This window comes from Paenibacillus sp. S33, from assembly GCF_053615415.1.
Genome location: NZ_JBSIEZ010000001.1, coordinates 3317571 through 3375241, shown reverse-complemented (window position 1 = coordinate 3375241; position 57671 = coordinate 3317571). Strand labels below are relative to the sequence as shown.

The following is a 57671-nucleotide window of genomic DNA, read 5'->3' as shown; positions in this document are numbered from 1 at the left end:
AGTTGCGTGCAAAGCATATGGAGTTGGGGTGAAACCATTTGATCAAAACAGTTCATGTCAGCCATGTCGGACGTGTACGTTCGGTGAATGAGGATTCTGCCTGGATCAGGCACTTAGAGCAAGGCTATATTCTTGGGATTGTTGCCGATGGTATGGGGGGGCATTTGGCCGGTGATACGGCCAGCCGCCTTGCGGTAGAGACACTTGCCGCTGATTTGGCGACGCTGGAGAGCGGATTATCCGCACATTCTTTGACGGCGGCGCTCAGCGACGCTATTTTGCATGCCAATGAAGTCATCTTCCAGACGGCTGCACGCGACGAAAAGTATCATAATATGGGAACGACAGTTGTTGCGGTTTTACTAAACGACGCATCCGGAATTATCGGACATATCGGTGACAGTCGCGCCTATGTCGTGTCTAAAGGAGCGGTACGTCAGCTTACAGAAGACCATACTTTGGTTAATGAGCTGTTCAAAAACGGTCAGATCAGTAAGGAAGAACGGGAGAACCATCCCCGTCGCAATGTGCTGACTCGGGCGCTGGGCACTGATTCTGAGGTGAAAGTGGATATTGACTCCATTGCGCTGGAAAAAGGCGATGTACTGTTACTGTGTAGCGACGGATTAAGCAATCTGGTAACGGAAGAACAAATCAGTAAAGTAGTAGGTGCCGCAGAGAATCCTTTGGAGGAGCGTGCGGATCGTCTGCTACATCTGGCGCTGCTTGCCGGAGGAGACGATAACATTACTGTGGCTTTGTTTGAATTGCCCGATGACACGGTTTCATTGAGTGAAAAGGGGTGTGACGCATGATCGGGCACCTGCTAGGGGGAAGATACGAAATTATTGAGCGCATCGGTGGCGGCGGTATGGCGCTGGTGTATAAGGCTCAAGACATTTTGCTGAATCGCAATGTTGCAGTTAAAGTGTTGCGCCAGCAATTTGTTCATGATGAGGAATTTATTCGCCGGTTTCGGCGTGAGGCGCAGTCTGCGGCCTCGCTTTCGCATTCGAATGTGGTCAGTATTTATGATGTCGGCCAAGAGGATGAAATCCATTATATTGTAATGGAGTGCATCGAAGGTAAAAATTTGAATGAGATTATTAAAGAACGTGCGCCATTGCAAGTGGATGAAGCAGTACGGATTGCATCCCAGATTTGTGATGCGCTGGAGCATGCCCATCAAAATCAGATTATTCACCGAGACATTAAGCCTCATAATATATTAATTGGACGTAATGGACGGGTTAAGGTAACCGATTTTGGGATTGCTAGAGCCGTTACGTCAACGACCATTACCCAGACGGGTTCTGTTGTAGGTTCTGTTCATTATTTTTCACCTGAGCATGCAAAGGGTGTCGTCACCGGCGAAAAATCGGACTTATATTCTTTAGGTATTGTCTTATATCAAATGCTGACGGCGCAGCTCCCTTTCCTCGGAGAAAGTCCAATTAGTGTAGCGCTCAAGCATTTGCAAGAGGAATTTGAGGAACCGCGTAAAATTAATCCGTTGATTCCGCAAAGTGTGGAAAATGTCATTCTAAAATCCATGCGCAAAAATCCAGAAGAGCGTTATCAATCGGCAGACGAGATGCTAAAAGATTTGGAAACCTGTTTGCTGCCGGGACGGCGTAATGAATCCAAGCTGGAGTTTACACATTTGGATGATGAGGATCAAACACGGGTTATTCCGGCTATTAAGCCTCAACAATTAGGGATGTCTTCTAGCGGGGATGATGTACCTGCTCAACCGCGTGAGTCTGAACAGCTTCCGAGCAAGCAATCGTCCAAGAAAAATAAAAAAAAAGCGATTTTGTGGGTAACACTAGTGTTGGTGTTACTTCTGTGCATGGGCGGAGTGGTGTACTATGTGCAAAGTGTACTGGTCGTGCCTGAGGTAAAAGTACCAGGTGTATTGACACAAACAGAAGACCAAGCGAAGGTTAATCTCAGTAAAGCGGGGCTACTCATTGAGGAGCCAATCCAGCATGAATACAAAGAAGGAATCGCGCCTGGAGTTGTATTTTATCAAAGCTATCCTGCAGATTCTTTAGTCAAGGAAGGAACCAAGATTAGTCTGAAAGTCGGGATTGCCAAGCCGCTCAGCCCGATGCCTGATGTCAAAGGCCAAAGCTACGAGAATGCTGTTAAGCTGCTGACCGCCCAGCAAATTAAGGAGACGCAGATTCAGCAAAATGAGCAGTTCAGTGATCAGGCCGCAGGGACCGTCCTTAGTCAGACACCCGCTGCAAATGAACCATTTGATAAGGATTCAGTCCAGGTTGTGCTTACAGTCAGCAAGGGAGCTGACACTGTAAAAATGCCAAGTCTCGTAGGGAAGACGCAGAGTCAAGCGGAAAATGAGGTCAAAAAGGCAGGACTGAAGGTTGGCTCGATTAAAGAAGAATTTAGCTATGAGCAGGAAAAAGGAAGAGTAACCAAACAATGGCCGTCAGAGGCAGGCAGTGAGCTGCCACCAAATACGGAAATTACGATTTATGTAAGTACTGGTTACCCGCCAGAAGCGATTACGCTGGCATTTAATGTGCCTGTTGCGCCCAAGGAAGAGGGGAAAAACAGCAAAATTCGTATCACTTATACGGATGCACGTGGAGAAAATCAGGAATGGGGAAGCCGTACGATTAATACGACACAGGTGTTCACTATCAACCTGCTAATGGCTCCGAACAAAGACAGTGTTGTCTCAGTATTTAGAGATGGCGACTTTATTGATACGTATCCAGTCTCATATATTGAGGCGAAAAATGGAACGGTGACGATGCCCCAAATTGCTCCGCCTGCCGGAACTTCACCAACGGATACACCTGATGGTACTTCCTCGCAGAATGGAAGTGGAAACGGCGAGGAAGGTGATAGCGGGGGAGCTTCTAATGATAGTGGTAATAGTGGAGGAGACTTGAACAATCAGGAGGGCACGGGAAGTAATGGTGACCCTTCCGCCTTTGTTCCTGGAACGAATTCCACGGGGGGGACGCGCAGTGAGTTGGCGGTTAGTTATAAAAACAACCCAGGCCACGCTTCCCACAAAAAGAAGGAAAAAGTGATTGAGGCTGTTCAGCATCAGTAAACTTGCAATAGGAAGATGCTCAACCTGCTATACGCAATGAAACTTGAACATTATGAAGGAGGACATCTTACACATGCCTGAAGGTCTGATCGTCAAGGCGCTTAGCGGATATTATTATGTCTCCAGCCTGGATCAGGATGGGCGTCCGGTATCTGGCGAAGCTACGGTACAATGCAGAGCACGCGGCATTTTTAAGAAAAAAGAGATTACGCCTCTTGTTGGTGATCGGGTCGTTTACGAACTGACTGAAAACGGGGAAGGTATGGTCAAGGAGATTAGAAAGCGTACGACGGAGCTAATACGTCCTCCGGTAGCCAATACCACGCTTGCCGTGCTGCTGTTTTCATTGCGTGAGCCGGATTTAAACCTGCCTTTACTGGACAAATTTTTAGTCCATATTGAGCACGCCGGGCTGGATACGATTATCTGTCTGACTAAGCGCGATTTGTATGAAGGCAGCCCTTCAGAGGATGACACCGTGCTGGCCGTTCAGGAAATATACCAGAAGATCGGTTATGAAGTGCTGGTAACCAGTGCCCGTACCGGAGAAGGGACGGCTGAGCTTAAGAAGCTATTGGCTGGTCAAATCAGCGTGTTTTCCGGGCAATCAGGTGTAGGAAAGTCTTCCATGCTTAATGCTCTAGAACCTGGGTTAACGCTGGAGACGAGCGCCATAAGCAATAAGCTGGGCCGAGGAAAACATACGACTCGTCATGTGGAGCTGATTCCTCTAGACAACGGAGGATTTGTAGCAGATACACCGGGGTTTAGCCAGCTGGATTTTCTGGAGCTGGGTGTGGATGAGCTATCTCCCTGTTTTCGTGAATTCCAGCAGTATGCGGAAGGATGTAAATTTCGGGGTTGTACCCATATTCACGAGCCTGGTTGTAAAGTAAGAGAGGCCCTGGAAGAAGGACATATTTCACAGGGACGGTATGATAGCTATTTGCAGTTCTATCAGGAATTAAAAGAAAAAAAGCGGAGGTACTGAGTATATGTTAAAAATAGCACCGTCGATTTTATCCGCTGATTTTGCTCGCTTGGGCAGTGAAGTTGCGGAAGCTGAGGCAGGAGGGGCAGACTGGATTCATGTGGACGTAATGGATGGACATTTTGTATCTAATATTACACTGGGCCCACCTATCGTTCAGGCTATTCGTCCGCACACGACTCTTCCCTTGGATGTTCATCTGATGATTGAGCATCCTGAACGCTATATTGGCGATTTCGTAAAAGCAGGAGCCGATATCATCACTGTTCATGCTGAGGCCTGTGTTCATTTGCATGGTGTCCTTCACTTGATCAAGCAGCAAGGCGCTCTGGCTGGAGTGGCTCTCAATCCAGGTACTTCACCATATGCGATCAAGGAAGTGCTGCCAAATGTGGATATGATTCTGGTAATGACGGTCAATCCTGGCTTTGGAGGTCAGTCCTTCATTCCAGAGACGTTAAATAAAATCAGACAAATCCGTGCTTGGTTGAACGAATTGGGTCGTCCAGACGTACATATCGAGGTAGACGGAGGTATTGCGGAGGAGACGGCACCAGCCGTATTTGAAGCGGGGGCTGACGTGCTGGTGGCTGGTAGTGCGGTATTCGGCAGAGCAGACCGCGCAGCGGCTATTGCTGCGATTCGGGACAGTGCAGCACGTTTGTCCAAGTGAAGCTGACCGAAGCATTGTGGATGACTGTAGCGAGCATGGCGACGGGGTTGACCCTTAGCTGCTTCTCGCTAGTGAAGGCTCCTTGGAATGCCGTTCTTTCACTATTGGCTGTTCTAATTGTCCTGTTTTATTTTCGAAAAAATGAACGGCGTGGTTTACGAATAGGTTTTGTGGTGTGCAGCGTACTTTATTATATCCTGTTTATTTTCATACTCTCAGCATATCTCTATGTTCGCGGACTTGTCTGATGGTATAGCCTGGGATGGTTGTGCATAAATATGGTTACATGAGCGGGATTCTCATGTAGCCTTTTTTTGTGGGGCAACAACCCTTGATAGGTTGCATAAACTACAGAGAACGGATGCAGGAGGATGATGGGGAGGGTGAGGCATGAAGTTTTACACAATCAAGCTGCCAAAATTTCTGGGTGGATTCGTTAAAGCCATTTTGAATACATTCCAGAAAAACTGAATTCAGCGTAATGTAAACACAGGATGTAGGATGAAAGCTAGTGGTACACAGGGCACGCTTCCCGGGCATAACAGAAGGTAGCTCGGTAGTAAAAGATTGGAACGCACGGGAAGGTGCCTGACATTTTGTGTTCCTGAACCAGATGGATATTACTTTTCGAATAACCAAAAAAGCACCCGTTTAAAACGAGGTGCCTTTTGTTTATAACGATATTTTTTTACGACTACACGCGAGTCACTTTACCGGCTTTCAATGCACGAGTGCTGACATAAACGCGTTTCGGTTTACCGTTAACGAGAATGCGAACTTTTTGTACGTTGACGCCCCAAGTACGGCGATTACGGTTGTTAGCGTGAGATACGTGGTTACCGCTGCCAGGCTTTTTGCCTGTTACAGAACATTTACGAGACATGATTCCACCTCCTATTCTGAAAATAACCAAATTCCATATGGAACGGGTCTCTCTTCAGGCCGACTGGGTCAGCCGGACTTTGTAAGTCACTAACCTGAACAAAACAATACTTAAATATAATATCATAGTCAAAAAAGCTCCGTCAACTGATTCAAAAACTTTATTTATTTCTCTTTCGCATTATAGTACAATATGGGATAGTTATTGCTGCGATTATTTTGTATTTAAATGGAATGCGAATTCTTATTCCAGTCATGCCGGCGGTTCAGAGGCGGGACTATAGTTATCATTCCAGCCGATGATTTATGTTGGGTAGTTGACTGGTTTTTCATTTTATATGACCTGTAGAAGAGCGACCAGACGTGAGTACAAGAGCTTATGAAAGTGTGACATTCGTATTCGTCGTCTGGCTTTAGTATAATTTAATTGAACCTGTAGGCACAGCTGGATAAGGTGTGGTGAAGGTTGATAGTAAAACAAGTGTATTAAGCTAGGAAGGGGAATTCTCTTGAGTAATCGTTCTTTGAATGGAACAGATTTTACCGCAATGGTTTTAGCCGGGGCGGAACAATTACAGCAGCATGCGGAACATGTCAATTCACTAAATGTATTCCCGGTGCCAGACGGTGATACGGGAACTAACATGAATTTGACGATGAGCGCGGGCGTAACGGAATTAAAGAGGGGGGATTCTTCCTCCATCGGTGTCATGTCCGGCATATTATCCAAAGGTTTGCTGATGGGAGCCCGCGGCAATTCAGGGGTTATCCTGTCTCAGTTGTTTCGTGGCTTCAGCCGTTACGCTGCCCCATACGAGGAATTGAATACCCTTCAGTTCGCATCGGCATTGCAGAGCGGGGTGGATGCGGCCTACAAGGCGGTGGTTAAGCCGGTGGAGGGTACAATTCTTACCGTGGCGAAGGAAGCGGCCAAGCATGCTGTATTTTTCTCGCGCCGGACGAACGACATCACGGAATTGATGGAAGAAGTGCTTGCCAAAGCGAAGGAAACGCTTGCCATGACGCAGGACATGCTCCCTGTACTGAAGCAAGTAGGAGTTGTAGATTCGGGTGGGCAAGGCCTTGTGTATATTTATGAAGGCTTTATGCAACATCTTGGAAGCGGCTTGGTGACGTCTCCAACTGCAAAAAATGATAATGTACGCCCGGTTTTTGCTCCTCACGTATCGGAGAGACCTACTGCTACTGCAGTTGTTCCTTCCCCAGATGCGCCGATTTCTGCGCAAGCGAAGCTCGAAACGGATAATATTGAATTTTTGTATGATATGGAGTTTTTTATTAATCGACAATTGGGCGAAGCGCAAGGTACCGATTTTGATGAAGAAGCCTTCCGGAAAGCGTTATCCGTAGATGGTGATTCTATTATCGTAATTTCAGACGATGATGTCATCAAGGTTCACGTGCATTCTAAGGCTCCTGGTGAAGTGCTGAATTTGGCACTGCGTTACGGAGAAATTACACAGATTCGTATTTTAAATATGCGCGAGCAGCATCGTGATTTGTTGTCTGCGGGTATGGATGTTGCTCCTGAGCCTGAGTGGTTTGCTGAAATACCAACAGAGCCTGCACGTGAGGAAGAGCCGTCTGAGCCCCCCGCTCATGAACTGGCATCCTTTGGTTTTATAGCTGTGGCTTCCGGTGAAGGAATTGCTGATATTTTCAGAAGTTTAGGCGTCGATGTTGTCCTTTCTGGCGGCCAGACAATGAATCCAAGCACAGAGGACTTCGTTAATGCGGCGCGCTCGATTGCGGCTCAACATATTTTTATTCTTCCGAATAATTCCAATATTATTTTGGCGGCAGAACAAGCGCGTGAACTGCTAGAGATGGAACGTATGGTGTCGGTTATTCCGAGCAAAACAATTCCTCAGGGCATTGCGGCAGCATTTTCCTTCCAGGAGGAAGAGGCTTTTGAGGTAAATCAGGACAATATGCGTGACGCAGTCACCCGGGTGAAGTCTGGGCAAGTGACCTACGCGGTACGGGATACGACGCTTGATGACCTGCATATTACAGCCGGGCACTACATCGGTATTCAGGATTCCAAAATTGTAGCGACCGAGGAACACTTAATGGCAACGTCCCGTCTTTTGCTAGCGAAAATGCTGGTGAATGGCGATGAAATTGTTACGATTCTCACAGGTTCAGACGCAAATCAAGAGGACACAGATCAGCTTGTTGCATGGCTTGAAGAAAATTATGCGGATGCTGAAGTGGAAGTTCATGAAGGTGGTCAGCCGATTTATCCTTATTTGTTCTCAGTGGAAACCTGATGTGCTTTAGCACGCCCATGGAAGTCCACAACAAAAGGAGGTCTGACTGATGAGCAGTACCATCATTTTGACGGATAGCACGGCTGATATTCCACAAGAATTAGCAGACCGTCTCGGTATAGTTGTTGTACCCTTGACAGTGATGTTCGGCAGCACAGCTTACCTGGACGGCATTGAGATGTCAGCGTCGCAGTTTTACAGCGAACTAGTACGGGCTGATGAGCTGCCTACGACGTCACAGCCTTCACCAGCCCGTTTTTTGGAGACATACACGACGCTGTTAGAGCAATACCCCGAGAGCCAGGTTATCTCTATCCATTTATCCTCGGGTGTGAGCGGAACGTATCAGTCTGCTCTGCTGGGCAAATCCATGCTGGAGAAGCATGAACATAGAGTGACTGTGGTGGATTCCAAATCAGCTTCATACGGATACGGCATGCTAGTGGTTTATGCGGCAGAGCTGGCGGCTGCCGGACACTCCCCGACTGATATTGTTCGGGCTGTGGAACGTCGTGGGGAGCGCCGTTGTTTATATTTCCTGGTGGATACCCTGGAATACTTAAAAAAAGGCGGACGTATTGGCAAGGCAGCGGCAATGGTTGGTACGTTGCTTAACATTAAGCCGATTCTTTCGATTGACAAAGAAGGCATTATTTATTCGGTTGATAAGGCGAGAGGGCATAAAAAAGCGACAGCACGAATTATTGAACTACTGGAGCGGGATTTAAAAGGCCAAAAAATTAATATTGCTGTGGGTCATACGGCAGATCGCTCAGCGGCAGAAGCGTTCGTGGCTCAGCTGGCAGAGCATTTTGAGCTGGGGGATCGAATATATACTGAACTTGGCGCTGTGATTGGGACCCATGTAGGGCCAGGAACGATTGGCATTTTTGTATGGCCGGCCGGAGATGAGAGGTAATATGCTGCAATTGGATCAAATACCTTTAAAACAAATACATGGCGTGAGTGCTCTCAAAGAGGGAGAGCTTCACGCTTTTGGCATTTCTAACATACAGGACATGCTGGAATATTATCCGTTTCGGTATGAAGATTACCGACTGCGCTCGCTAAGCGAAGTGAAGGACGGAGATAAGATTACGGTACAGGCCAAAATTATGGGCATTCCGGTGCTTCAGCGTTACGGGCGCAAATCAAGGTTGACTTGTAAATTGATGGCCGAGGATTGGATGTTTACCGCGACATGGTTTAATCGGCATTTCATGAAGGAGCAGCTAACCTCAGGTCGTGAAATTGTGGTGACTGGTAAATGGGATCTCAAACGTATGCAGATGACTGTTGCAGATTCTGAGTTTCCTGATAAAGGAGTAGCCCGCTCGGGGACGCTTCAACCGGTGTACTCTATAGGCGGCAAGATTACGCAAAGCTGGATGCGAAAAACGATGAATCAGACGCTCCAGCAGTTTGGCGAAATGATCCCCGAAATATTGCCTGAGTTGCTTGTACGCAAATATAGTATGATGCCGCGCAAGCAGGCTATTGCGGGTATACACCAGCCTCAGGACAACCGTGAGGGGCAAGAGGCTCGTCGGCGGATGGTGTATGAGGAGCTATTTTTATTTCAACTGAAAATGCAGGCATTCCGGGCGCTAAATCGTGGTCGAGCGGACGGAGTGGTACATACGGTGGATAACGCCACGATTCGTGAATTTGTAAGGGCTTTGCCTTTTGAATTAACGGATGCACAGAAGAAGGTAGAGCTTGAAATACTGCACGATCTACGCTCACCTTATTGTATGAACCGTCTGCTTCAGGGAGATGTTGGGTCAGGTAAAACAGTTGTTGCTGCCATCGGTTTATTTGCCACAGTACGTTCTGGTTTTCAGGGAGCGCTGATGGTGCCAACCGAAATATTGGCCGAGCAGCATATGCGGTCGCTTCACAAGCTGTTTGAGCCCTTTGGAATCAGTGTGGGCCTACTGACTGGGAGTACAACCGGGAAGAAGCGTAAGGAGCTGCTAGCTGCTCTCCAAATGGGTCTGCTGGACATTGTAGTAGGCACCCATGCTCTCATTCAGGAAGATGTATATTTTCGCCAGCTTGGGCTTGTTGTAACGGATGAGCAGCATAGATTCGGAGTGAACCAGCGTAGTGTACTGCGTCGCAAAGGCTATAATCCCGATGTGCTGACGATGACGGCCACACCGATCCCTCGTACGCTGGCCATTACTGCGTTTGGCGATATGGATGTTTCTACGTTGTCAGAGCGGCCGAAGGGGCGTATTCCAATTTCCACCTATTGGGTGAAGCACGAACTGATGGATCGGGTACTTGGTTTTATTTCCCGCGAGGTAGATCAGGGACGGCAGGCTTATCTGATTTGCCCGTTGATTGAAGAGTCGGAGAAGCTGGACGTACAGAATGCCATTGATTTGCATATTCAAATGCAACAGGCTTTTCCACATTACCGCGTTGGGCTATTACATGGACGGATGACTCCCGCAGAAAAGGAAGAAGTTATGCGTTCTTTCTATGCGAATGAGGTTCAGTTGCTCGTTTCAACGACGGTTGTGGAGGTGGGGGTAGACGTCCCCAATGCGACGCTAATGATCATTATGGATGCGGATCGTTTTGGGCTGTCCCAGTTACATCAATTACGTGGACGTGTCGGACGGGGAGCACATGCCTCGTATTGTGTACTGATCGCTGATCCTAAGTCGGAGGTTGGTCAGGAGCGGATGAAGGTTATGACCGATACGGACGATGGTTTTGAGGTGGCTAGACGCGATCTGGATTTGAGAGGGCCGGGTGACTTTTTTGGCACCAAGCAGAGTGGGCTACCCGAGTTTCGTTTAGCAGATATGGTAGCGGATTTTGAGGTGCTGGAAAAGGCGCGTGAGGATGCAACTGATCTGATCAAGGATGCGTCCTTTTGGACATCTCCGCAGTATGAAGCACTGCGCGGTTATTTGCAAAAAGAGCAGATTTTCCAGGGGGATCTCATCGACTAATCCACCATGAATCATGAGGTTGTTCTAAACGTTTTAAACAATAGGCACAATGGACAGGCTGGCCGTCATATATTTGGGAATGACCGAATGATATGGGAGGTGTGGCAACATTGAGCTATCAGCAATATGGAATCAGTCCGCAACTGGTGGAGCGGATTAAGTTGAAAATGAAAAATCGTGCGCTCAAGGATCGGGTTAAGCAGCAGATCGAAGGTGTGACTAAAGCGGACCTGCAAAATAAAGCTAAGGTGCGTCATCTTGTGAAGACTACTTCTGCTATTTTAAACGAGCGTTTGACGGCTGCGCAGGAGGAGCAATTGACCGCCTTCGTATTGGCACAAAAAATTGATCCGTCCAATACATTCCATCTAATCAAGCTGTGGGGAATGTTCCGTTGATTGCTATTTGAAGAGGTGCTTCGAAGCGCTCTCCATGTTTTTTGTGAAGCACAGATAAAAAAAGGATTGCCTGATATCAGGCGATCCTTTTTGGTTTGTTTTAGTTAGTTCATTCCCCGGGCAATAGCTAGTGTGAGCTTATCATGAGATTTTTTATTTGTAATGACCGCCAATTTTGATAGACCGTTCCATGGCCTGCCCGGCATCTGTTAACGACGATGCGCGCATGATGATGGACTGACCGTACCGATCCTTTAAAGTGTCCGTCACCTTTTCCAAAGCACGGGATCGCTCCTGATCCTCAAAAAAATCCAGTTGATACAGTTGATCATCCACCAATCCGCTTAAAGTAACTCCTGCGCGCTTCACAGGCATATGATTCCAAAAAGTATAAAAGATTTTTTTAACGGTTTCATATACCTTTTGGGTATGGTTTGTAGGATCGGGTATCTTCATTTGTCGGGAGAATCCGGTTGGTGCCTCGTAGGGACTGCATATACAATGAACAGTCACAACCGAGCCCATATATCCTTTGCGGCGGGCGTCCCGACACACCTCCTCTGTTAGTTCAAGCAGGATGGTTTCCACTTCCGCAGGCTGGAGATAGTCGCGGGGAAGAGTCATCATATGACCGATGGATTTGGGAGGTGTATTAAATGTTTCCGGCTTGACCGGGCTGTGATCGATCCCGTTAGCAGTTCGCCATATTACCTCTGCCTGAATATCGGACTGCTTACCGAAATGAGACCGGAATTTGTCCTGTAGCCGAGGTAAGGGAGTACGTGCGATATCTCCAATGGTGTGTAGTCCAAGCTTCTCCAAATGCCGTTCCATTCGTGAACCGATCCCGAACATAAGACGTACTGGCTGGGGCCATAGCAACGCTGCAATATCGGATGCAGGCAACAAGAAAATGCCACTGTCATTTTTTTTAGCCCATATATCTGTTGCGGTTTTAGCCAGCATTTTGTTGGAGCCGATACCAATTCGAATCCATACTCCTGTTTGTGCCAGTACCTTTTGCTGAATTTCACTTGCAATACTAACCGGATCCCCGAACAGGGAGAGGCTTCCGCTCATATCCAGAAACTGTTCATCAATGCTGAAAACTTCAACCAAATCCGTATATTCATTATAAATTTCTGTTATTTTTAATGAGACATCGATATAATGCTGCATACGCGGACGTACAATGATAAGGCCAGGACATTTTTTCACCGCTTCTCCCAGACGTTCTGCTGTAGATATACCGTATTTTTTGGCCAGCGGACACGCAGCTAAAATAATGCCTGAACGAAGTGCAGGGTCACCGGCCACAACGAGTGGCTTATGTTGGTATTTGGGTTCATCTGCTTTTTCGATGCTGGTATAAAAACTTTGGCAGTCCGATAAGAATATGGTTCTATTTCTGCGTTCCTCCAAAAATAAGACCTCCTTTCCTGATATGTGTGGATCATCCTTCCAAAATATTCTTGAATGTATACTCTTATAGTAGTATTATATACAGAACAAGTGTTCCTAATACAAATGTATTTTTTGGAACGTTACAGTTTACGGAAAACCTAACATGGCGTATCATAATATCTTGAGCAAAAACAAGTGGAAATGAATGAATATTGAGGGGAGAAAACCATTTTTATGAACCCAAAACGTCGACCATCATCTCAAAAACGCAGTAGGTGGCGTATTTTTGGCAGAGTTTTGCTGATTAATATCAAGTGGTTCTCGTTTGCGGGTGTACTTGGAGTGCTATTTGCTGGAGGTCTTATATCCGGTTATGTAGCGGCACTGGTTCATGATGAACCTGTACGATCACGTCAGTTGATATATGAAAAGGTAAATGAGAACGCTCTGACCAGCTTTGTATTTTTTAATGATCAGGTAACTCCGGTTGGAAGAATGCGCATGGAGGAGGATCGACAGCTCGTTGATCTGAAGGATGTCCCTCAGTCTATTGTGGACGCCCTCATTTCAACGGAAGACAGCCAATTTTATGAGCATCGTGGTGTGGATTTAAAGGGAACAGCTCGTGCTGTTAAGCAGAAGCTTTTGAATGAAAACCGCCAAACAGGCGGTAGCACACTGACGCAGCAGGTAGCCCGAAGGGTTTTTCTCAGTCTGGATAAGACGGACAGTCGCAAGGTGAAGGAAATGCTGCTGGCACTGCGTATGGAGCGGTTTATGGGCAAGGATAAAATATTAACGGCTTACTTAAACAAAATGCCCTTTGGTAATGGTTCCGCTGGTTACAATTTATATGGAATCAAGTCTGCTTCTTTAGGGATTTTCAATGTAAGTGATCTACATAAGCTTCATATTGCTCAGGCGGCTTATTTGGCAGGTCTTCCCCAACTGCCATCTGTTTATTCCGCTTTTGATGGTAAAGGGAACTTTGATGAAGAAGGCTTCAATAAAGCGATGGAGCGCCAACGTGTCGTGTTGGGAAGAATGCTGGCAACAGGTAAACTTACGCCATCCGAATATAACGAGGCGCTTCAATTTGATGTGAAAGCCACTCTTGCGCCACATCGCGAAAAAAGCTATAACACATTCCCTTATTTGATGCTGGAGACAGAGCGGGAAGCCGCCCAATTGTTAGCGCTCCAACAAAATCCCGATATCACGGCAGCCGAGATTTCCAAGCCTGAGCATGCCGAGCTTCTTCAAAATACGCGAGAAGAGTTGCAACGGTCCGGATATCGAATTTATACAACGATAAATAAGAAAATTTATAACAATATGCGGCAGATTGCAGCCAATCCACAAAACTTTTCTCCATACAGTAAGAAGAAGGGATTAGAGCAGATTGCAGCAATCATGATTGATCATAAAACAGGGGCTATACTCGGTATGATCGAGGGCAGGGATTTTAATACCGAGCAAATGAACTATGCAACTCAAATGACACGTCAGCCCGGTTCTGCCATGAAGCCTATTGCTGCTTATTTACCTGCTTTGGAAAAGGGCTACACTCAGCCAGCCGGTCTTATTGATGATTCACAAATCATATTGAAAGACGGGCGTAAAGGTTATCATATTCCTAAAAATTATAACAGACGGTACGAGGGGCTTATGACAGCCCGTGAAGCACTCAATCGGTCAATCAATATCCCTGCACTGAGGCTGTTCTTATATGAAGTTAAAATTCCAAACGCTTGGAATTTTGTGCGTTCTCTTGGAATTACGACGATTCAGCCGCAGGATGAACATGCTCAGACAGGGGTTCTGGGTGGACTAAGCAAAGGGGTATCCGTCGAGGAACTGACCGCAGCATATGGAACGATTCCTAATATGGGTGTATATAATGCACCTCATCTGATCAGCAAAATTACGGATGCCAACGGGAAGATCATATATGAATTTAAACCGCAGGCGAAGCGTGTATATTCACAGCAAACCGCATTTTTGATGACGGATATGCTTAAAACTGTTATATCAGATCCGAGGGGAACTGGTAAACGCCTGCAAAATGCTTTTAAAAGCTACGGTGCCATTGATATCGCCGGTAAAACCGGTACAACACAAAACTTTGGTGATGTGTGGTTTATGGGGTACACACCTGACGTTACACTAGGCGTCTGGGCTGGTTACCGCCAACAGGTTAATACATTATCTCAAGAAGGCCATTCCAGAGCACAGTCAGTGTGGGCACTGATCATGAATGAGGCGGTCAAGGACCAGCCTGAACTTTTTAAGAATAAGCACTTTATACGGCCGGAAGGTGTTGTAAGAGTTACGGTTTCTAGCCTTACAGGTAAGCTGCCAGGGCGTTATTCCCGTCAATCGGGTCAACTTGTGACTGACTGGTTTAATCAAAAGTATGTGCCTACTGAAGTTGGAAGAGAACGGCTTCCGCGTTCTGCTAGACCAGTGGTCCCGTCCAAACCAGATATCAAGGAAAAAGAAGTCCCAGAGGTTGAGGTACCTGCAATAGATCAAGAGAAAATTCCACCAGAGGAAACGGATTCTGCTGTTCCTGACGCAGACACAGAGATAGAAATGCCTGATGAGAATAACGATGTGCCATCAACAGATACTTCGCAACCTTTTGTTGAAAACGAACAGGGGACTCCTTCTGAATCGGAAAGCCAGAGTGAGACTCCCAAAACCCAATCTGATGAAGTTATTTATCCAGAAATAATATCTGATCAACCCAAAAACTAAACGACAGGAACGGCTTAGTTTAAAATGCCGTTCCCGACAATGTCTACAGTGACCTGCGGATGAAAACGGACATTGGGATATTCTTTATTCCAATCTACACTTTTCCATACTGCTGGATGATGAGCGATCAACTGTCTGCCTACGCCAAAGGCATCACATCCATTTTCCTGAAGTGTACGGATAATTTGTTCCGCATCCTGGGTCATAATTTCGGAAAGTTGACGGTTTAGACGCCGTACGTTAGCTTTATCTTGAAGATGATTTCGTGCATATTCAACAATATCGACAGGCAATTTCAAGTTAAGCTCCACATCAATTTGTCCATCGCGCTGAACTTTCACTTTAAGGCTACGTTTGATATTCTGAATGTTAGCCTGATACGTAATAAAGTTTTGCACATCACCGACAGATCCTGGATGTATCCTTTTTACAAAGCGAGCTGTATTTTTCCACTTTCCAGTCATCAGGACATATAAAACACCTTGCTCATTACTTAGGCTTCCTGTGAATTTTTGTCCGTGAAATAAGGCAATTCCACGTGCTGTAATATCTTCTCCTTCTTTGGAAAGATAGGGAAGCACAAAATCTTGACCCGGATCAAGCATTGGGGGGAGCAGTGTCTCCAGTGTCATTTCCGGGAACATACACATTTCCTCAAGGCTTCTGATTTTTTTGGTTATAAATTCGCCAATTAAGAGGTTACCTATGCCTTTTTGATCTATTATTTCTCCAGCTAATCCATCTACAATAGCTACCTTGACATGGGAAGTCGGATGGTCAGGCTCACGATACAGCACATCCAGATAGGGATATAGATCTTTTCGAGCCAAGCTTGTACCATACAGAATAACTCCGTATTTGAAAAAGCGGATATCCCCGGTTACTTTAGCCCGGATTTTGTCTGTGCTTTGCCGAACGGAATGACCGATGCCTGAGTGAATTTCATTGGTGCTTTTACCTTGATTGCTTTGAGAATCGTCTACAACTTCTAGCGTTTGCAGCAACATGCCTTCAGGAGTGAGATCATAAGCCGATGCATTTGCCATTCGGGCATCCTTCAAATTGTCCTGATCCCAGCAGCCTGTTATAAAAATGAGTAGAGTTAGCATTCCAAGCGCTCTGCTCTTTTTTTTCATGTTTCAGGTCCCTCCTTTTTTTTGAAGAGATAGGATAGGATCAGCAGCAGAAAAGGGAATACAATTAGGAAAAGATAAGCAGAATTATTGGCTATGGAACCAATAAGCTCGAAATCTTCTCTTCGTTGAGGCAAATAGGCAATACAACATGAGGCGAGCACAACAAAGGGAACCGCCTTTTTGTGACTCTTTTGCTTGAATAGATAGCTTATTCCGTAAGACGCCGCATAATAATAACCACTTATAGCACCAAAGATCGAAATGAGCCAAATCGGTAGAAAAATAAAATCGACCCGATCCATCGTTCCCAGTGGAATGGATCTGAGCAAATAAATGACTGGCTCCGGCATTAATTCAAGCTGTTGGGGGCTGAATGCGGTTGTACAGGTAAATACAGTAAAACAATACAATAGTACCACGATCGCGTTAGCTGCCAAAATTGACTTGAGCTTGCCTATACTTTTGCCCTCAACCATGGGAAAGACGACAAGAATGAACTCAAAACCAAACATCGCTAGGAGCGTTTCTTTTGAACCGACAATAATACGGGGCCATCCCGCCTCAGTCAGAGGTAGCAGATAAAGCGGGTTGGACTGCTTTATACCATAGCTAATTAACAGCATCATGGGAAAAATCAGAAATGAAATTAAAACAAGCACTCGAGCAATTGTTCTTAAATTTTCGCGAACCAGATATATGCTACTGAACAAAAACAGTGCAAGTATAGCCCAACGGGGAGTATATTGCAGCATCCAGCGATTGATGACGTCGTATGCGTTCACAAGAACGGAGGTACCCATAAGCAGATAGTAAGCAATGTAAGCCACAGTCAATGCTTTTCCAATCCAGCAACCAGTAATTTGGGTTAATATTTGATAAATCGAAGAGGAGGGAAAACGTCTTAGCAGAAGCCAGCACATCAAAATAATGAGTTGAATCAAAAGGCCGCCAATAATGACAGATATCCAACCCCCTCCTTTAGCTGAAAGGTGCATCTGATAGGGAAGTGACAAAATGTCTACGCCAATCTCAAACTTAATGATGAGAAAAAAAAGTTGACCCGATGCAATGGTACTTTCTTTATTCACGTCGTTTCCAGCTCCTAGAGTCGTTCTGCTGCTTCAATTTTTGGGCTTGGGAATCATATGGTCGCTGATGAAATGTCCAAATTGGAAAGCGGATAAAAACATCTTTCATATCACCGAGCCGGAATGGTGCAAGAGGAGCAAAGTAGGGCGTACCAAAGGTCTCCAGCTTGCAAAGGTGGATAGTAAGAAAAAGCAAACCGAAAGCAATGCCAATGTATCCAAACAAGGCTGCAGCAATCATCATCGGAAAACGAAGGATACGAACCGCTGAGCTCATTTCATGAGAAGGCACTAAAAAAGAAGAAATGGCTGTTAACGAGACGACGATGATCATCGTATACGACACAAGACCAGCCCGAACGATAGCATCTCCGATGACGAGACCACCAACGATTCCAATAGTTTGGCCAACCCGACTGGGTAGACGAACCCCGGCTTCTCGTAGCACCTCAAAGATCAATTCAAGCAGCATAGCCTCCACAATCGCTGGGAATGGAACATTTTCCAGTGATTTTTTAATGGTATGCGCCAACTCTAGTGGCAAAATAGCTGGATGAAAAGCAATCGTCGCAATGTAAATGGCAGGCAGCGTAAAAGCGATCAAAAAGCTCATCATTCGAATCGTTCTTAGAAATGAACTAATAATCCAACGGCCGTGATAATCATCTGGACTTTGGTAAAATGCAAAAAAAGAGACGGGAGCTATTAGAGCAGTAGGGCTACCTTCAGCCAAAATCGCTATCCGTCCCTCCATTAGATTGGCGGTCACACGATCCGGTCGTTCCGTGCTGAGCTGTTGAGGGAAGAGGGAAAAAGGGTTGTCCTCAATAAACTCTTGAATAAAACCGGGGGGGAGCACCATATCGGAGGAGATCGCTTTAATTCTCGTTTTCACTGCTTCCACTAGCTCAGGATTAGCCAAGTCTTGAACATAGACAATAGCGATTTTAGTCCGGGTTTTAGATCCCACATAGAAGTAGCGTACAACCAGCGACGGTGTGACAATTTGTTTGCGAATCAGATTCAGATTGATGGATAACTGCTCAATGAATCCATTGTGCGGTCCGCGAATAACCCCTTCGTTTTCTGGTTCGTCCGTACTGCGAGCATACGTCTTTTCGGAAGAAAGGATAAAAAATTCTTCCGCTCCATTTATCATAAAAATGCAATATCCCTGAATAAGCGAATCAGCAGCATTTTGAAGGTCGGTGTCTTTTTGACTGCTTAAGGTGGTGAACATTTGATGAGAGACTGCATCGATTTTCTCATATAAGGCACTCAGGATATGAGTTTGAATCATCTCCTGATCTACGAGCGAATCAATATAGAGCAGCATACCGTCTTTGCCGTCAACGGAAATTGCCTGTTTTTTTAAATCATCCGTATAAAAAAGGGCTTGCTCAATAAAGGAAACATTTCTGTTTAATTCAACGGAAGCTGCGTCATGTCCAGCCAAGAGAGCCCTCCTTTTTGGATGAGATAGGCATAATGTGTGCCATATGGATTGAATTTATCCATGTTCTGGTGACTTATCCATTCTTGAATCACCTTCACTTCGCGTAATGCAATAGTTTTATACTAGAATTTAGGTTGAAAATGGGAAATGGGTTGGTTATTTTGCAAGGAATGAAATTTAATCGTGCAAGAACTAGAGACTAGATTACAAGGGGGCTTACTCTTGCGTCGGATCAATTCCTAGATAGTGTCCCAGTTTCCGCCGGACCTCGCTGCGGGCAAAGGATGAAAGCATGAAAAATCGTCTTTGATAGCCGCGGCATATATACAAAACCTCTACGCCTTCATGATTTCGGATTTCGCTGTATATTTTAACCCCTAATGTTTTCATTCGCGCCTTTGTCTCTGCTAATTGAACAGCTACACGCTGTTGTACTCCAGTCAGGCTACGAACATACAAATCAGGCATTTTTAGAGGGGAGGTATGTATAATACGAATGTCTCGTTCCAGCACATCCAGCACAAGAGTTAGAAGTACACAGATCTTGACTAGCCCTGCGTCTTCTTCAGAAGGCAAAGGAGCTTTATTCTTGTGGTTCAGTGTCTTTTGGCTTGGCATAAAAATCTCCTTTACTCCGAGTAAGAATACAATATATAATCATTATATAGAACGTGTGTTCTGTTTATACCTCATCATAGGTATTTTTCCAAGGCTAAAGCAATCCTCAATTATTGGAAAAGTGGTAGAGAGCGATACCCATGTGCCATTGTGTAAAGAATTCTTGAGTTTATCGCCAATGACAGTCAAACAGAGTTTATGTTAAGCTAATGGATAAAAACTTACATAAAAGAGGAGATCGTTCTGACTGCGTTCAGCCTCTACTATTTAACTTAAGAAAGTGGAGAAAGAAGGTATACATATTGTCACGTTCGTTATATGCAGCTTTATTATTGTTGAGCCTCATTTGGGGCGGTTCGTTTATGTTTATCAAGGTGTTGTTGCTACATCAAGTAGGACCGTGGACTATTGTATTTCTTAGATCCAGCTTTGGACTTATTTTTATCGTCTTATTAATGCTACTTATGCGCAGGCCGTTTAAAATTAAAAGCATTCCGTGGAAATCGGTTACTCTGGTAGCTTTGGTCAACATGGTTTTGCCATGGACATTGATCGGTTTTAGCGAGACCAAAATAGCTAGCAGTATGGCTTCTGTATTGAATGCCACCACGCCAATATGGACCATGTTGGTGGGGCTTGTTTTTTTCGGGGCTATTTTTCATCGGATGCAGTGGTTAGGAATGGGGCTCGCTTTTGTAGGAATTATTATTTTATTGGGTATTAATCCTGCATCTATTATTTCTGTTGATCCTGTGGGTTTTGGGTGTATGCTGCTTGCGACTCTCTGCTACGGATTTGGAACACAGCTCTCCAAACGTTTTCTCTCCAATCTTTCCATGTATCAGGCTACCTTTGCGACACTGTTTGGTGCGGCGGTAGGGGGTGGCATTATGATGACAATTGTGGAGAGACCTAATTTGTCGATTGTTTCTGATCCAGGTGTATTGGGTTCCCTTATAGGGCTGGGAGTTTTAGGATCAGGAGTAGCATATATTTTGTTCAACTACATGATTTTGCGGGGGAGTGCGGAATTTGCTTCTTCGGTGACGTATTTTGTACCAGTAAGTGCCATCGTATGGGGCTTTTTGCTCCTGAATGAACATATCGGCTGGAACGTTCTGACCGGGCTGGTCCTTATACTTGGAGGGGTGTTTATGGCCAACCAGCGTAGAACCGCCAAATTAAGTGGATAATAATCTAAACAGAAATAAAATACGCTTTGGGCTATATTAAATGTACATTCGCCAAACCTTCGGTATAATACGTTAATTCGCACATACAATAAAGCATGCTCACACATAAAATAAAATATGGTGCAGCAAAAAAGCAAGCTGTTTAGCAGGTGACAAGGTGTGGTATAATAAATTATAGAATTATATGCACCACAGAAATGTCGGAGTTTTATTCCACAAAAGAAAGGATCAGGATACCATGTGTCCCCGAAGGATACTTCCCCAAAGGACGATTTGGAAACGATTTGATCTGTCTTATACTTAGCTTTTCCGCGGAGTAACGTCAAGTTGCGAAAGCCAACTCTGCGGAAGAGGGGATTGTACATGCGAAGGACCAAGTCCTCCAGGCACATCTTATCCGGTAGCTTCCGTAAGAGTGGGTTCATCCACATCAAACTTACGAGAAACCGAGGGAGCCTGTATGAGGAAAACTTACGAATCTATCGTGAACAATGGAGCATTGAGACAGATTGCTGTCATGTTGCTCGGAACATGCATTTTAGCTTTTACGTACTATCACATTAATGCTCAAAATCATTTGTCAGAAGGCGGATTTGCAGGCTTGGCCCTGCTGGGACATTACGCGTTTGGCATATCTCCAGCATGGAGTATGTTGCTGCTTGATATTCCCGTCATATTGCTGGCATGGGTACTGAAGGGCAGAAGATTTATGCTGCTTGCGTTAATCGGAGCCGTCGCTTTTTCACTGTTTTATGCAGGATTTGAGAAGTATTCGACTCTGGTTATAGATCTACATGGAAATCTGCTGATAGCTGCTCTACTTTGTGGGGTGCTTACAGGTTTGGGAGCCGGAATCGTATTGCGTTTCGGTGGAGCAACCGGGGGCGATGATATCTTATCTCTGCTGATCAGTGAGTGGCGCGGATGGAAAATCGGCAACGTGTTTATTGTCAGTGACATCATCGTATTAGGATTATCACTGTTGTATCTGCCTATGAAGGAAACAATGTTTACAATACTGGCTGTGTGGCTTGCCGGAAAAATAATTACATGGACGACCACGTTCCAACTGCACCGACCTGTGAAAAAGGTACTGCCAGCGGCTATTCCCGCTAAAAAGGTAGTTGCCAAAACAGTGCCGGTCGTCCACAGCCTTCGTCAATAAGGAAAGGGTGTTACGTCAGGAGAGAAATCTTCTTTCGTAACACCCTTTCGCTGTATTCAGCTTCTATCAGGAAGGTTTTAAAGTAGAATGGATGCGTCCATTCTGATCGGAAGAAGCGGAATGATGGTCGTGTACATTTTCGCTTGAATGCTGTTTTTCATGTTTTTTAGGTTTCTCATCTTGCTCGGCTGGATGATTATCGTTCCATTCCTCGGCTTGGGAAGTGGCAATCGCAATCGAGCGTCCTTCTTCATAGCCGTCACGGAGTAGAGCGTTAGCAATATCAACGGCTTTTTCTCGCACCCGAGGTTCCAGGTTTTTCATGGATGGAGGGTAATCATGTTTGTTCCAAGGCATAGTTGCACACTCCTTATAGCAGATGATGTATTATGTATTACCCGTTGTCAGCTTAAACAAACGGAAATCAAAGAAATGAATATATTGTAAAATGTATCTTGAAAAAAAGCGTATAATGGTGTGCAGAATACGAGGAAAAGGAGTGAAGCATTTGCTTGCCTGGGGTTTTGTTTTTTTGCTGACTATCATCATTCATACTACAGATAGCTTGTCCTATGCTCTCCGGCTTGGTGGTTTGCGAGCGCGTCGGATTGGATTGGCGTTAACCGTTGCGGGAATGCTGCTGTTGGTTTCACGCACCTCTAACATGGCGCAGGGGCCTTTACTCGGAGGGATGGTCGATCAGGCTAAAGCTGCAGCACAAGTGGGCGGAACGAATATTAGACTGGAACTATATATGCATGGGGTACTGCTGGCAGCAACCGTTGGAACCATGCTTGCTATATTACTGTATCCAACAGTGGTACGCATGTCAGCCAGATGGATTGTGCATTTGGAGCATACCGGATCTATTCCGGCTTTGGTGCGTCATTTAATGCTGCGAAGTCGCTGGAAACATGCAGGCTACTACATAAAACGCCCCACCTGGTCAATGCTTACTTCACTGATTAGCGGAGCGATACCCAAGCGTCTAATTATTCTGAATATAGCTGTTACTGCGATTTATACAACTGGAGTAGTATCTGCTTTATATGCATCATTCCTGTGGCCTGCTCAAGGTACAGCCATGTCAATGTCGTCAGGTCTAATCAATGGCGTCGCAACGGTATTACTGACCTTGTTAATTGATCCAAGATTGGCGGTTCTGTCGGAGAAAACGCTACGAGGGGAGCTACCCTTAACTCGGATGAACAGCATGTACGGCTGGATGATCATCTCGCGTTTGGCAGGTACTTTATTAGCTCAGCTATTGCTAGTACCGCTAGCCATTTGGCTTGGATGGGTAATGAGTTAAATTGCTAGCTTACGTAATGATGTGCGGCCATATCCCAAAAAGGCTGGCCCGTGATCATCTATTAAAGATAGATCGCGGGTCAGCCCCAATGATTCTATGGCTATTTACTTTTCAAATAATGACTTATATGCCCCGTATCCTTCACGCTCCAAATCTTCTTGAGGCACAAAGCGGAGCGCGGCAGAATTGATGCAATAACGCAAACCATCTGGACCTGGACCATCATCGAATACATGCCCTAAATGAGAGTCAGCTTCACGACTTCGCACCTCGGTACGGATCATAAAATGGCTGAGATCGGTTTTTTCTTTGACATTGTAGCTGCGCAGCGGACGGGTAAAGCTGGGCCAACCGCAACCTGCATCATATTTGTCCAATGAACTGAACAAGGGCTCTCCTGATACGATATCCACGTAAATGCCTTCACCCTCATGATCCCAAAACTCATTTTGAAAAGGGCGCTCGGTCGCGTTTTTTTGTGTTACTTCGTATTGAATAGGCGTCAGCCGATCTTTAAGATCGGATTTATCAATCTTGCCGGACCAATTTTGCTCGATAAAATCTTCACGTCCCGAACCTTTGCGGTAGCGTTTGTAATGAGCGGGGTTCTTCTTATGATAGTCCTGATGATATTCTTCTGCTTCATAAAAAGTGGCCGCAGGCAGAATCGGTGTAGCAATCGGCTTGTCGAAGCGGCCACTTTGAGCCAAAGCTTTTTTAGAAGCTTCTGCCTTGATTCGCTGCTCTTCATTATGATAGAAAATAGCCGTTTGGTAGGATGAACCTCTATCGTGAAACTGTCCACCTTCATCCGTCGGATCAATCTGCTGCCAGAAGAGCTCCAACAGTTTTTCATACGGGAATACTTGTGGGTCAAATGTAATCTGTACGGCTTCCACATGTCCCGTTGTTTCAGAACACACCTCTTCATAGGTAGGATTTTCGGTATGTCCCCCTGTGTATCCAGATCTAACCTTCAAAATACCGGGTAATTCCTCAAAAGGGGAAACCATGCACCAGAAGCAGCCACCTGCAAAAGTTGCTTTTTCTACCGTGTGTGGATTGTTGGTGCTCATATTTGTCACTCCAATCTGAGAATGTTTAATTAGTTTTTATTTAAATAGCTTACAATTAAATTATATACGAGATTTTTGCAAAATCCAACGAAACGTCAGAAACCAACCGTAGTGTAAATGGCTATGTCCTAAAAATCGCAATGAAACTTCCTACAGAGACGGTGGCAAACTCATCGCATTATGTTCTGCTGGCGCGTTGAAGCCTTTTTCGGTAGAGTATAAAGGCGCCGCCCACCAGTGCAGTATATAGCACCAAAATGAGCAAACCGGTAATTGGGTGTTCTGCAAAGGTGCCGCCAGCAGAAGCATACACCGCAATTGCGGGAAGCTTGCCAATAGCTGTACCTAGGATAAAGCTCCAGAACGGAAACCCTGCTACTCCAGCGTATACATTTACCGCTGCTTGGGGGATGACTGGAATCAGGCGAGCCAGCAGAACAGCAGCAAAAGGTTCCCTCTCCATGACTCGATTGAAGCGCTCCAATGCGGGAACCCGCTTCAAATAGGCACGTCCTTTGTCACGGAACAGGGTACGTACTGCAGTGAAAACGACCAACGCAGCCAATGTAGTGCCAAGCCAGCAGATCAGAGCACCTTGCCAGGGGCCTGCGGCATAAGCAATGGAGGCGATAATCAGCTTGTAAGGCACAAACGGAATTAGCGCGAATAAAAATGCGAGTAGTAGCAGAACTGGAAAGGAGGTCTGCTTGTCCGCCCAGGCGAGCCAATCATATCTGTAGATAAACGCGATGCAAAGCAGCGAAACATAAGCCGTGACGAGTAGCCATTTTTTCATTTACATACCTCTTTCAATATCCCTGTTCGGCTTATCGCTTATACAGAAAAAAATAGGGTTCACATTCCCAATAATGTGTGCTATACTGCCACTAACAGAATAGTTCCCAAAGGGGAGTAGCTCAACGAGTAAAGTCGTCATTACGGGATTTTTAATCCCCGGCTTTATTGGCAACGTAATGTTGTAAGCGAGACCTTTGCCAGGATTTTAGGAATCCGGGTAAATGGTCTTTTTTTGATGCCGAATTTGGGTCAAGCGCCGTTTCCGGATTCCGTGAAATGGCGCTTTTTTAGTATAAAGCGCTGAACTATGTACAGTATAACAAATAAATAAAAAAAGGTGGGAGAAACGTATGGATTTTTTGTCAATTGAGTTTTTAACCGCATTAGTATCCATCATTATCATTGATCTGGTGCTAGCTGGTGACAATGCGATCGTAATCGGTTTGGCGGCTCGCAATGTTGATAAGGCCAATCAAAAGAAGGTCATTATTTGGGGGACGGTCGGAGCGGTCATCATTCGTGTGATTGCTACAGTGCTGGTCACGTATTTATTGCAAATTTACGGATTGCGTTTGATTGGGGGACTCGCACTTATCTATATTGCCTATAAGTTGCTGGTCGAAGAGAAAAAACATGAAATTTCAGCTACGAATCAAATGTGGGCAGCGATCCGCACGATTATTATCGCGGATACGATGATGGGCCTCGACAATGTACTTGCTGTTGCGGGAGCAGCTCATGGAAACATGCTGCTTGTTATACTGGGTCTGGCAATCTCCGTTCCAATCATGGTGTGGGGAAGTACGATTATCTTGAAGCTGACTGAACGTTACCCAGTAGTTATTACGATTGGTGCTGCTGTACTGGCTTATACTGCTGCCAAAATGGTGGTGGCGGAACCGCTGATTGCGCACTGGTTTATGAACGGGGTCGTTAAATACGGCTTTGAGGTTCTGGTTGTGGTTCTGGTTGTAGCCATTGGGATGCGTGTTAAAAAAATTAAAAGTGAAAAAACAAGAAAGCAAGCGCAGCACGCCTAAGCTAACTTACACTGAAGTAAAATTAGCTGAAGCTGAACGTTCATGCCATAGAGGCTGTTCCGTTAGGTCCTCCAACTGGACCGGGAGCAGTCTCTTTTCTTTGCTTGTCAGCAGACTTCCATGTAAACTAGACAACAGATGAATGAGTGATTAGAGGTGGGAACGATATGGACAAGCAAACGAAGACAAGAGTAGCTATTGCAGGACTGGGTGGTATTGCTCGAAAAGTATACTTACCGTTACTGGCAGCACACCAAGGTGTAGATATTGTAGGTGTCATGAACCGTTCACAGGAGCCGGTGAGTTCCATTATGGAGCAATATAGGTTGCCAAGAGGAACGACAGATGTGAAGGAGCTGCTAGCATGGGAACCGGAAGCTGTATTTATACATGCTGCGACCGAAGCTCATTTTGATCTGGTTATGGCGTGTATTGAAAAAGGGATTGCCGTGTATGTCGATAAACCGTTGTCCTATGATGTTCGTCAGAATCTGGAAATGACCGCTTTTGCGGAAGCGCAGGCCGTGCTGCTGGCGGTGGGCTTTAATCGACGTTTTGCCCCGCATTATGTAGCTGCTAAAGCATGGTTAGAAGAAGCAGGTGGATTCAGTCAATGTGCGGCCATTAAACACCGTACTGGATATGACCGAAGACCGGCGGCACAGACGGTTTATGATGATTTAATTCACATGCTTGATTTGCTTTTGTGGCTGGGTGGCGATGATTATGAGCTGCTGCATAGTAGTCTGAATACGACGAGTGAAGGATATATGGAAGCTGCGTTCGGGACCGTACGTCTGGGGAATGCTACCGGAAGCTACAGTATGAGTAGACAGGCAGGAGCTGACATAGAGAAGCTGGAGCTTCACGGGGCAGGACGGTCTGTTGAAGTAACAAATATGGAACAGGCTGTTTTTATGCAAAAAAATCATTCACCACTAACGCAAGCTTTTGGAAGCTGGGATACGATTTTGGAAAGACGGGGATTCACCGGAGTCGTAAATCATTTTCTGGAGCATATTCATCGTCCAGAGGAGTGTGCTGTACGGGCTGGAAAAGTATTGGATAGCCATATGCTGGCTGACGAGCTGATCAGCCGTTTGAGTAATTAATATGGAACGTCCGAACGTGATCTTAACAGTCCAGACAGACATCAAGAATTAGGTTGAAGGAGAAATGAATGAATGGAAGAAGATAACCGTGGTAAGCAGCTAGAAGAAGCCATCATTGAAAACTATAAGCAAGAAGAAGATATGATGATCCTTGTGTTTGCGCAATGGTGTATCAATCATGGGTTGGAGCCAGAGGAACTATATAGTGAAGCATATCCGCATCAGGATAGCAACGAGCGTCTGCTACGAGTACGCAAGTTGACTGTATCGCGTGAAGAAGCGGGTGATATTCCGCTGGATACGGTATTAGGGGTACTGTCCATGTTCGGAAATGAGGACTTGGCGATGGTCGTATCTGAGGCGGCTGCGGGCCTTCCGTCTGAACGGAAATAGGGCTAGCCAGAATAGAGAATATACTGTTATCATTTATGGCATCATGGACTTAACTATATTTACTTAAGACATTGTTGATGGGGAGGGTAAGCTTACGATGGAAGGTATACCTGTGCCAAGTACCTGTAAAGGCTGTGAAAGAGATATCTCGATATCGGAAGAGCAAATTACCAGAATTCTAACCAACATGAGACCCAAAATGGAATGTGTAAATGATGAAGTGTACGAAGCCAGACTGTTGGCCTGCTCACAATGTGAAGAGTTAATGTCCGGGCATACATGTGGTATCAGCGGAAGTATTGTTCGTGTACGTGCTTTGGCGGCAGCTCAAAATTGTCCCAGTTACCATGGTTCACGCTGGATAGGAACAGCCTAAAAGATACAATGCTCAGGCTCGGCTGAACCTGGATTACGGGTTAGGATAGTCATACCTTGGTCTGCCTTAATGGCAGGCTTTTTGGTTTGATTGGACCTTTTCTTAACGATTGACAAAAAGTAGACAATAAAATATATTAAACACGTGAAATGTTTTTGTTTAATTATTAATATTTATATTAATTCTTACCAAAAGTAATGATGCGTAAAAAAAATGATCGAAAGAAAATCGGTGATATGATTGATATTTAGGCCAAAATGAAAGCGCAAACATTTGTGCGAGTGTTCCAACAATCTTAATATTTTTGGGGAGGGTTTGTTGTGAAGGGTTCTATTGTTGTTAATACCGATTGGAAACAAGGCATTATTAATAAAAACATTTATGGACAATTTGCTGAGCATCTTGGACGTTGCATTTATGAAGGCATATGGGTTGGAGAGGACTCACCGATTCCGAACACAAACGGAATTCGTAATGATGTGGTGGAAGCCCTGAAAAAGCTGAATATTCCTGTGCTGCGCTGGCCGGGAGGCTGTTTTGCCGATGAATACCATTGGAAAGATGGTATCGGGCCAAAAGAAAACCGTAAGAGAATGGTAAATACGCATTGGGGCGGTGTGGTTGAAAATAATCATTTTGGCACACATGAGTTTTTTCAATTGTGCGAACTGTTAGATGCAGAGCCTTATATTTGTGGAAATGTCGGCAGTGGTACAGTTCAGGAAATGTCGGAGTGGGTAGAGTACATGACCTTCGATGGAGAGTCCCCTATGGCTGCATGGCGTCAGGAAAACGGTCGTGAGAAACCATGGAAGCTCAAATATTTTGGAGTGGGTAACGAAAACTGGGGTTGTGGCGGTAACATGCGCCCAGAATATTATGCCGACCTGTATCGCCGATATCAGACATATGTCCGTAACTATGGCGAGAACCGCATTTATCGGATTGCAGGTGGGGCAAATGTGGATGATTATCGTTGGGCCGAAGTGTTGATGCGTGAAGCTGGGCATCTTATGGACGGTTTGAGCCTGCATAACTATACGATCCCGGGAAACTGGGAAGGGAAACGGCAAGCAGTCGGTTTTGATGAAGCGGAATGGTTCGAGACGATGAAAAAATCATTGTATATGGATGAATTGATTACTCGTCATTCAGCCATTATGGACCAATATGATCCTGACAAAAGGATCGGACTGATCGTCGATGAATGGGGAACCTGGTTCCTGACTGAACCGGGAACCAATCCGGGCTTCCTGTATCAGCAAAATACGATGCGCGATGCGCTGGTAGCTGGGCTGCACTTACACATTTTCCATAATCACCATGACCGAGTACAGATGACGAATATAGCTCAAATGGTCAATGTATTGCAAGCCATGGTTCTGACTGAAGGCCCTGCTATGCTGTTGACGCCGACATACCATGTATTTGAAATGTTTAAGGTGCATCAGGATGCGCAAGCACTGGCTGTTCATGTAAAGGTAGGCGATTATGAATATGACGGAGATTCCATCCCACAAGTTAGCGTGTCCGCCTCCAAGGCGCAGGATGACAATATTCATATTAGCTTTTGCAACGTCCATCCGGGCGAGTCGGCAAACTTGAATTTGGAGCTAAGAGGACTGGAAGAGATTAAAAAGATCAGCGGTGTTGTCCTTGCCAGCGACGATATGCAGGCACATAATACGTTTGATCAGCCAGAGCGTGTGAAAAAGGAAGCTTTCACATCCTATCAGCTGCAAGGTCAGCATTTGGATGTTACACTGCCACCAATGTCGGTAGTGATGCTGACAATTACTCCGTAAAAAAACGGTCGTGGTATGTAAGCAGTATTCACTATTATTGGTTATGAACAAAGAGAGCGTTCAGGTGAACGCTCTCTTTGTCCTACAATTGCTCACGGTGAATCACCCTGAATTCTTTGGGCGACATACCGAAGCGGGAACGAAATACACGGTGAAAATACGTGTAATTTGCAAATCCTGACGATTCGGCGGCTTGTTCCAGTGACATGGGACTGAAAATGATTCGTTCTCTCGCCATGTTAAGCCTGATGTCCAGCGTGTACTGCATAATGCTCGTATCGAATGTTTCCTTAAACAGATGTACTGCTCGGGATACGCTGATACCGACGTGTGAAGACACGTCATCCAGTTTGAAGTTAGAAGATGCGTTTTCTTCAATATAATTTTTAATCTGATACGCAAGATAGTTATGATGAGTAGCGATAGGATGATCGGATAGCATACGGTCAAACTCCAAACATAAAATGCGTATGTAATAACTTGATATTTCCGGGTAAGGATTAGAAATACGTCGTTGCTCCATCACAAGCTGACGAAATAGGCCAAGCAGGGCTTCTGTGAGCTGAACCTTAATTCTGTTGGGTCGTTTATGATGGTTCCACCACTCATCTACCCAGGAACCACCGAAAAAAATGTGATAATCTCCACTTTCCACGACCTGCTCTCCCATGGGGTTCAACTCACTATGAATATCCAGTTCATAAGGCTCGGTAGGATTGAATAGCAGTAGGTCACCCGCCTCAATCCGTGTCATTTCCCCGTTAATGCGGGCCTGGCAGCGTCCATCTGTTTGCAAACGGAATAAATAATTTTTGATCCCATCAGGCTGGTTCGAATAAAAGGGCTTTCGATGGAAGGAATAGCCTGCGGTAAGAACCTGACAAGGCTCGACGATAGACATGATGATGACTCCTTTGGGCATATGGCTGTTTCAAATATTGACCAGATTGTTCATGTTTTAATCATATTATTCATTTTAAACGAAACAGAAATAGAATACTATGTGAACTGTAAAGCTTACATGTTAGATGAGAAAGTACATGTTGGAGGCTAAGGAGTGTGACGACGTGGAACAAATGAAGGCCGGGATTATCGGATGCGGTACTATTAGCTCGGTATATCTTGAAAATCTCCAAAATAGCCCACTTATTGAAGTGGTGGCCGTCGCTGATTTACTGGATGAGAGGGCCAAGGAGAGGGCCGATGAATTCAAGAATGAAAACGTATACAAAGCGGATGAATTGCTTCGCCAGCCTGAGATTGAGCTTGTATTTAATCTGACCGTGCCTGGCAGCCATGCACGGTCAGATGTGGCGATACTAGAGGCAGGCAAGCATGTGTACAGTGAAAAGCCTTTGGCGCATTGAAATTCATAGACCATCGTGCCAATGCTGAACTGGCCTACCATGTGTTAGAAGCCATGCATGCTTTTCAGCGCTCATCATTGGAAGGCAATCACATTACGATGGAAAGCACGTTCAAACCGGATGAGGATTTGTATTATGGAACAGATATAATGGAAAATTCATCCTAATTAAAGAGGTGAAGGGGAATGGCTAAAGTAGGATTGCAATTGTACACAGTAAGGGAAGAGCTTGAACAGGATTTTGAAGGTACATTGCGCAAGGTAGCGGAGCTTGGCTATAAAGGGGTAGAATTTCATACCTTTTTCGGACGCAATGCCAAGGATGTCAGAGCGCTTTTGGATGAGCTGAATCTGGAAGTTGTCGGAACTCATATACAATATTCTCGTTTGCTGGATCATTTGGATGAAGAGATTGCATACCACAAAGAATTGGGAAATAAATACCTAATCGTTCCTTATTTAACCGAAGAACAGCGACAGTGGGATGAACTTTTTGCTAATTTGGATCGTATTGGTGAAAAAGTGAAAGAACAGGGCTTGATACTGGCTTATCATAATCATGATTTTGAATTGACAGAAAAAATCAATGATCGCCCGGTATTCGATGCTTTATATGATGCGGTTTCCGATGATTTGTTACAGGTCGAAATGGATACTTGTTGGGTATACTATGGGGGCTATGATCCAGTGGAATACATCGGACGTTATAATGGACGCCTGCCTATCATTCACTTAAAGGATATGGCACGTGACGAGCAACAAAAAGCAGTAACTGTAGAGCTTGGCAAAGGCGAAGTGCAGCTTCAGGCCATTACAGACGCCGCTATTCAGGCAGGTGTGGATTGGATCGTCGTAGAACAGGATTTCTGCTCAAACCCTCCAATCGAAAGCATTGAAACCAGCATTAAATGGCTCCAACAATACGCAGCTCAGGGAGGAAATATTCATGTCTAAAACACTCAAAATCGGGATTATTGGTTGTGGAGGGATTGCCAACGGCAAACACTTGCCGAGTCTTGCCAAGCAGAAGCGTGCAGAAATCGTTGCATTCTGTGACATTATTCAGGAGCGCGCTGAAGAGGCAGCAGAAAAGTTTGGAGTTGAAGGCTCGCAAGTTTATAGCGATTACCGTAAGCTGTTAGAAAATAAAGACATTGAAGTCGTACATGTATGTACACCCAACGACTCGCACTCGGAAATTACCGTAGCGGCGCTTGAGGCAGGTAAGCATGTGCTGTGTGAAAAACCGATGGCTAAAACTGCAGAGCAGGCACGGGAAATGCTCGATGCGGCCAACCGTACAGGTAAGAAGCTGTCTATTGCGTATCAAAACCGTTATCGTGATGATAGTTTGTATCTGAAGCAATTGGTCGAACAAGGAGAGCTTGGAGACATTTATCTGGGCAAAGCCATTGCTCTACGCCGTCGCGCGGTTCCGACTTGGGGAGTATTCTTGGATGAAGAGAAGCAGGGCGGTGGCCCCCTTATTGATATTGGTACGCATGCACTCGACCTGACACTCTGGCTGATGGATAATTACAAGCCTAAAAGCGTACTAGGTTCAACCTTCCATAAGCTAGGGGATCGTAAAGATGCAGCAAATGCCTTTGGACCTTGGAATTCTGAGGAATTTAAGGTAGAGGACTCAGCTTTTGGTTTTATTACGATGCAAAATGGAGCTACGATTGTACTAGAGTCCAGCTGGGCATTGAACGTTGTAGATTTTGGCGAAGCGAAGACGCTGTTATGCGGTACCGAAGGTGGAGCCGATATGCAGGATGGATTGCGCATTAACGGGGAAAAGAACAGCCGCTTGTTTGATACGAAAATAGATCTGGATGCAGGCGGTGTTGCCTTTTACTCTGGAGAAACGGAAAATGAAGCAGACCGCGAAGCCCGTCTGTGGATCGAATCTATTCTGGACGACAAAGAACCTCTTGTGAAGCCGGAACAGGCACTGGTTGTTACTGAAATTTTGGAAGCTATCTATGAATCGGCTCGTACGGGGAAAGCTGTCTATTTTGACTAAGCCCGTAATTATCCCGAATAGACCATCATTATAATGAAAGCAGCTTTTTTCACATATGATACAGGGAGGGATTTCTTTTGAAACTTGGAGTATTTATGGTGTTGTTTGGCGGACGTTCGCTGGAGGAGGCGCTGGATTATGTGGCTTCTCAAGGATTGGATGCTGTAGAAATCGGTACAGGCGGCAACCCTGGGGATAAGCATTGTAAGCCGGATGAGTTGCTGGAAAATGATACAGCGCTCAAAAATTTCAAAAAGGCAGTAGAGTCCCGCGGACTAACGATTAGTGCGCTTAGCTGTCACGGCAATCCTCTCCATCCGCAAAAGCATTTGGCCCAGGCTGATCATGATACGTTTCTTAAAACTGTTCGATTGGCAGAAAAGCTGGAAGTTCCAGTTGTGAACACTTTCTCTGGCTGTCCGGGTGATCACGAGGATGCGAAATATCCAAACTGGCCTGTGGCTCCGTGGCCTAATGATTTTCAAGAAGTGTTGAAGTGGCAATGGGAGAATAAAATTATTCCTTACTGGACCGAGACGGGGAAATTTGCAGCAGATCATCATGTTAAAATTGGGCTGGAGCTACACGGGGGATTCTCCGTTCATACACCAGCGACCTTGCTTCGTTTGCGTGAAGCTGCGGGAGAGGTCATTGGTGCTAATCTGGATCCGAGCCATATGTGGTGGCAGGGAATTGACCCAGTGCAGGCGGTTCAAATTTTGGGCCGAGAGGGAGCCATTCACCATTTTCATGCCAAGGATACGACGATTGATCCGATCAATGTAAATAAATATGGACTTACCGATATGCAGGAATATACGAAAATGCTAGATCGTGCTTGGCAGTTCCGAACTGTGGGCTATGGGCATGATGTAAAAACCTGGGCAGATATTATCAGTGCCCTGCGTCTGGTGGGATACGATTATGTAGTGAGTATTGAGCATGAAGATGGTCTGATGTCCGTGGAGGAAGGCTTTACTAAGGCCGTCCACAATCTTCGCCAGGTACTGATTGAAGAACCGCTGAGCGAGATGTGGTGGGTCTAACCTAATAGGGGGAAATGTTGATGATTAACGTCACCATTTGGAATGAATATTTGAACGAAAAGTTGAATGATGAAGCCAAACAGATATATCCTGACGGGATACACAAAGCGTTGGCTGACGGCCTGGCAGGAGAGGGATTTGCCATTCGAACAGCTACTCTGCGAGATGATGCCGAGCATGGTTTGGGAGAAGATATTCTGAATTCCACAGATGTGCTGCTGTGGTGGGGGCATAAAGCCCACGATCAGGTGAGCGATGAAGTTACGGCGCGTGTTGTCAAGCGAGTGCAGGAAGGAATGGGGTTGATCGTGCTGCACTCAGGCCATTTTTCCAAGCCATTCAAAGCCCTAATGGGCACTAGCTGTGACCTGAAATGGAGGGTGGCAGGTGAACAGGAGATTATTTGGTCGGTGAATCCGTCACATCCCATTGCAGAAGGCATAGATGCCAAAATTTTGTTGAAGCAGGAAGAGATGTATGGCGAGTTCTTTGATATTCCTACGCCGGATGAACTGGTATTTGTTAGTAACTTTGAAGGCGGCGAAGTATTTAGAACCGGATGTACCTTCCGCCGAGGTAGTGGTAAGATATTCTATTTCCGCCCAGGTCATGAGACCTATCCGACTTATTACCAGCCTGATATTTTGAAAGTTATCGCCAACAGCATTCGTTGGACTTCTCCGACAAGTATTAACAAACCAATATATGGTAGAAGTGAACCTGTAAGGCCTCTCGGTGGAGTGTTGGTATAATGACAATCATCACATATGGATGAGCTGTATAATGAACAGATTGATAGGCGGAACCTCTTGGGATTCCGCCTTTTTGTATTTAACGATTTAGACATATACCTGCTGTGTTGGTTTGTTGTATAATCAGTTTTGGTCATGGCAACTTTATCGGCGCAGGTATTTAATTTAAGAAGAAAGTGTTTTCTTTCGGGATAAAGTATGCTAAAATGATATATACTAACAAAAGGAAAGCTTTATCAAACCGAAATGCAAAAGAAGGTGAAAAATTTGGAGAGTCAACCGCAATGTGCAAAAATGTGTCCGCGTTTTGAAACCGCCTTTTCATGTTTGGGCAAGCGTTGGAATGGATTAATTATTCAATCCATGATGAGCGGTCCTAAGCGGTTTAAGGATATTTCCAATCTGATTCCCACAATGAGTGACAAAATGTTATCAGAGCGGATGAAAGATTTGGAAAATGAAGGAATTCTTACACGTCATGTATATCCGGAAACTCCTGTCCGCATTGAATACGAGCTAACAACCAAAGGCCGTGCACTTCAGCCGGTTATGGAACAGATTCAATTTTGGGCTGAGGAATGGATTAGATGAGCACCAAACTAAATAAGCGTTTCTCATAGCAAAACAGCCTTTTCCTAGGAAAAAGGCTGTTTTTTTATTTTGTGTATAGGACTACTTATCCATATCACAGAAATGATGTGCATAGGTAGCACGGCTTAATAGCCTTTGACGCGCCCTGCAACTGAGAATAATGCTGCTGTTGCACGGCGGGGCACACGGGTTTGAATATCCAGCGCGGCCGAACGGAATGTACCCAGACAGGAATGGCAAAGTCTTCCTGCATAAATAGGGGAACGGCAGGACTCACAAGGATAATCGAGCTGACTGTATGTGGAGGGAAACTTGCCTGCTCTTACCCAGTCTGTGAGTAATTCTATAGGTGTGCCGGTTACATCACTGAGCTGGCGGGTATGAGTAGAAGGATGCTTCCATAGATAGTTAGAACAGCGGTCTAAGAATATATTTTCTTCCTGAATACAAGTACTACACAGGTTTCTAAGGTTCTGACGAAAAACGGAACCACATTTTGGGCAATTAGAAGTATGTATCTCCATAGAAACCAGTCCTTTGTATCGAAGTGTAGTGAAATTTTAAAATTTATTAGTTACATATTACTATGACTTTATACCTATATCAATCTTTATTTATGGAATCACTGATCTAAGTGTATGTTGGAGTCTGTGTTGACATAACTCTGTTACTTATGTACTATTACTTACATAAAGTTACTTAATGAATAAAATAAATTATTGATGACAAGGGGATCTTTATATGATGCCATCTTTATTTTTGGCCCACGTCTCACCGATGCTTGCTATTGAACAGACGGACTATACTTCATTTTTAGAGCAACTGGGGAAAAGTATTCGTCCTAAAGCGGTTGTTATCTTTACTGCTCATTGGGAAGCGCAAACGTTGACGATCAGTTCGATGGATGACGTGTACGATACCATTTATGATTTTGGTGGTTTCCCACCGGAACTGTACGCGGTGAAATATCCAGCACATGGCTCTGTCGAACTGGCCAATAAGCTGAAAAAATTATATGAACAAAAGGGTATTGACGTACAAACTGATCGGGTGAGGGGACTGGATCATGGATCCTGGACATTGTTGCATCGTATGTATCCTGAGGCAGACATTCCGGTAGTTCAGATCTCTGTAAATCCATATCTCTCGCCCAAAGCACAATATGTCATTGGTGAAGTGCTACGTGGACTGGGAGAACAGGATATTCTGGTCATTGGCAGTGGCGTGACTGTTCATAATCTGCGTATCGTCAAATGGGGAGAAACGAAAACAGAACCTTGGGCTATAGATTTTGATAATTGGATTATTGAAAAAGTGCAAAGTAGAGATATAGAGGCTTTGGATCACTATAAAAGCAAAGCACCGTATGCTCGTCAGGCTGTACCAAGAGCAGAGCACTTTGTACCGTTGTTTATTGCGATGGGGAGTGGAAATCCTGCAAACAAAGCCAAGGTCATCCATAGAAGCTATGAGATGGGGAATTTAAGTTATCTATGCTTACAGTTTTAAAAAGTGTGTTGCCAGAAGAAGGACTATTGTTAAAATGCTTCGCTACTGCTCCTGTATTAAGTAGGGAAGTGGAAATAAATTAGGGAGTGTTATAAGCTATAATGGCTTATAACACTCCCTTTTACATAAATAACGATTTATTATATCCGGCAAATCTCACGAGGGCACAATTCACAATGACATACGCCTTGCAGCATTTCCAAATCCTTGACAACAATCATGCCGTTATCGTATTCTACTGCATTTTTCTTACGTAGATCACTAAGCATCCGGTTTACGCTTTCCCGAGTCGCACCGATCATATTAGATAAGTCAGTATGAGTAATTTTCTTATGAATCAGGATATGTTCGCCGTGAGGCTCACCATAGGTATTGCATAGACGGATGAGTGTTGAACATAAAGCACCTGGCTTGCCGTACATCATCAAATCGCGGAACTTAGTCTGAGTAATACGGTGATGCGAACCCATCCATTTCATAAAGTCAATCGCAAAATCACAATGCTGGCAAATAAGCAGTTCCAGATCTGTATGATCGATTACGCCAATATCACTGTCTTCCAGAACCTCAGCAGAAAAGGAATGCTTAGTACCGAAAAATGGATCAGCTTGACCAACAAGATCGCCGCTTTGATACATATATAGAATAAGTTCCTTACCTTCATCCGTTGTTTTGGTTACTTTCACGCGTCCACGCTTAATATAAAACAGCTTATCCGCTGTATCTCCTTCCCAGAACAGATGCGAGCTTTCAGGCATAACTCGATCTTTCATCATCACTTGCAACCGGTTGAAGCTGGCCTCCGAGAAGCAACAGGTGTTGCCGCGGGCTTCCATTACATTTGTAGGGTTTCTCATCGTCCATTTCCCCTTTGTATCCTATGTTTTTTATCTGCAACTTGATCAATTCAAATTCATTATATACCTGCGCAATGCGTTTTTGGGGCAAGAAGAGGGGGTAAAAGTGGCAGAATTCCAAACTTTGTGATTTAATTCACTTCATAAAATAAAATTTTAAATAGATTGTGAAAAAAATCACAATATATCTTAGAAAGCTGTGTTACGATCAGTGCGTGAACAAGAGATAGTACACGAGATAACAGGAGGATGAGGGAAATGGCTGTTAAAAACGAGGTTATCCAAAAAGAGCAAAGCGCAGAGCAGTATATTCAAACGCTGATTGACCGGGGGAACCGGGCACAGCAAGCTTTCATGAGTATGAATCAGGAACAGATTGACGAAATCGTACAAGCTATGGCACTCGCAGGGATGGATAAACACATGTACCTAGCGAAGATGGCTGTTGAAGAAACAGGACGCGGTGTGTACGAGGACAAAATCACCAAAAACATGTTTGCAACAGAATATATCTATCATAGTATCAAAAATGAAAAAACCGTCGGTGTCATTGAGGACAATGATTTTGACAGTTTTCAAAAGATAGCAGAGCCAGTCGGCATTATCATGGGGATCACTCCAGTGACAAACCCGACTTCGACTACGATGTTCAAAGCGCTGATTGCCATTAAAACACGTAACCCAATCATTTTCGGTTTCCATCCATCTGCTCAATCGTGTAGTGCGGAAGCAGCCCGCGTCTTGCTCGAAGCAGCTGTTAAACATGGTGCTCCAGCTGATTGTATTCAATGGATTGAAGCACCTTCGATGGATAAGACCAATGTACTGATGAACCACCCTGATGTGGCGCTGATTCTGGCAACTGGTGGATCAGGCATGGTTAAGGCGGCATATAGCTGCGGTAAACCTGCTCTGGGTGTAGGCCCAGGTAACGTGCCTTGCTTTATTGAAAAAACAGCAGACATCAAGCAGGCTGTGAACGATCTCATCCTCTCTAAATCTTTCGACAACGGTATGATTTGTGCTTCCGAGCAAGCGGTTATTATCGAAGAGCCAATCTTCGAACAAGTGAAAAAATTGATGATTGCTAACGGCTGCTATTTTGTAAATAAAGAAGAAGCAGCTAAGCTCACTCAAGGAGCTATGAATGTCGAGAAATGTGCAGTGAACCCAGCTATCGTCGGGCAGTCTGCTGTGAAAATTGCTGAAATGAGTGGTATTACAGTACCAGCAGGAACTAAAATTTTGGTCGCTGAGATTGAAGGGGTAGGAACAAAATTCCCATTGTCTGCGGAAAAATTGAGTCCTGTATTGGCTTGCTATAAAGTAAAAAATGCGGAACAAGGTATTCAACGTGCTGCTGAAGTCGTGGAATTCGGGGGCATGGGCCACTCGTCCGCTATTCATTCGAACGATGAGGACGTTATCGCTCGCTTCGCAAACCGTCTGCAAACAGGACGTATCATTGTAAATGCACCTTCCACACATGGTGCGATTGGCGACATTTACAACACCAACCTTCCTTCGTTGACACTCGGTTGCGGTTCGTATGGTCGTAACTCGACTTCGTCGAACGTATCGGCAGTCAATTTGATTAATGTGAAAAGGGTGGCGAAACGGACGGTGAATATGCAATGGTTCAAAGTACCTTCCAAAATCTATTTTGAGAAAAACTCGACACAGTATCTTGCTAAAATGCCTGATATCACACGTGTAGCCATTATCACAGACCCTATGATGGTACAACTGGGATATGTAGATCGTGTTATTCATTATCTGCATCAACGCCAAACACCAGTAGCTATCGAAGTGTTCTCTGAAGTAGAGCCAGATCCATCGACAGTTACGGTAGAACGTGGTACTGAAATGATGAGACGTTTCCAACCGGATTGCATCGTCGCACTGGGCGGCGGTTCCCCAATGGATGCTGCTAAAGGCATGTGGATGTTCTATGAATATCCAGATACTGATTTCAATAATTTAAAACAAAAATTCATGGATATCCGTAAACGGATTTACAAGTACCCACGTCTGGGCCAAAAAGCACAATTTGTAGCTATCCCTACAACCTCGGGTACAGGTTCCGAAGTTACATCGTTCGCAGTAATTACGGACAAAAACCTGGGCGACACGAAGTACCCACTGGCTGACTATGAGTTGACTCCTGATGTGGCAATTATTGACCCAGTGTTTGTATATTCGCTACCTAAAACAGCTGTAGCGGACACAGGTATGGATGTTCTGACACATGCTATCGAGGCTTACGTGTCCGTAATGGCTAATGACTACACAGATGGTCTGGCAATTAAAGCCATTCAATTGGTATTCCAATACCTAGAACAATCGGCTCTGACTGGTGATAAGCTGGCTCGTGAAAAAATGCATAATGCTTCTACACTTGCTGGTATGGCATTTGCTAATGCATTCTTGGGCATTAACCACAGTCTTGCACATAAATGGGGTGGACAATACCATACAGCGCATGGCCGCACGAATGCCATTTTATTGCCGCACGTCATTCGCTATAATGCGAAAAAACCGACAAAATTTGCTTCGTTCCCTAAATATTCGCACTTTGTTGCGGATGAGCGTTATGCAGAAATCGCGCGCATACTGGGACTGCCTGCACGCACCACCGAAGAAGGGGTTAACAGCTTGATCGAAGCGATCCGTAAAATGAACAAAACACTTGGTATCGAGGAATCGTTCCAACAAATCGGTTTCGATGCAAAGGATTTCGAATCACGTGTAGACTATCTGGCTGACCGCGCATTTGAAGATCAATGTACAACTGCGAATCCGAAGTTGCCACTGGTTACTGAGTTGGCTGATGTCTATCGCAATGCCTTCTACGGACGTTTTGACCAATAATATAATAGGTACGAAGAGGCTTGTGAAAAAGCATTTTCTCGTTCAATACCGATGCAGGCTCTCTATATAGAGGGCCTGTTGGTTTGGGAAGGGAGGTGAACGGCAAGGCTAAGGATATAGGCGTGAAGCTAGGGAAAATAAAGTGACAAAAATCACTCATATTGTGATTTTTGTCACATACTACACTCTATCATTATTCTACAATAAGGGTGTAAGAAAGGTCCCGACACTGAGCGTAAGGCATCGGTGAAAAGGCCGGGCTCAAGAAATAGCTTTATCGTGAAAAAAATCACAAGTCCGGAAGACCAAACAATTTGGAGGGATTTACATGTCGGTGATTGAGAGAGAATTACAAGAGCAACAATCTGGCTGGAGAGGTTTTAAAAAAGGCAAATGGACTAAAGAAGTCAACGTCAACGATTTTATTGAAACTAATATCTTACCTTATGTTGGCAATGAAGAATTTTTGGTTGGTCCTACCGCCAACACAACTGCATTGTGGGATATTGTATCCGATCTTACTAAAAAAGAGCTGGCAAACGGCGGCGTGCTTGATGTAGACGTGAATACGCCATCCACTATTATTTCACATAAACCGGGTTATCTAGACCGGGATAAAGAGCAAATTGTCGGTGTACAAACAGATGCTCCATTCAAACGCTCTTTGCAGCCGTTTGGTGGAATTCGGATGATGATCGACGCTTGTAAAGCCTATGGTTTTGAAGTACCAGAAAGTATCATTGATATCTTCACTCATATTCGTAAAACTCACAACCAAGGTGTATTTGACGCTTATACAGATGAAATGAGAGCAGCCCGTAAAGCTGGTATCATTACTGGTCTGCCAGATGCATACGGTCGTGGTCGTATTATCGGTGACTATCGTCGTGTAGCTTTGTATGGTGTAGCCTTCTTGATCCAAGATAAAAAGCTGCAACTGAAAAGCCTTGAAGTTGATTCCATGGAAGAAGACGTAATTCGTCTTCGTGAGGAAATTTCCGAACAAATTCGTGCTTTGAATGAACTGAAACAAATGGCTGCTGAGCACGGTTTTGATATTTCCAAACCTGCTAACAATGCGAAAGAAGCTTTCCAATGGGTATATTTTGGATATCTTGCAGCAATCAAAGAACAAAATGGTGCAGCAATGTCCTTAGGACGTGTATCTTCCTTCCTTGATATTTACTCTCAACGTGATATGGAAGAGGGTACAATGACAGAAGAACAAGCTCAAGAACTGGTCGATCATTTTGTTATGAAATTGCGTATTGTTAAGTTCTTGCGCACACCTGACTATAATGAACTGTTCAGTGGAGATCCAACTTGGGTTACTGAGTCCATTGGTGGTATGTCCGTAACTGGAGAAACTCGGGTAACTAAAAACAGCTTCCGTTTCCTGCACACCCTCTACAATCTGGGACCTGCACCGGAGCCGAACCTGACTGTACTGTGGTCGGAAAAATTGCCTGAAGGCTTCAAAAAGTATTGTGCGAAAGTTTCTATTGAGACTAGCTCCATTCAGTACGAAAATGACGATCTGATGCGTCCAATTTATGGAGACGATTATGGTATTGCTTGTTGTGTATCGGCAATGAAAATCGGTAAGCAAATGCAATTCTTTGGTGCTCGTGCCAACTTGGCTAAAGCTCTGCTGTATGCAATTAACGGTGGTAAAGATGAAAAATCTGGCGTTCAAGTAGGGCCTGAATTCCCAGCCATTACAGGTGAAGTTCTGGATTATGAAGAAGTGTTGAGCCGCTTCAAACCTATGATGGAATGGTTGGCAAAACTGTACATGAACACTTTGAATGTTATTCACTACATGCATGATAAATATAGCTACGAACGCATTGAAATGGCGTTGCATGATCGTGATATTCTCCGTACCATGGCTTGTGGTATTGCGGGTCTGTCAGTTGCTACCGACTCCTTGAGTGCCATTAAATTTGCAAAAGTTAAACCAATCCGTAACGAAAAAGGGATTGCTGTTGACTTTGAAATTGAAGGCGAATATCCTTGCTATGGTAACAACGATGACCGTGTAGATAACATCGCTGTGGAACTGGTAGAAAGCTTCATGAGCATGATTCGCAAGCATAAAGCTTATCGTAATGCGGTTCCTACTCAATCTGTACTGACTATTACTTCCAACGTGGTGTACGGTAAGAAAACAGGTACAACACCAGATGGACGTAAAGCAGGCGAACCGTTTGCACCAGGGGCAAACCCAATGCACGGCCGTGATAAAAAAGGTGCTTTGGCATCTCTGAGTTCCGTAGCCAAATTGCCTTATGAACACAGTCTGGATGGTATCTCGAACACCTTCTCCATCGTGCCTAAAGCACTGGGTAAAGAAGAAGAAACACGCAAAACAAACCTTGTTTCGATGATGGATGGCTACTTTGGAAGCCACGCACATCATCTGAATGTCAATGTGTTTGCTCGCGAACAACTGTTGGATGCAATGGAGCACCCAGAAAACTATCCACAGCTTACGATTCGTGTTTCCGGCTATGCCGTTAACTTTATCAAGCTGACTCGTGAACAACAATTGGATGTTATTAACCGTACTTTCCACGGTACAATGTAAATAAGTATTACAATGACGCACGCATAGCGGATGCGGGAAGGATGATGCAACATGTTGAAAGGTCACATACACTCATTGGAAACCTTCGGGACCGTCGATGGTCCCGGCATCCGCTTCGTGCTCTTTATGCAAGGATGCTTGTTGAAATGTCAATATTGCCACAACCCGGACACTTGGGCCTTGAATGAAGGTAATCCGATGACGTTGGAGGAGGTATTGGCTGAGATTGAGCCGTATTTAGCCTATTACCGTTCTTCAGGAGGCGGATTGACCGTATCCGGTGGAGAACCGACGTTGCAAGCTCATTTTGTCGCAGAGCTGTTTAAAGAAGTGAAACGTCGGTGGAATTTGCACACGACACTGGACAGTAACGGATTTAATGACGCGGGCCGTATCCATGAACTGCTGGACGTAACAGACTTGGTGCTACTGGATATTAAGCATATTGACAATGACAAGCATATTAAGCTTACAGGCAAGTCTAACGACCGTATGCTAAGTACGGCTCGCTGGTTGTCTGAGCAAGGGCGCAAAATGTGGATTAGACACGTATTTGTACCGGGTATTCATGATGACGAGCAAGATTTATTGAATTTGGGACGGTTTATCGGAACGTTGAACGGAGTCGAGAAATTCGAAATTTTACCTTACCATCAAATGGGTGTTTACAAATGGGAAATGCTTGGTAAGGAGTATCCGTTGGAGGGAGTTCCATCTCCTACAGATGAAGAAGTTCAACGTGCATACCGACTCATTGAAGAGGGTCGTCTGGAGACTGCAGGAAAGAATGCTGTCTGTCGTCCATCATAATGTAAATGGCTCAAAAGCTATTTCCTAGTAATGAAGCCGCCGCCACATCAAGTCAGATGGGCGGCGGTTTTTTGTTGTTGAATTTTTTGCAGTCACAGGAGAAAGTTCCCTTTTTTTCATGATCAGCAAAATTTCCAGAAACTTTTTAACAACTGACGCGTCTAATAGTATGACTTTTTACGGGAATGATAATAATTTGGTGATAGAAGGAGACAGACAATGAATTTCAAGAAATGGACCATGCTCACCGCTTTGGCGGTAGCTCAGGTGGCCGCAGTAGCCCCTGTAGGAGCAGAAGCAGCATCAACAACCGTTCAATCCACCGATTCGGTTAGCGCACAGCAGGCTCAGGCCAATGTTGCTGATTCAGGCGTTCAGAATAGCATCGGAGATCAAGATGGAACTAGCACACAAACTGACACGGTGACACCTAATAACACAGGCGTATCCAATGATCCATTGACTGGCCTGCCTACGGATACAACCAACGGATCGAACGTATCCAATGATGTATACGGTGGAGACGGAACGATCACCAATCCTGGTGGAGCTCCAACATCCATGGGTGCTAATCAATTGATTTTGTACTTAAACAGCGCGAAAATGGAACAAAACGGACAGGTGTACACAGCAACTCAGCCGATGACCGTGAAGGACGGAGTTTCCTATGTAGCTATCCGTTCACTTGTCAGCCGTGTCGGATTGCAGTTTAGTTATGACACTGCCACCAAAGAAACCGTAATCACACAAGGAACAAATGTCATGCGCTTCAAAACAGACAGCAAGGTTTATACGGTTAACGGTGAAGCCAGACAAATGAAGGGACCGGCTTTTCAGCAAAAGAACGTATTTATGGTGCCATTGACCTCGATTACACAGGCCTTAAATATTCCTTATACTGTGAATAATACGACTAAACAAGTTATCATGGATTTGAATCAGAAACCTAAAGCTTCCTTCACGGTTCAACAAAAAGATATCTATGCGGGCGAAACCCAAGTTACGTATTTGACGAAGGAATCTTCTCCTACAGGTCTTCCGATTGTGAACCAACGTTGGGAAGGTAAGCAGGACGTATTTCAGGAGCCGGGTACATATGTAGTTACCTATTCTGTTCTTGACTCTGCTGGGAACTGGAGTGATCCTTACTCAGTTACAATTACAGTAAGACCACCAAATCAGCCGCCAGTGGCTCTGTTTACAACTGATAAAAAGGAGTACAAAATGGGTGAGAAAATCACCATTACCGACCTGAGTACAGATGATGAGAATGCTATCACTAAGCGTGATTGGGAGAATAAGAAACTTGCCTTCTTCCAACCAGGTGATGTAACAATCACACTCACCGTGACTGATAAGCACGGCGTAACAGGTACCAAAAGTGAAACAATTAAAATTACGAATGAATTGCTGTACAACGAAGATGATTTCAATAAAATCTTCACACCATATGGTGATAAATATACAGTAGACGGCAGTCAGGTGCCTACCATGGCTACCATTCCTTTGACTAGTACATCTTCTCCGCGTCTTTTGATCCGTGCTAACAGCCCGGAACGTGTATTTCAGGACGGAATTGTGTATCAGGAAACCGGATCAGGCAGCACGCGCATACTCGTCCATCATGTGAATGAAACGGGTCGAGATGTGAAAATGTACGTGATTGCGACCAACAACAATATTACTCCTGCCAACATGAATGTCGAAAATTCTGGTTTTGCTGGACCATCTGAATTTGCCACAGCTGCGGGTAAAGTCTCAATTCAACGATATTTTCAATCCATGCAGGATGGAAGCAAGCGTTCTAGCACAGTTCTAAATCCTGGCGAAAGCCGCATTATTTTAGAGGATTTGAATGCACAAAAAATCAAGCAAAAACAGGTCATATCTTTGTTATCCGATTTGTATACGGATCAACCTATTCAATACACGGTAATTGTGTTAGATGCAAATGTAGATCCGTTAACTGTGTTGCCTACTCTGGCAAAACTGCCTAAGGACGGTATTCATAACCGTGGAACGTATGCTAATTCGGATATCACGCTCAATTATACCGAAGAGGTTGGTAAAACAGCTCAACGTATCGTTCTTGGTGATAATAAGGTAGATCCGAACCTGATTGGTACGGACGGTCTGGACGGCTCTTCTGCTTCCAATGCCGGTAATTTTGGTGTTGTATATAAAGTTAAATTGGATCGTGTAGCGCCGTATTCACTGATTACGTTCAACCCGCGTGGAGGCGAATATTCCGGCTATGCGATGGTAAACAATCAGGTTGTAGGTATCCCGACGAACGGCGCAGTATGGGCTCCAAATGAGATGAGTGTGCTGTATCGCACAGGGCATATCGAGGAAAGTGTAGAGATGTATTTCACTGCTGCTGCAGGAAGTAACTTGCCGGTTTCCGTAGTAGTTATGCCTTTGCCAGCTATTAAAAATTAATATGAAATAACCGGTGCTGTATACCGGCTTAGATCTTGGGTCTCGTCATTCACCGTTTAAAAGTCGATGTCACTTGCAGAATATAGGCGTTCTCCTGCTGCGAATTTAATCGTAGCGCCGGAGAGCGTCTTTTTCTTATGTATAGATACGAATATCTCTTATAATATTGACTTTAATCGTGGTATAATAAATAGATGCAAGCCTAAGCCTGCATCAGAAAACCTGAAACTACAGACAGGGGAGGGTGAAACGCATGCTGACAAAGGATGAGATTATTGCAACAATGTCCGCTCAGGGGCTGCGTATTACAGACCAGCGCAAGACGTTGGCCACGTTATTTTCCGAGAATGAAGGGTATCTGTCCCCCAAAGACGTTTATGAATATATGGGTAAGAAGTACAGTGGACTTAGCTTTGATACGGTTTATCGTAATCTGCGTGTAATGCAGGAATTGGGTGTGTTGGAACAGGTATCTTTTGAGGATGGAATGAAGTTTAAGGTGAGCTGTAATGAGCATCATCACCATCACCATATGATTTGCTTGAGCTGTCAGAAAACATTACCGATTTCTTTTTGCCCAATGCAAATGACAGATACAACGGATCAATTCCAAATCGTCGAGCACAAGTTTGAAATTTTTGGTTATTGTAAAGATTGTCAACAGAAGAATGGGCATACTGACAGTAATTCGGATGGGGGATTCAGACAGACGAGCAGTCACACTCACAGCCACGGGGGCTACTGAAATGAAAATCACCACACGCAGAGTGGTACAGGCTCCGATTAAGTTTTATCGTTCCTATATTTCACCGTTAAAGCCGGCTACCTGCCGGTTCTATCCAACGTGTTCGGCGTACGCGTTGGAGGCGGTAGAGGTGCATGGTGCACTCAAAGGTTCATGGCTTGCTGCTAAGCGTATAGCCAAGTGCCATCCCTTTCATCCGGGCGGCGTAGATTTGGTTCCTCCTGCAAAAAAGGGAACAGATAGGTCTAGCGAAGATCGTTTGGCTACCCACTCCAAGAAGGGTCTGACTTGACAGCGCTATGCGGATTTGGTTATATTTTGGTTAATATTGTTTTCCTGCGAAGGGATGAGTAGGGTAAACCGCCCAGTACAGAGAGCCGGGGCTAGCTGCAAACCGGTCTGGAGCGAAGCCTGAATATGGTCCTGGAGGAACCTTTTTCGAGCGTATTTGCCACAGTTATTAGTGCTTGGGAGGCAAGCGTAAGGGGGAGGCGTGTTCCAGCGTTAATGGGCGGTCAGATGTGACCGGTGAAGCCTGTAGTCTGCGAGGATACAGGAAAATTGGGTGGTAACGCGTGAGGTGACTCTCGTCCCATAGGGGCGGGGGTCTTTTTTGTGCCCAATTTGTGCCAAATTCATGAATTGGAGTACCATCATGTCAGCAGATCTTATCGAGCTGCCGTGAACAAAACAGGAGGCAACATACATGTCCAATGAGAACACATTTTACATTACGACACCGATCTATTATCCGAGCGACAAGCTACATATAGGTCATGCTTACACGACGGTTGCGGGAGATGCAATGGCCCGTTACAAGCGGCTACGTGGTTATGAAGTGCGCTATTTGACAGGAACGGATGAGCATGGTCAGAAGATTGAGCAGAAAGCGAGTGCAGCAGGCAAAACGCCGCAACGTTTCGTAGATGATATTGTGGCAGGTATTCAAGAACTGTGGCGGAAGCTTGACATTTCCAATGACGATTTTATCCGTACTACGGAGGAACGTCATAAGGCTGTCGTACAGGAAATTTTTGATCGTTTGCTGAAGCAAGGCGATATTTACAAGGGAGAATACGAAGGCTGGTACAGCATCCCTGATGAAACGTACTACACAGAAACTCAACTGGTTGACGTGGTGAAGGACGCCGAAGGCAATGTGGCTGGAGGAAAAAGCCCGGATAGTGGACACCCTGTAGAACTGGTCAAGGAAGAGTGTTACTTTTTCCGTATGAGCAAGTATGCTGATCGGTTGCTGCAATTTTATGAAGAGAACCCACAGTTTATCCAGCCGGAATCACGTAAAAAAGAGATGATCAATAACTTCATCAAGCCGGGTCTGGAGGATTTGGCTGTATCACGTACTACCTTCGATTGGGGCATTAAGGTGAAGGGGGATCCGAAGCATGTCGTGTATGTGTGGATTGACGCACTTTCCAACTACATCACAGCCTTGGGTTATGGCTCTTCCAATACCGAGTTGTATGATAAATTCTGGCCTGCAAATGTGCATATCGTAGGTAAAGAGATTGTAAGGTTCCACACGATATATTGGCCGATCATGCTGATGGCGCTGGATCTTCCGTTGCCTAAAAAAGTATTTGCACATGGTTGGCTGCTCATGAAAGACGGTAAAATGTCGAAATCTAAAGGCAATGTTGTAGACCCGGTGACGTTGATTGACCGTTATGGTCTGGACCAACTTCGTTACTACTTACTGCGCGAGGTGCCTTTTGGGGCAGACGGAACATTTACACCAGAAAGTTTTGTAGATCGAGTTAATTCGGATTTGGCAAATGATCTGGGCAACTTATTGAATCGTACTGTGGCGATGGTAGATAAATATCTTGATGGCAAGGTTCCGGCTTATGAAGCGAATGTAACAGCATTCGACGGAGCTTTGGAAGACATGGCAACATCGACTTATAGCAAAGTAGAAGAAGCCATGGAAAACATGGAGTTTTCCGTGGCATTAACGGCGATTAGCCAATTTATTAGCCGCAGCAACAAGTATATTGACGAGACGCAACCATGGAACTTGGCTAAGGATGAGGGAAAACGTCGCGAATTGTCATCTGTTATGTTGCATTTGGTAGAAAGCTTACGCATCGCTTCCATCTTACTCCAGCCATTCTTAACCCGTGCTCCTCATAAAATTTGGGAACAGCTCGGTATTAGCCAAGGTGAGCTGACTACATGGGATAGCGGCAAGCAGTTTGGTCTTATTCCGGAAGGAACGCAGCTGGTCAAAGGTAATCCGATCTTCCCGCGTCTGGAATCAGAGCAAGAGGTTGCTTTTATCGTGGAAGCAATGACCGGGGGGAAGAAACCGGAAGAAGCTACAGCACAAGTTCAACAGCAAAATGCATCTGAGGCGAGCCAGGAAGCCCCGGAGGCAAAGGAAGAGATTGGCATTGAGGATTTTGCCAAGGTAGAACTGCGCGTTGCTCAGGTCGTCGCCTGCGAGCCTGTGAAGAAGGCCGATAAACTGTTGAAGCTCCAACTTGATCTTGGTTATGAGCAGCGGCAAGTTGTATCAGGGATTGCGAAGTTTTATACGCCTGAAGATATCATTGGACGCAAGGTGATCTGTGTGACCAATCTGAAGCCAGTAAAACTTCGGGGAGAGCTGTCGCAAGGTATGATTTTGGCAGCATCACATGGAGATCAGCTTACGCTGGCCACCGTACCGGAAGGTATGCCGAATGGTGCAGTTGTAAAGTAGTACGCTATATAAAAATAAAAGAACGTAACGAGCGTATGTCCGGGAATCATTCTTCCTGGGCATGCGCTTTTTGGCTTGCATCATATTTTGCTCCCGCTACACGTATGTTTTAGTAGGCAGGGCTTGTTTGTTCGTGTTCACTTAAGACAGGTGGGAGGGTATATGATGACAAATATCAACGCCGGGTTGGCGATCGTAGCCGGACTGGTTTCTTTTTTTTCACCGTGTTGTTTACCGCTGTATCCATCTTATTTATCGTATATGACAGGGATGTCTGCGCGTGAACTGGCTGAAGGAAGGCACAAGGCCGAGGTTCGTTATCGTACGATGGGACATACACTTGCTTTTGTATTGGGCTTTTCGGTCGTTTTCTATTCACTGGGTGCAAGTGTCGGGTTGCTTGGAGAATGGTTTGCCAATTATGGGGATACGCTAAGAGTGGTAGCAGGGTTACTTATTTTACTAATGGGACTGGTATCTCTTGGTGTGGTGCGTCCTTTGATTCTAATGAGGGAGCATAAGCTTCGCTGGACATGGAAACCTGCCGGGTACGCCGGTTCCTTTGTGATCGGAATTGGGTTTGCGGCAGGCTGGTCGCCCTGTATCGGTCCCATGCTAACAGCTATTATCGCTTTGGCGGCAGTAGAGCATCACATTTGGTTCAAGCTGATTACAGGCTATGCGCTTGGCTTTGCAATTCCATTTTTTGTATTAGCTTTGCTGGCAGGCTCTGTTCGACTATCCTCTCGCTATACCTCCATCCTAATCAAAACAGGTGGCATACTACTTGTTATCACTGGCATTTTACTGGTAACGGATCATATGACTGATGTAACGCTATTTTTACAACGGATTACCCCAGATTGGATGCTAGTTATGTGAAATATTCAATACGACTTAAAGGGAAATGTTCAAAAATGCGCTCTGTGATAAACTCTCGTAGTGCATTTTGCTGTTCATCGGGATAAACATATTTGTTTTGTCCCCAGCGGCCCCATTTTTTCTTGCGTTTCTCTATGTCCATCTCCAGCTTGGTTTTCGGATAACGTTTCTCGATGACAGCTTTGGATGTTTTGGTGAAGCGATGCTGAATTAATTCGAACGTCAAATCTTTTGTAGCATGCTGAGGCAAGGTTTCTCCCAATTTACGCAGCAACTCGCCGTAGCCTTCTTCCCAGCCGTCATACCAGATGATGGGTGCAATGATGAACCCCAATGGATAACCGGCTCGTGCGATTTTGCCCGCGGCTTCAATACGTTCCTCGAAGCGTGAAGTTGCAGGTTCAAACTGTTTAATAACATAATCGGAATTAATGCTAAAGCGGATGCGAGTATGACCATTATGTTTAATATCCAGCAATGGATCAACATGATGATATTTAGTAACAAAACGCAGACGACCAAATTCCTCATCTGCCATGAAACGAATCAAGTCTCCAAGCGTTCCGGTGATATGCTCCAAACCAACCGGATCGGAGGTACAAGCTGCTTCAAAACGGGTAATTTCAGGCGCACGCTCCTCGATATAAGCTTTAGCTGCTGATAAGATATCGTCAGTGTTGACATATACACGAATATACGGTTTTGCTCCCAAGGTTGTTTGTAAATAACAGTAGTGACAGTGCCCCATGCAGCCAGTCGAAATGGGGATAGCGTATTCGGCAGAGGGCTTGGATTGGTCAAAAGTCAACGTTTTACGGATACCGACTACCAAAGTTTTTTTTGCCATTCGGTACTTTTCAACTTCAGTTTCACCTGGTAAATTGGTAATTCGGTTGTGAGAGGTAGTCATCCGATACGGAATATCCTTGGCTTTAACCCAATCCATAATACGCTGGCCCTTGGGATAATTCAGTGCGTCTGGCTCAAAAAACACCAGGTCAGGCAAAAATGGCTTGGTTCCTCTGGTTTGGACAGGAGTACGCTCAAGCGTAGACATGGCTAACGCTCCTTTCGAAATAAATCCACAGTGCTCTGGTGTCCAACTTTAACATTTTGCCGCAGAAATAAACGATACAGGACGACGATATTAGTGTGCCCGGCTTAAATTGAACAAATCGTGGCAATAGCTGTGAGTGAAGGGATGAGACTTGCCAATGGGCAATGATAACATGTATCATTACATAGTAGGTTTAACGCAGGAAATGAAGGCGGTAAGCGCCCGTTCAATAACAGAAAAGAGGGAAACAAGTGCCAACGCCAAGCATGGAAGATTATTTGGAACGCATTTACCAACTGATTGATGAGAAGGGCTATGCTCGTGTCTCGGATATCGCAGAGGGGTTAGAGGTGCATCCTTCGTCTGTCACCAAAATGATTCAGAAGTTGGATAAGGACGATTATCTTGTATATGAGAAGTATCGGGGACTTATTTTGACACCGAAAGGGAAAAAGGTCGGCAAACGGTTGGTTGATCGCCATCAGTTATTAGAGCAATTTCTGGATATGATTGGGGTTGACAAGGACCTGATATATAAAGATGTGGAAGGTATTGAGCATCATCTGAGCTGGGATTCCATCACCCGTATCGAAACATTGGTCGAATATTTTCGCCGGGATGAAGATCGCTTGCGCCAGCTTCATGACATACACAAGGAATTGAGTGGAGATTCCTAAAAGCATCTGTCCTTACGGACGATGCTTTTTTATTTGTCCCGACCGCAACAAATATCCGGTTATTAGCGTCTATCCATTATATAGCAGGACAAGATAGGGGTTAAAATTAACAGGGTTAGCGGAGGATTGTAATAATATGAATCGAAAGAAAATAGTGGCGTTGGCTGCAGGTCTACTCTTAGCAGTGCAGACTGCCATCGTTCCTGGAGTTCAAGCAGCTCCAACTGGTGATATTGAAATTATATTGGACGGACAGTCCCTGCAAAGTGACGCGTCACCGTATATTGTACAGGGAGCCAATGTTACGATGGTTCCTTTGCGAGTGATTAGTGAGGGATTGGGCGCTCAGGTCAACTGGTCGGAATCGTCCGGTACGGTAACGATTACAGCACAGAACAAAAATATATCTATGGAGAACGGTGCACAAAGCGCTACAGTGAATGGCAAGTCAGTTCGACTGGATGCATCTGCCCGTATGACAAGCGGGAGAGTCATGGTGCCACTGCGTTTTGTTGGGGAAGAGTTGGGATTAAAAGTAGATTGGCAAGCTTCAGAGCGAGTCATTACGTTAAGCAGTGGTAAGGAAGGTGTCTCTACTGGCGGGGACACTTCTGCGGGAAGCAGCGGCTCCATATCAGATACGTCTGCATCTAGCAATCAGGACAGTGTAAGTACAGATCAGGGAGCTGTCGATGATGAGCAGGCGGTTGTCACTTCACCGTCAACGTCTACTAGTGAGGAGGGTTCAAGTTCTTCGCAGGCAAATGTTGTTCAGGTAAAGGCTTCAACTTCCATGCGTGGAGCATGGATTTCTACCATTAATGGAGATTGGCCTTCTTCCGCTGCCCGAAGCAGCTCCGAGAAGCAAAAGCAGGAGTTTACTAAAATGCTCGATGATTTGCAGGGGATGGGTATCAATGCGGTATTTGTTCAGGTTCGTGCCAGCGGTGATGCGCTCTATCCGTCGAGTCTCGTACCATGGAGCAAGTATTTGACCAACACCCAAGGTAAAAATCCAGGCTATGATCCCTTGAAATTTATGATTAGCGAATCGCATAAGCGAGGGATGGAATTTCATGCTTGGTTTAATCCATTCCGTGCGAATTCTACAGGAACAACCAGCGGTTTGGCTGCAAACCATGTGGCTAATCAACACCCGGACTGGATTGTTAAGAATGGTAGCCAATTATACATCAATCCAGGAATTCCGGCTGCACGTCAGCATGTCATTGCGGCGATTATGGAGGTCGTGAACGGATATGATATTGACGGCGTCCATTTGGACGATTATTTTTATCCTTACAGCGGGACTTTTGATGATGATGCGACCTTCAAAGCATATAATGCCAACAAAATCTCTAACAAGGGCGACTGGCGGAGAGATAATGTGAACAGTTTTGTCCGCGATTTGGGTAAAAGTATTCATGGCAGCAAGTCTAAAGTTCAATTTGGAATTAGTCCTTTTGGGGTATGGCGTAACAAATCTCAGGATTTAACGGGTTCAGACACGAAGGCAGGCGTTACAGCGTATGATACGACGTTTGCGGATGTAAGAACCTGGATTAATAAAGAATGGATTGATTATGTAGCTCCACAAATTTACTGGAGTATCGGTTTCCCGGCGGCGGGATATGACAAGCTTGTCGCATGGTGGTCCAATGAGGTCAAAAACACAGATGTTAAGCTGTATATCGGTCATTCTCCGTATAAGATCGGCACCCCTGAAAAGGGCTGGCAAACGGCTCAAGAGCTAATTAAGCAGCTTGAACTGAACGAAGATTATAAACAGGTCAGAGGCGATATTTACTTTAGTGCACAGCATTTGCGTAAAAATCCATATGGACTCATTCAGCTTCTTCAAAATTATTATCAAATGTGATATAAATTGGATCATATAGGTTCTATTTAGACCTCCGTTCTCATAGATAAGCAGTAGAACTGCTTACTCCCAAGAGAACGGAGGTTTTTTGATCTATGCTGATCAATGCTGTGTTCCAGGGTGGAGGGGTTAAGGGAATTTCGCTGGCGGGTGCAGTTAAGGCTGCGGAGGAGCATGGAATTGTATTCAATCGTTTGGCAGGTACATCATCAGGTTCTATTGTAGCTGCTTTATTGGCGGCGGGATACTCTGCGGATGAAATGAAAGCCGTAATTGAGAAAACCCCCTTGGTCAAGTTGTTACGACGTTCTCCAGTGTTCAATATTAAGTGGGTTGGACCAGCAGCTCGTATCTTTCTTAAAAAAGGGCTCTACTCAGGGGAGGCACTGGAGCACTGGGTACGTGAGCTGTTACGAGCTAAGGGAGTGCGTACGTTCGCGGATTTACCTCCTGGCAAATTGCGCATTATTGCATCAGATATTACGAATGGACGCATTCTGGTGCTTCCTGAGGATATCAAACGTTTTGGTATCAATCCCTCTTCACTGGAGGTAGCTAAAGCCATTCGGATGAGCACAAGTATCCCTTATTTTTTTGATCCTGTTATGTTAAGGCTTGATTCTGCACTTGCCAAGGGAAAGACTTTTTCTCAGCAATTTGTATTTGTAGTTGATGGGGCTTTACTAAGCAATTTGCCTTTGTGGCTTTTTGATGAGCCTGTAAATGAACGTGAGGCCAAAACGATTCCAACGGTAGGGTTTCAAATGGTGGGCAAAACGGGTACGGAGACCAAAGTTTCTTATATACGGGGTCCATTGACCATGCTGCAGGCTATTTTTGATACCATGCTATCAGCACACGATGAGCGATATATTGAGCAGGAGAATCGGTATCGGACGATTAAGATTCCAACATTGGGTATCCGTACTGCACAATTTAATATTTCTACAGAGCAAAGTGATTTGTTGTATGCTTCCGGTGTGCAGGCAGGGGATGCTTTTTTCCACAAATGGAGCATTACTTCTTACCAGCAGCAGTATAGCAAGTATCAATTGATGAAGGATACCATGTACGCTATGAAATAAACACTAACTAGCAGTTAAAGTTAATTTAAAAGGGTGTAAAAAAGGAGCCTCTTCCCGGTCATATTTGAATACGCGGGTGATGGCTCCTTTGTGCTACATTTTAAAGGATGTGATTATCATTAATGATATTTAGGTTGTTCTTCTTCATTTTTTCCCTTGGAACCCTCAATCACATGAAAAGGATACGCTTTGCGCTTGCCTGTAGTTTGCTGCTTACGTGCGTTGGCTGTTTTGGCCATGGTGCGCACAGAGGGTTTGATTTTGGGAGTACGGCTACGTTGTCCTGGCAGGTATTTGTATAGCAGAAATATAACTGCAAAAACAAGGACGGGAATTAGTAAACTTATGAGAAAGCCCCAGCTTCCTCTCCATAGCATATCCACAATCCCATATGCACTCAAAGCAAGGGTAAGCCAGAAAATAACGGCATGTCTGTTCATTATTCACTCATCCTTTCACAGGATCAAGGACCGGACTGTTGAAGGTCTCCTTTACAGGTACATTTTCCAACTCAGCATCCAATTCAAGCATACGCTTAAATGAGGCAATAGATACCTCCACTTGATCATCAGTCGGTTCTTTGGTGGTAAGGAGTTGCAGCCACAGACCGGGGTAACCTAAATAACGAAGTACCGGAATTTCACGAAGAGCATTGGTCAGCTTGAGAAATTCAAAAGAAAGCCCCAGTACGATCGGAAGCAGTAGAAGCCGTTGCCCCATACGTTCCCATAGATTATCGTAGGTAAATAAGGAATAGACAAGCACCCCGATGATCACAGTCAGCATAATAAAGCTACTACCACACCGGTAATGTAGACGACTGTATTTTTGCACATTGGCCGGAGTTAGTTCTTCCCCAGCTTCGAATGCAGTAATTACTTTATGCTCTGCACCGTGATATTGAAACAATCGTTTAATTAACGGAGTTTGGGAAATACCCCACAAATAAGCCAATAACAGAATCAGCTTAATAGCTCCTTCTGCGAGGTTATGCAAAATTTGGCTGTGAAACAAGCTACCGAACAGGAAATTCTCTACAATAACCGGAACGAGAGTCAATACAATTTTGCCAAACAGGAATGACAAAATACCGACCGCCGCCACACCGATCATCATACTCAGACTCCAGCGAGATTCTTCTTTTTTCTTTTGCTCAGCGCGCTCTTCCGGATCTACTTCATCATCAGCATACGCATCGGCTGAATAGTTTAAATGCTTGGTACCTTTGGCGCTGGAGTCGATGATGCTTACAATCCCCCGCAATAAAGGAATTCTGCGGAATTTGGATACCCAGGATTGCTCCTTGCGTGGTACTTCCAAATATGTGATTTCGCCAGTTTTGCGGCGAACTGCCGTGACATTGACACGCTTGCCGCCGAACATGACACCTTCAATGACTGCCTGACCGCCGTAGCTCACAGGCTTGGATGCTTGTGACAACCGTCTCACCTCTCTTAATACATGCTTTTTTGTATATTGTATCGAATTTGGAAGGGAATATCTAGTTAGATGAAACTGGTGTAACCACAGGCTTATAAAAAAAGCATTTATGGAGCGTCAGACTGCTCACATAAATGCTAATCATTATAAAACCGAATGAATATTTGGAAACAACCTATTGCGTAATCGCCCCGACAACCTGATCAACCAGCCCTTTTGAAGAGAGAGGACCGCCAAATGTCCATGTCGTACCGCTCAGTGAATAGGTACGTTTTTCTTTAACGAAAT

At 44.9% G+C, this 57671-nt stretch carries 52 protein-coding genes and 1 pseudogene (2 of these 53 cut by a window edge); 38 read left to right on the top strand and 15 right to left on the bottom strand.

Going from position 1 to position 57671, the window contains the following annotated elements; translation table 11 throughout:
* The 6 genes from rlmN to spoVM form a co-directional block, all read left to right on the top strand.
* On the top strand, positions 1 to 32 hold the final stretch of the coding sequence (gene rlmN / locus ACWGXJ_RS15590) for a 23S rRNA (adenine(2503)-C(2))-methyltransferase RlmN (RefSeq protein ID WP_013310887.1). 1009 nt of this gene lie to the left of the window's left edge; the window shows 32 of its 1041 coding nt (coding positions 1010-1041); its start codon lies off the left edge, out of view; the stop codon is at positions 30 to 32.
* A gap of 6 nt (positions 33 to 38) precedes the next feature.
* Complete coding sequence (locus tag ACWGXJ_RS15585) at positions 39 to 815, top strand: Stp1/IreP family PP2C-type Ser/Thr phosphatase (protein ID WP_452567110.1); 777 nt, start codon at positions 39 to 41, stop codon at positions 813 to 815.
* A complete protein-coding gene (gene pknB / locus ACWGXJ_RS15580) occupies positions 812 to 3091 on the top strand; it encodes a Stk1 family PASTA domain-containing Ser/Thr kinase (RefSeq protein WP_452567109.1) in 2280 nt (759 codons plus the stop codon). Before ACWGXJ_RS15585 ends, pknB begins: the two co-directional genes overlap by 4 nt.
* 73 nt (positions 3092 to 3164) lie before the next feature.
* Positions 3165 to 4082 (top strand): ribosome small subunit-dependent GTPase A, encoded by a 918-nt coding sequence (rsgA, locus tag ACWGXJ_RS15575; protein WP_348620009.1) that lies wholly within the window; start codon positions 3165 to 3167, stop codon positions 4080 to 4082.
* 4 nt (positions 4083 to 4086) lie between these two features.
* Positions 4087 to 4755, top strand: coding sequence for a ribulose-phosphate 3-epimerase (gene rpe / locus ACWGXJ_RS15570; protein WP_061829029.1), 669 nt, complete (start codon positions 4087 to 4089; stop codon positions 4753 to 4755).
* Between the two features lie 390 nt (positions 4756 to 5145).
* Positions 5146 to 5226 (top strand): stage V sporulation protein SpoVM, encoded by an 81-nt coding sequence (spoVM, locus tag ACWGXJ_RS15565; protein WP_010345573.1) that lies wholly within the window; start codon positions 5146 to 5148, stop codon positions 5224 to 5226.
* A gap of 223 nt (positions 5227 to 5449) precedes the next feature.
* On the opposite strand, the gene rpmB is transcribed toward spoVM, so the two are convergent.
* Positions 5450 to 5638 (bottom strand): 50S ribosomal protein L28, encoded by a 189-nt coding sequence (rpmB, locus tag ACWGXJ_RS15560; RefSeq protein WP_013310881.1) that lies wholly within the window; start codon positions 5636 to 5638, stop codon positions 5450 to 5452.
* 508 nt (positions 5639 to 6146) lie between these two features.
* Between rpmB and ACWGXJ_RS15555 the strand changes: the two genes are divergently transcribed.
* The 4 genes from ACWGXJ_RS15555 (at position 6147) to ACWGXJ_RS15540 (ending at position 11298) form a co-directional block, all read left to right on the top strand.
* Entirely contained in the window at positions 6147 to 7931 is a 1785-nt protein-coding gene (locus ACWGXJ_RS15555; RefSeq protein ID WP_452567108.1) for a DAK2 domain-containing protein, read from the top strand.
* Between the two features lie 49 nt (positions 7932 to 7980).
* Positions 7981 to 8850, top strand: coding sequence for a DegV family protein (locus ACWGXJ_RS15550; protein WP_069289871.1), 870 nt, complete (start codon positions 7981 to 7983; stop codon positions 8848 to 8850).
* A gap of 1 nt (position 8851) precedes the next feature.
* The gene (recG, locus tag ACWGXJ_RS15545; protein WP_069289870.1) at positions 8852 to 10900 is read left to right on the top strand and encodes an ATP-dependent DNA helicase RecG; all 2049 of its coding nucleotides are present in this window, start codon (positions 8852 to 8854) and stop codon (positions 10898 to 10900) included.
* A gap of 110 nt (positions 10901 to 11010) precedes the next feature.
* Positions 11011 to 11298 carry a stage VI sporulation protein F gene (locus tag ACWGXJ_RS15540; RefSeq protein WP_061829033.1) on the top strand — a complete coding sequence of 96 codons (288 nt, stop codon included), beginning with the start codon at positions 11011 to 11013 and terminating at the stop codon, positions 11296 to 11298.
* Positions 11299 to 11451: 153 nt separating this feature from the next.
* On the opposite strand, the gene ACWGXJ_RS15535 is transcribed toward ACWGXJ_RS15540, so the two are convergent.
* Positions 11452 to 12720, bottom strand: a complete 1269-nt coding sequence (locus ACWGXJ_RS15535) for a DNA polymerase IV (protein WP_452567107.1) — start codon at positions 12718 to 12720, stop codon at positions 11452 to 11454.
* 216 nt (positions 12721 to 12936) lie between these two features.
* On the opposite strand from ACWGXJ_RS15535, the gene ACWGXJ_RS15530 reads away from it, so the two are divergent.
* Positions 12937 to 15462 carry a transglycosylase domain-containing protein gene (locus ACWGXJ_RS15530; protein WP_452567106.1) on the top strand — a complete coding sequence of 842 codons (2526 nt, stop codon included), beginning with the start codon at positions 12937 to 12939 and terminating at the stop codon, positions 15460 to 15462.
* Positions 15463 to 15476: 14 nt separating this feature from the next.
* Here the strand turns inward: ACWGXJ_RS15530 and ACWGXJ_RS15525 are convergent, their stop codons facing one another.
* From ACWGXJ_RS15525 to ACWGXJ_RS15510, 4 genes are all read right to left on the bottom strand, one after another.
* On the bottom strand, positions 15477 to 16598 hold the full coding sequence (locus tag ACWGXJ_RS15525; RefSeq protein WP_452567105.1) for a Ger(x)C family spore germination protein: 1122 nt from the start codon (positions 16596 to 16598) through the stop codon (positions 15477 to 15479).
* Complete coding sequence (locus ACWGXJ_RS15520) at positions 16595 to 17686, bottom strand: GerAB/ArcD/ProY family transporter (protein WP_069289866.1); 1092 nt, start codon at positions 17684 to 17686, stop codon at positions 16595 to 16597. Before ACWGXJ_RS15520 ends, ACWGXJ_RS15525 begins: the two co-directional genes overlap by 4 nt.
* Positions 17679 to 19142, bottom strand: a complete 1464-nt coding sequence (locus ACWGXJ_RS15515; RefSeq protein WP_061829038.1) for a spore germination protein — start codon at positions 19140 to 19142, stop codon at positions 17679 to 17681. Before ACWGXJ_RS15515 ends, ACWGXJ_RS15520 begins: the two co-directional genes overlap by 8 nt.
* Before the next feature lie 216 nt (positions 19143 to 19358).
* Positions 19359 to 19760: a hypothetical protein gene (locus ACWGXJ_RS15510; protein ID WP_452567104.1), complete on the bottom strand. Its 402-nt coding sequence runs from the start codon at positions 19758 to 19760 to the stop codon at positions 19359 to 19361.
* Between the two features lie 302 nt (positions 19761 to 20062).
* Between ACWGXJ_RS15510 and ACWGXJ_RS15505 the strand changes: the two genes are divergently transcribed.
* Complete coding sequence (locus tag ACWGXJ_RS15505) at positions 20063 to 20953, top strand: DMT family transporter (protein ID WP_235309515.1); 891 nt, start codon at positions 20063 to 20065, stop codon at positions 20951 to 20953.
* A gap of 460 nt (positions 20954 to 21413) precedes the next feature.
* Positions 21414 to 22118 carry a YitT family protein gene (locus tag ACWGXJ_RS15500; RefSeq protein ID WP_013310869.1) on the top strand — a complete coding sequence of 235 codons (705 nt, stop codon included), beginning with the start codon at positions 21414 to 21416 and terminating at the stop codon, positions 22116 to 22118.
* A gap of 66 nt (positions 22119 to 22184) precedes the next feature.
* Here ACWGXJ_RS15500 and ACWGXJ_RS15495 read toward each other — a convergent pair whose 3' ends face one another.
* Positions 22185 to 22475, bottom strand: a complete 291-nt coding sequence (locus ACWGXJ_RS15495; protein WP_452567103.1) for a hypothetical protein — start codon at positions 22473 to 22475, stop codon at positions 22185 to 22187.
* A 151-nt stretch (positions 22476 to 22626) separates the two neighbouring features.
* Between ACWGXJ_RS15495 and ACWGXJ_RS15490 the strand changes: the two genes are divergently transcribed.
* Complete coding sequence (locus tag ACWGXJ_RS15490) at positions 22627 to 23430, top strand: lipid II flippase Amj family protein (protein ID WP_452567913.1); 804 nt, start codon at positions 22627 to 22629, stop codon at positions 23428 to 23430.
* 104 nt (positions 23431 to 23534) lie between these two features.
* On the opposite strand, the gene msrA is transcribed toward ACWGXJ_RS15490, so the two are convergent.
* Positions 23535 to 24506, bottom strand: a complete 972-nt coding sequence (msrA, locus tag ACWGXJ_RS15485; RefSeq protein WP_452567102.1) for a peptide-methionine (S)-S-oxide reductase MsrA — start codon at positions 24504 to 24506, stop codon at positions 23535 to 23537.
* 178 nt (positions 24507 to 24684) lie between these two features.
* Complete coding sequence (locus tag ACWGXJ_RS15480; protein ID WP_452567101.1) at positions 24685 to 25302, bottom strand: TVP38/TMEM64 family protein; 618 nt, start codon at positions 25300 to 25302, stop codon at positions 24685 to 24687.
* Between the two features lie 352 nt (positions 25303 to 25654).
* Between ACWGXJ_RS15480 and ACWGXJ_RS15475 the strand changes: the two genes are divergently transcribed.
* The 5 genes from ACWGXJ_RS15475 to ACWGXJ_RS15455 all read left to right on the top strand — a co-directional run bounded on the left by ACWGXJ_RS15475 (position 25655) and on the right by ACWGXJ_RS15455 (position 30030).
* On the top strand, positions 25655 to 26344 hold the full coding sequence (locus ACWGXJ_RS15475) for a TerC family protein (protein WP_025722249.1): 690 nt from the start codon (positions 25655 to 25657) through the stop codon (positions 26342 to 26344).
* Between the two features lie 167 nt (positions 26345 to 26511).
* A complete protein-coding gene (locus tag ACWGXJ_RS15470; protein ID WP_254325360.1) occupies positions 26512 to 27456 on the top strand; it encodes a Gfo/Idh/MocA family protein in 945 nt (314 codons plus the stop codon).
* A 72-nt stretch (positions 27457 to 27528) separates the two neighbouring features.
* A complete protein-coding gene (locus tag ACWGXJ_RS15465) occupies positions 27529 to 27849 on the top strand; it encodes a hypothetical protein (RefSeq protein ID WP_235309522.1) in 321 nt (106 codons plus the stop codon).
* Between the two features lie 97 nt (positions 27850 to 27946).
* The gene (locus tag ACWGXJ_RS15460) at positions 27947 to 28225 is read left to right on the top strand and encodes a hypothetical protein (protein WP_254349974.1); all 279 of its coding nucleotides are present in this window, start codon (positions 27947 to 27949) and stop codon (positions 28223 to 28225) included.
* 320 nt (positions 28226 to 28545) lie between these two features.
* A complete protein-coding gene (locus ACWGXJ_RS15455) occupies positions 28546 to 30030 on the top strand; it encodes an alpha-N-arabinofuranosidase (RefSeq protein ID WP_452567100.1) in 1485 nt (494 codons plus the stop codon).
* 82 nt (positions 30031 to 30112) lie between these two features.
* Here ACWGXJ_RS15455 and ACWGXJ_RS15450 read toward each other — a convergent pair whose 3' ends face one another.
* Positions 30113 to 30931 (bottom strand): AraC family transcriptional regulator, encoded by an 819-nt coding sequence (locus ACWGXJ_RS15450; RefSeq protein WP_061829048.1) that lies wholly within the window; start codon positions 30929 to 30931, stop codon positions 30113 to 30115.
* A 166-nt stretch (positions 30932 to 31097) separates the two neighbouring features.
* Between ACWGXJ_RS15450 and ACWGXJ_RS15445 the strand changes: the two are divergent.
* The 8 genes and pseudogenes from ACWGXJ_RS15445 to ACWGXJ_RS15410 form a co-directional block, all read left to right on the top strand.
* A pseudogene (locus tag ACWGXJ_RS15445) lies at positions 31098 to 31391 on the top strand (Gfo/Idh/MocA family protein); the annotation flags it as partial.
* Between the two features lie 2 nt (positions 31392 to 31393).
* Positions 31394 to 31564: a hypothetical protein gene (locus ACWGXJ_RS15440; protein ID WP_254349972.1), complete on the top strand. Its 171-nt coding sequence runs from the start codon at positions 31394 to 31396 to the stop codon at positions 31562 to 31564.
* 18 nt (positions 31565 to 31582) lie between these two features.
* Positions 31583 to 32350 carry a sugar phosphate isomerase/epimerase family protein gene (locus ACWGXJ_RS15435; RefSeq protein ID WP_235309528.1) on the top strand — a complete coding sequence of 256 codons (768 nt, stop codon included), beginning with the start codon at positions 31583 to 31585 and terminating at the stop codon, positions 32348 to 32350.
* Positions 32343 to 33425, top strand: coding sequence for a Gfo/Idh/MocA family protein (locus ACWGXJ_RS15430; protein WP_322171438.1), 1083 nt, complete (start codon positions 32343 to 32345; stop codon positions 33423 to 33425). Before ACWGXJ_RS15435 ends, ACWGXJ_RS15430 begins: the two co-directional genes overlap by 8 nt.
* Positions 33426 to 33502: 77 nt before the next feature.
* Complete coding sequence (locus ACWGXJ_RS15425; RefSeq protein WP_061829051.1) at positions 33503 to 34471, top strand: sugar phosphate isomerase/epimerase family protein; 969 nt, start codon at positions 33503 to 33505, stop codon at positions 34469 to 34471.
* A gap of 20 nt (positions 34472 to 34491) precedes the next feature.
* On the top strand, positions 34492 to 35223 hold the full coding sequence (locus ACWGXJ_RS15420) for a ThuA domain-containing protein (protein WP_254349970.1): 732 nt from the start codon (positions 34492 to 34494) through the stop codon (positions 35221 to 35223).
* A gap of 246 nt (positions 35224 to 35469) precedes the next feature.
* A complete protein-coding gene (locus ACWGXJ_RS15415) occupies positions 35470 to 35814 on the top strand; it encodes a winged helix-turn-helix transcriptional regulator (RefSeq protein ID WP_071641521.1) in 345 nt (114 codons plus the stop codon).
* Positions 35815 to 36555: 741 nt separating this feature from the next.
* Positions 36556 to 37323, top strand: a complete 768-nt coding sequence (locus ACWGXJ_RS15410; RefSeq protein WP_452567099.1) for a dioxygenase family protein — start codon at positions 36556 to 36558, stop codon at positions 37321 to 37323.
* Between the two features lie 140 nt (positions 37324 to 37463).
* Here the strand turns inward: ACWGXJ_RS15410 and ACWGXJ_RS15405 are convergent, their stop codons facing one another.
* Positions 37464 to 38180: a Crp/Fnr family transcriptional regulator gene (locus ACWGXJ_RS15405; RefSeq protein ID WP_013310849.1), complete on the bottom strand. Its 717-nt coding sequence runs from the start codon at positions 38178 to 38180 to the stop codon at positions 37464 to 37466.
* A 258-nt stretch (positions 38181 to 38438) separates the two neighbouring features.
* Here ACWGXJ_RS15405 and adhE point away from each other — a divergent pair, with 258 nt between their 5' ends.
* From adhE to ACWGXJ_RS15365, 8 genes are all read left to right on the top strand, one after another.
* Positions 38439 to 41051, top strand: a complete 2613-nt coding sequence (gene adhE, locus ACWGXJ_RS15400; RefSeq protein WP_452567098.1) for a bifunctional acetaldehyde-CoA/alcohol dehydrogenase — start codon at positions 38439 to 38441, stop codon at positions 41049 to 41051.
* Positions 41052 to 41379: 328 nt separating this feature from the next.
* Positions 41380 to 43641: a formate C-acetyltransferase gene (gene pflB, locus ACWGXJ_RS15395; protein ID WP_061829055.1), complete on the top strand. Its 2262-nt coding sequence runs from the start codon at positions 41380 to 41382 to the stop codon at positions 43639 to 43641.
* A 51-nt stretch (positions 43642 to 43692) separates the two neighbouring features.
* Positions 43693 to 44451, top strand: coding sequence for a pyruvate formate-lyase-activating protein (gene pflA / locus ACWGXJ_RS15390; protein ID WP_013310845.1), 759 nt, complete (start codon positions 43693 to 43695; stop codon positions 44449 to 44451).
* 219 nt (positions 44452 to 44670) lie between these two features.
* Positions 44671 to 46893, top strand: a complete 2223-nt coding sequence (locus ACWGXJ_RS15385; RefSeq protein ID WP_452567097.1) for a copper amine oxidase N-terminal domain-containing protein — start codon at positions 44671 to 44673, stop codon at positions 46891 to 46893.
* A 253-nt stretch (positions 46894 to 47146) separates the two neighbouring features.
* Entirely contained in the window at positions 47147 to 47638 is a 492-nt protein-coding gene (locus tag ACWGXJ_RS15380) for a Fur family transcriptional regulator (RefSeq protein WP_013310843.1), read from the top strand.
* A gap of 1 nt (position 47639) precedes the next feature.
* Entirely contained in the window at positions 47640 to 47930 is a 291-nt protein-coding gene (yidD, locus tag ACWGXJ_RS15375; protein WP_061829057.1) for a membrane protein insertion efficiency factor YidD, read from the top strand.
* Between the two features lie 414 nt (positions 47931 to 48344).
* Positions 48345 to 50363, top strand: a complete 2019-nt coding sequence (metG, locus tag ACWGXJ_RS15370; protein ID WP_452567096.1) for a methionine--tRNA ligase — start codon at positions 48345 to 48347, stop codon at positions 50361 to 50363.
* Between the two features lie 165 nt (positions 50364 to 50528).
* On the top strand, positions 50529 to 51245 hold the full coding sequence (locus ACWGXJ_RS15365; protein WP_250262059.1) for a cytochrome c biogenesis CcdA family protein: 717 nt from the start codon (positions 50529 to 50531) through the stop codon (positions 51243 to 51245).
* On the opposite strand, the gene splB is transcribed toward ACWGXJ_RS15365, so the two are convergent.
* Complete coding sequence (gene splB, locus ACWGXJ_RS15360) at positions 51238 to 52302, bottom strand: spore photoproduct lyase (protein ID WP_023989268.1); 1065 nt, start codon at positions 52300 to 52302, stop codon at positions 51238 to 51240. The two genes, ACWGXJ_RS15365 and splB, sit on opposite strands and share 8 nt — an antisense overlap.
* A gap of 251 nt (positions 52303 to 52553) precedes the next feature.
* Here splB and mntR point away from each other — a divergent pair, with 251 nt between their 5' ends.
* The 3 genes from mntR (at position 52554) to ACWGXJ_RS15345 (ending at position 55943) form a co-directional block, all read left to right on the top strand.
* Positions 52554 to 52979, top strand: coding sequence for a transcriptional regulator MntR (mntR, locus tag ACWGXJ_RS15355; protein ID WP_007430946.1), 426 nt, complete (start codon positions 52554 to 52556; stop codon positions 52977 to 52979).
* Between the two features lie 136 nt (positions 52980 to 53115).
* On the top strand, positions 53116 to 54858 hold the full coding sequence (locus ACWGXJ_RS15350; protein ID WP_452567095.1) for a family 10 glycosylhydrolase: 1743 nt from the start codon (positions 53116 to 53118) through the stop codon (positions 54856 to 54858).
* 95 nt (positions 54859 to 54953) lie between these two features.
* Positions 54954 to 55943, top strand: coding sequence for a patatin-like phospholipase family protein (locus tag ACWGXJ_RS15345; RefSeq protein WP_039270925.1), 990 nt, complete (start codon positions 54954 to 54956; stop codon positions 55941 to 55943).
* 119 nt (positions 55944 to 56062) lie between these two features.
* Here ACWGXJ_RS15345 and ACWGXJ_RS15340 read toward each other — a convergent pair whose 3' ends face one another.
* From ACWGXJ_RS15340 to ACWGXJ_RS15330, 3 genes are all read right to left on the bottom strand, one after another.
* Positions 56063 to 56383: a hypothetical protein gene (locus ACWGXJ_RS15340; RefSeq protein WP_452567094.1), complete on the bottom strand. Its 321-nt coding sequence runs from the start codon at positions 56381 to 56383 to the stop codon at positions 56063 to 56065.
* Positions 56384 to 56390: 7 nt separating this feature from the next.
* Positions 56391 to 57383: a DUF1385 domain-containing protein gene (locus ACWGXJ_RS15335; protein ID WP_071641501.1), complete on the bottom strand. Its 993-nt coding sequence runs from the start codon at positions 57381 to 57383 to the stop codon at positions 56391 to 56393.
* A 175-nt stretch (positions 57384 to 57558) separates the two neighbouring features.
* A protein-coding gene (locus tag ACWGXJ_RS15330; RefSeq protein ID WP_452567093.1) for an ABC transporter substrate-binding protein crosses the window boundary here: on the bottom strand, positions 57559 to 57671 show its 3' portion. The gene runs 889 nt beyond the window's last position; 113 of the gene's 1002 nt are visible here — the last part of the coding sequence; the start codon falls outside the window, past its right edge — the gene reads right to left on this strand; it ends in the stop codon at positions 57559 to 57561.

Bases quoted from the DNA above. Each gene is read 5' to 3' on its own strand.
- pknB (WP_452567109.1), top strand. From the start codon at position 812: ATGATCGGGCACCTGCTAGGGGGAAGATACGAAATTATTGAGCGCATC.
- rsgA (WP_348620009.1), top strand. From the start codon at position 3,165: ATGCCTGAAGGTCTGATCGTCAAGGCGCTTAGCGGATATTATTATGTC.
- rpe (WP_061829029.1), top strand. From the start codon at position 4,087: ATGTTAAAAATAGCACCGTCGATTTTATCCGCTGATTTTGCTCGCTTG.
- spoVM (WP_010345573.1), top strand. From the start codon at position 5,146: ATGAAGTTTTACACAATCAAGCTGCCAAAATTTCTGGGTGGATTCGTT.
- rpmB (WP_013310881.1), bottom strand. From the start codon at position 5,638: ATGTCTCGTAAATGTTCTGTAACAGGCAAAAAGCCTGGCAGCGGTAAC.
- ACWGXJ_RS15550 (WP_069289871.1), top strand. From the start codon at position 7,981: ATGAGCAGTACCATCATTTTGACGGATAGCACGGCTGATATTCCACAA.
- recG (WP_069289870.1), top strand. From the start codon at position 8,852: ATGCTGCAATTGGATCAAATACCTTTAAAACAAATACATGGCGTGAGT.
- ACWGXJ_RS15530 (WP_452567106.1), top strand. From the start codon at position 12,937: ATGAACCCAAAACGTCGACCATCATCTCAAAAACGCAGTAGGTGGCGT.
- ACWGXJ_RS15525 (WP_452567105.1), bottom strand. From the start codon at position 16,598: ATGAAAAAAAAGAGCAGAGCGCTTGGAATGCTAACTCTACTCATTTTT.
- ACWGXJ_RS15510 (WP_452567104.1), bottom strand. From the start codon at position 19,760: ATGCCAAGCCAAAAGACACTGAACCACAAGAATAAAGCTCCTTTGCCT.
- ACWGXJ_RS15500 (WP_013310869.1), top strand. From the start codon at position 21,414: ATGAGGAAAACTTACGAATCTATCGTGAACAATGGAGCATTGAGACAG.
- ACWGXJ_RS15495 (WP_452567103.1), bottom strand. From the start codon at position 22,475: ATGCCTTGGAACAAACATGATTACCCTCCATCCATGAAAAACCTGGAA.
- msrA (WP_452567102.1), bottom strand. From the start codon at position 24,506: ATGAGCACCAACAATCCACACACGGTAGAAAAAGCAACTTTTGCAGGT.
- ACWGXJ_RS15480 (WP_452567101.1), bottom strand. From the start codon at position 25,302: ATGAAAAAATGGCTACTCGTCACGGCTTATGTTTCGCTGCTTTGCATC.
- ACWGXJ_RS15475 (WP_025722249.1), top strand. From the start codon at position 25,655: ATGGATTTTTTGTCAATTGAGTTTTTAACCGCATTAGTATCCATCATT.
- ACWGXJ_RS15470 (WP_254325360.1), top strand. From the start codon at position 26,512: ATGGACAAGCAAACGAAGACAAGAGTAGCTATTGCAGGACTGGGTGGT.
- ACWGXJ_RS15465 (WP_235309522.1), top strand. From the start codon at position 27,529: ATGGAAGAAGATAACCGTGGTAAGCAGCTAGAAGAAGCCATCATTGAA.
- ACWGXJ_RS15460 (WP_254349974.1), top strand. From the start codon at position 27,947: ATGGAAGGTATACCTGTGCCAAGTACCTGTAAAGGCTGTGAAAGAGAT.
- ACWGXJ_RS15450 (WP_061829048.1), bottom strand. From the start codon at position 30,931: ATGTCTATCGTCGAGCCTTGTCAGGTTCTTACCGCAGGCTATTCCTTC.
- ACWGXJ_RS15435 (WP_235309528.1), top strand. From the start codon at position 31,583: ATGGCTAAAGTAGGATTGCAATTGTACACAGTAAGGGAAGAGCTTGAA.
- ACWGXJ_RS15430 (WP_322171438.1), top strand. From the start codon at position 32,343: ATGTCTAAAACACTCAAAATCGGGATTATTGGTTGTGGAGGGATTGCC.
- ACWGXJ_RS15420 (WP_254349970.1), top strand. From the start codon at position 34,492: ATGATTAACGTCACCATTTGGAATGAATATTTGAACGAAAAGTTGAAT.
- ACWGXJ_RS15415 (WP_071641521.1), top strand. From the start codon at position 35,470: ATGCAAAAGAAGGTGAAAAATTTGGAGAGTCAACCGCAATGTGCAAAA.
- ACWGXJ_RS15410 (WP_452567099.1), top strand. From the start codon at position 36,556: ATGATGCCATCTTTATTTTTGGCCCACGTCTCACCGATGCTTGCTATT.
- ACWGXJ_RS15405 (WP_013310849.1), bottom strand. From the start codon at position 38,180: ATGAGAAACCCTACAAATGTAATGGAAGCCCGCGGCAACACCTGTTGC.
- adhE (WP_452567098.1), top strand. From the start codon at position 38,439: ATGGCTGTTAAAAACGAGGTTATCCAAAAAGAGCAAAGCGCAGAGCAG.
- pflB (WP_061829055.1), top strand. From the start codon at position 41,380: ATGTCGGTGATTGAGAGAGAATTACAAGAGCAACAATCTGGCTGGAGA.
- pflA (WP_013310845.1), top strand. From the start codon at position 43,693: ATGTTGAAAGGTCACATACACTCATTGGAAACCTTCGGGACCGTCGAT.
- ACWGXJ_RS15385 (WP_452567097.1), top strand. From the start codon at position 44,671: ATGAATTTCAAGAAATGGACCATGCTCACCGCTTTGGCGGTAGCTCAG.
- ACWGXJ_RS15380 (WP_013310843.1), top strand. From the start codon at position 47,147: ATGCTGACAAAGGATGAGATTATTGCAACAATGTCCGCTCAGGGGCTG.
- yidD (WP_061829057.1), top strand. From the start codon at position 47,640: ATGAAAATCACCACACGCAGAGTGGTACAGGCTCCGATTAAGTTTTAT.
- metG (WP_452567096.1), top strand. From the start codon at position 48,345: ATGTCCAATGAGAACACATTTTACATTACGACACCGATCTATTATCCG.
- ACWGXJ_RS15365 (WP_250262059.1), top strand. From the start codon at position 50,529: ATGACAAATATCAACGCCGGGTTGGCGATCGTAGCCGGACTGGTTTCT.
- splB (WP_023989268.1), bottom strand. From the start codon at position 52,302: ATGTCTACGCTTGAGCGTACTCCTGTCCAAACCAGAGGAACCAAGCCA.
- ACWGXJ_RS15350 (WP_452567095.1), top strand. From the start codon at position 53,116: ATGAATCGAAAGAAAATAGTGGCGTTGGCTGCAGGTCTACTCTTAGCA.
- ACWGXJ_RS15345 (WP_039270925.1), top strand. From the start codon at position 54,954: ATGCTGATCAATGCTGTGTTCCAGGGTGGAGGGGTTAAGGGAATTTCG.
- ACWGXJ_RS15340 (WP_452567094.1), bottom strand. From the start codon at position 56,383: ATGAACAGACATGCCGTTATTTTCTGGCTTACCCTTGCTTTGAGTGCA.